The 46446-nt window shown below is 64.8% G+C and carries 40 protein-coding genes, 1 tRNA gene and 1 riboswitch; of the genes, 15 read left to right on the forward strand and 26 right to left on the reverse strand.

The features are described 5' to 3' along the window. Positions 1–351 precede the first annotated feature (351 nt). Positions 352–427 (reverse strand) — tRNA-Val (locus BW970_RS18395). Between the two features lie 205 nt (positions 428–632). Between BW970_RS18395 and gph the strand changes: the two genes are divergently transcribed. The 3 genes from gph to BW970_RS18410 are packed head-to-tail and all read left to right on the forward strand — an operon-like array spanning position 633 to position 3568. Continuing rightward, on the forward strand, positions 633–1280 hold the full coding sequence (gene gph / locus BW970_RS18400; protein ID WP_076534194.1) for a phosphoglycolate phosphatase: 648 nt from the start codon (positions 633–635) through the stop codon (positions 1278–1280). A gap of 60 nt (positions 1281–1340) precedes the next feature. Then, positions 1341–2726, forward strand: a complete 1386-nt coding sequence (locus BW970_RS18405; protein WP_076534197.1) for a pyridoxal phosphate-dependent decarboxylase family protein — start codon at positions 1341–1343, stop codon at positions 2724–2726. Next, on the forward strand, positions 2723–3568 hold the full coding sequence (locus tag BW970_RS18410) for a TPM domain-containing protein (protein ID WP_076534200.1): 846 nt from the start codon (positions 2723–2725) through the stop codon (positions 3566–3568). The genes BW970_RS18405 and BW970_RS18410 overlap by 4 nt, the downstream gene beginning before the upstream one ends. Here BW970_RS18410 and BW970_RS18415 read toward each other — a convergent pair whose 3' ends face one another. Further along, a complete protein-coding gene (locus BW970_RS18415; protein ID WP_076534202.1) occupies positions 3569–4492 on the reverse strand; it encodes an MBL fold metallo-hydrolase in 924 nt (307 codons plus the stop codon). It abuts the gene before it with no gap. Between the two features lie 154 nt (positions 4493–4646). After that, positions 4647–5090: a metallopeptidase family protein gene (locus tag BW970_RS18420; RefSeq protein ID WP_083701377.1), complete on the reverse strand. Its 444-nt coding sequence runs from the start codon at positions 5088–5090 to the stop codon at positions 4647–4649. A 74-nt stretch (positions 5091–5164) separates the two neighbouring features. On the opposite strand from BW970_RS18420, the gene gltX reads away from it, so the two are divergent. Together gltX and BW970_RS18430 are read left to right on the forward strand one after the other, a co-directional pair. Next, positions 5165–6487, forward strand: a complete 1323-nt coding sequence (gene gltX / locus BW970_RS18425; RefSeq protein WP_076534204.1) for a glutamate--tRNA ligase — start codon at positions 5165–5167, stop codon at positions 6485–6487. A 106-nt stretch (positions 6488–6593) separates the two neighbouring features. Further along, the gene (locus BW970_RS18430; RefSeq protein WP_076534206.1) at positions 6594–7928 is read left to right on the forward strand and encodes an MATE family efflux transporter; all 1335 of its coding nucleotides are present in this window, start codon (positions 6594–6596) and stop codon (positions 7926–7928) included. Here BW970_RS18430 and BW970_RS18435 read toward each other — a convergent pair. Beyond that, entirely contained in the window at positions 7918–8487 is a 570-nt protein-coding gene (locus tag BW970_RS18435; RefSeq protein ID WP_076534208.1) for a gamma-glutamylcyclotransferase family protein, read from the reverse strand. The two genes, BW970_RS18430 and BW970_RS18435, sit on opposite strands and share 11 nt — an antisense overlap. A gap of 61 nt (positions 8488–8548) precedes the next feature. After that, a riboswitch (glycine riboswitch) is annotated at positions 8549–8651 on the forward strand. Between the two features lie 154 nt (positions 8652–8805). Here BW970_RS18435 and gcvT point away from each other — a divergent pair. The 3 genes from gcvT (at position 8806) to gcvP (ending at position 13258) form a co-directional block, all read left to right on the forward strand. Next, positions 8806–9924: a glycine cleavage system aminomethyltransferase GcvT gene (gcvT, locus tag BW970_RS18440; RefSeq protein WP_076534210.1), complete on the forward strand. Its 1119-nt coding sequence runs from the start codon at positions 8806–8808 to the stop codon at positions 9922–9924. Positions 9925–9935: 11 nt separating this feature from the next. Beyond that, a complete protein-coding gene (gcvH, locus tag BW970_RS18445; protein ID WP_076534212.1) occupies positions 9936–10292 on the forward strand; it encodes a glycine cleavage system protein GcvH in 357 nt (118 codons plus the stop codon). A gap of 125 nt (positions 10293–10417) precedes the next feature. Next, positions 10418–13258 carry an aminomethyl-transferring glycine dehydrogenase gene (gene gcvP, locus BW970_RS18450; RefSeq protein WP_076534214.1) on the forward strand — a complete coding sequence of 947 codons (2841 nt, stop codon included), beginning with the start codon at positions 10418–10420 and terminating at the stop codon, positions 13256–13258. A gap of 77 nt (positions 13259–13335) precedes the next feature. Here gcvP and BW970_RS18455 read toward each other — a convergent pair whose 3' ends face one another. After that, positions 13336–15417, reverse strand: coding sequence for a TRAP transporter permease (locus BW970_RS18455; RefSeq protein ID WP_076534216.1), 2082 nt, complete (start codon positions 15415–15417; stop codon positions 13336–13338). A 95-nt stretch (positions 15418–15512) separates the two neighbouring features. Beyond that, positions 15513–16517: a TAXI family TRAP transporter solute-binding subunit gene (locus tag BW970_RS18460; RefSeq protein ID WP_076534218.1), complete on the reverse strand. Its 1005-nt coding sequence runs from the start codon at positions 16515–16517 to the stop codon at positions 15513–15515. Positions 16518–16670: 153 nt separating this feature from the next. On the opposite strand from BW970_RS18460, the gene BW970_RS18465 reads away from it, so the two are divergent. Continuing rightward, complete coding sequence (locus BW970_RS18465) at positions 16671–17444, forward strand: enoyl-CoA hydratase/isomerase family protein (RefSeq protein ID WP_076534220.1); 774 nt, start codon at positions 16671–16673, stop codon at positions 17442–17444. 25 nt (positions 17445–17469) lie between these two features. Here BW970_RS18465 and BW970_RS18470 read toward each other — a convergent pair whose 3' ends face one another. Continuing rightward, complete coding sequence (locus tag BW970_RS18470) at positions 17470–17928, reverse strand: Lrp/AsnC family transcriptional regulator (protein WP_076534222.1); 459 nt, start codon at positions 17926–17928, stop codon at positions 17470–17472. Beyond that, entirely contained in the window at positions 17925–18389 is a 465-nt protein-coding gene (locus BW970_RS18475; RefSeq protein ID WP_076534224.1) for an Lrp/AsnC family transcriptional regulator, read from the reverse strand. Before BW970_RS18475 ends, BW970_RS18470 begins: the two co-directional genes overlap by 4 nt. Before the next feature lie 122 nt (positions 18390–18511). Between BW970_RS18475 and ilvC the strand changes: the two genes are divergently transcribed. Next, a complete protein-coding gene (gene ilvC, locus BW970_RS18480) occupies positions 18512–19534 on the forward strand; it encodes a ketol-acid reductoisomerase (protein ID WP_076534226.1) in 1023 nt (340 codons plus the stop codon). Between the two features lie 313 nt (positions 19535–19847). On the opposite strand, the gene BW970_RS18485 is transcribed toward ilvC, so the two are convergent. Both BW970_RS18485 and secG read right to left on the reverse strand, forming a co-directional pair. Beyond that, a complete protein-coding gene (locus BW970_RS18485) occupies positions 19848–21491 on the reverse strand; it encodes a CTP synthase (protein ID WP_076534228.1) in 1644 nt (547 codons plus the stop codon). 135 nt (positions 21492–21626) lie between these two features. Further along, the gene (secG, locus tag BW970_RS18490) at positions 21627–21971 is read right to left on the reverse strand and encodes a preprotein translocase subunit SecG (RefSeq protein ID WP_076534230.1); all 345 of its coding nucleotides are present in this window, start codon (positions 21969–21971) and stop codon (positions 21627–21629) included. 178 nt (positions 21972–22149) lie between these two features. Between secG and BW970_RS18495 the strand changes: the two genes are divergently transcribed. The 3 genes from BW970_RS18495 to BW970_RS18505 are packed head-to-tail and all read left to right on the forward strand — an operon-like array spanning position 22150 to position 24303. After that, entirely contained in the window at positions 22150–23442 is a 1293-nt protein-coding gene (locus tag BW970_RS18495; RefSeq protein WP_076534232.1) for an adenylosuccinate synthase, read from the forward strand. 4 nt (positions 23443–23446) lie between these two features. Then, on the forward strand, positions 23447–24055 hold the full coding sequence (locus tag BW970_RS18500; protein ID WP_076534234.1) for an NAD(P)H-dependent oxidoreductase: 609 nt from the start codon (positions 23447–23449) through the stop codon (positions 24053–24055). Continuing rightward, positions 24052–24303, forward strand: a complete 252-nt coding sequence (locus BW970_RS18505; protein WP_076534236.1) for a DUF2842 domain-containing protein — start codon at positions 24052–24054, stop codon at positions 24301–24303. The genes BW970_RS18500 and BW970_RS18505 overlap by 4 nt, the downstream gene beginning before the upstream one ends. A gap of 3 nt (positions 24304–24306) precedes the next feature. On the opposite strand, the gene BW970_RS20965 is transcribed toward BW970_RS18505, so the two are convergent. Beyond that, entirely contained in the window at positions 24307–26913 is a 2607-nt protein-coding gene (locus BW970_RS20965) for a hypothetical protein (protein ID WP_200799316.1), read from the reverse strand. A 139-nt stretch (positions 26914–27052) separates the two neighbouring features. Here BW970_RS20965 and BW970_RS18515 point away from each other — a divergent pair, with 139 nt between their 5' ends. Beyond that, positions 27053–27733, forward strand: a complete 681-nt coding sequence (locus BW970_RS18515; protein WP_076534238.1) for a thiamine diphosphokinase — start codon at positions 27053–27055, stop codon at positions 27731–27733. On the opposite strand, the gene BW970_RS18520 is transcribed toward BW970_RS18515, so the two are convergent. From BW970_RS18520 to BW970_RS18580, 13 genes are all read right to left on the reverse strand, one after another. Next, positions 27660–28598 (reverse strand): DMT family transporter, encoded by a 939-nt coding sequence (locus BW970_RS18520; RefSeq protein WP_076534241.1) that lies wholly within the window; start codon positions 28596–28598, stop codon positions 27660–27662. The genes BW970_RS18515 and BW970_RS18520 overlap by 74 nt on opposite strands. A 153-nt stretch (positions 28599–28751) precedes the next feature. Further along, entirely contained in the window at positions 28752–29930 is a 1179-nt protein-coding gene (locus BW970_RS18525; protein ID WP_076534243.1) for an ABC transporter substrate-binding protein, read from the reverse strand. 31 nt (positions 29931–29961) lie between these two features. Beyond that, entirely contained in the window at positions 29962–31851 is a 1890-nt protein-coding gene (locus tag BW970_RS18530; RefSeq protein ID WP_371870141.1) for an AMP-dependent synthetase/ligase, read from the reverse strand. A 2-nt stretch (positions 31852–31853) separates the two neighbouring features. Beyond that, the gene (locus BW970_RS18535) at positions 31854–32627 is read right to left on the reverse strand and encodes an ABC transporter ATP-binding protein (protein WP_076534245.1); all 774 of its coding nucleotides are present in this window, start codon (positions 32625–32627) and stop codon (positions 31854–31856) included. Next, the gene (locus BW970_RS18540; protein ID WP_076534247.1) at positions 32624–33424 is read right to left on the reverse strand and encodes an ABC transporter ATP-binding protein; all 801 of its coding nucleotides are present in this window, start codon (positions 33422–33424) and stop codon (positions 32624–32626) included. Before BW970_RS18540 ends, BW970_RS18535 begins: the two co-directional genes overlap by 4 nt. Beyond that, a complete protein-coding gene (locus BW970_RS18545; RefSeq protein WP_076534248.1) occupies positions 33421–34503 on the reverse strand; it encodes a branched-chain amino acid ABC transporter permease in 1083 nt (360 codons plus the stop codon). The genes BW970_RS18540 and BW970_RS18545 overlap by 4 nt, the downstream gene beginning before the upstream one ends. Positions 34504–34506: 3 nt before the next feature. Next, positions 34507–35382: a branched-chain amino acid ABC transporter permease gene (locus tag BW970_RS18550; protein WP_076534250.1), complete on the reverse strand. Its 876-nt coding sequence runs from the start codon at positions 35380–35382 to the stop codon at positions 34507–34509. Between the two features lie 216 nt (positions 35383–35598). Continuing rightward, positions 35599–36387: a cytochrome c1 gene (locus BW970_RS18555; RefSeq protein WP_076534252.1), complete on the reverse strand. Its 789-nt coding sequence runs from the start codon at positions 36385–36387 to the stop codon at positions 35599–35601. Between the two features lie 17 nt (positions 36388–36404). Then, complete coding sequence (petB, locus tag BW970_RS18560) at positions 36405–37718, reverse strand: cytochrome b (RefSeq protein ID WP_076534254.1); 1314 nt, start codon at positions 37716–37718, stop codon at positions 36405–36407. 11 nt (positions 37719–37729) lie between these two features. Continuing rightward, a complete protein-coding gene (gene petA / locus BW970_RS18565; RefSeq protein ID WP_076534256.1) occupies positions 37730–38314 on the reverse strand; it encodes a ubiquinol-cytochrome c reductase iron-sulfur subunit in 585 nt (194 codons plus the stop codon). A 661-nt stretch (positions 38315–38975) separates the two neighbouring features. Then, the gene (locus BW970_RS18570) at positions 38976–39143 is read right to left on the reverse strand and encodes a YdcH family protein (protein WP_076534258.1); all 168 of its coding nucleotides are present in this window, start codon (positions 39141–39143) and stop codon (positions 38976–38978) included. A gap of 101 nt (positions 39144–39244) precedes the next feature. Beyond that, the gene (locus BW970_RS18575; protein WP_076534260.1) at positions 39245–40003 is read right to left on the reverse strand and encodes a tRNA1(Val) (adenine(37)-N6)-methyltransferase; all 759 of its coding nucleotides are present in this window, start codon (positions 40001–40003) and stop codon (positions 39245–39247) included. Further along, entirely contained in the window at positions 40000–40215 is a 216-nt protein-coding gene (locus BW970_RS18580) for a putative signal transducing protein (RefSeq protein WP_076534262.1), read from the reverse strand. Before BW970_RS18580 ends, BW970_RS18575 begins: the two co-directional genes overlap by 4 nt. A gap of 52 nt (positions 40216–40267) precedes the next feature. Here BW970_RS18580 and BW970_RS18585 point away from each other — a divergent pair, with 52 nt between their 5' ends. Further along, the gene (locus BW970_RS18585; protein WP_076534273.1) at positions 40268–41266 is read left to right on the forward strand and encodes a polyprenyl synthetase family protein; all 999 of its coding nucleotides are present in this window, start codon (positions 40268–40270) and stop codon (positions 41264–41266) included. Between the two features lie 82 nt (positions 41267–41348). On the opposite strand, the gene murD is transcribed toward BW970_RS18585, so the two are convergent. Both murD and BW970_RS18595 read right to left on the reverse strand, forming a co-directional pair. Continuing rightward, complete coding sequence (gene murD / locus BW970_RS18590) at positions 41349–42752, reverse strand: UDP-N-acetylmuramoyl-L-alanine--D-glutamate ligase (protein ID WP_076534264.1); 1404 nt, start codon at positions 42750–42752, stop codon at positions 41349–41351. Between the two features lie 4 nt (positions 42753–42756). Beyond that, a complete protein-coding gene (locus BW970_RS18595; RefSeq protein ID WP_076534266.1) occupies positions 42757–45891 on the reverse strand; it encodes a valine--tRNA ligase in 3135 nt (1044 codons plus the stop codon). Between the last annotated feature and the right edge of the window lie 555 nt (positions 45892–46446).

The raw sequence follows: 46446 nt of genomic DNA on the forward strand, positions 1-46446 counted from the left end.
GTCCTGTAGGTCGGGGGTGTAGGTCTGCTCATGTATCCCAGCTACCACGCTGGATTCATGAGATGAATCCCACACGGGATTTGTGCAACAGAGCCGTGGCGCTCCAAATCACCCTAGACGCACCCCTGTGGGGAAAGCTCGTACTGCATACATGTGACAACAGAGCATGTTGCAACCCATCCCACCTCTACGCGGGCGATCAATCTGAGAACATGATCGATAGGTGGGAGAGATATCGTTCTGGCGGAAATCGGCAAATTGAGATAGTTAACCACTCTGCACGTAGGTTCATCAAACCTTGGAGCATAAAGCAGCCAACACATAGAGATTGATAAAATTCAATTAGTTAGTTGGTGGGTGATGACGGGCTCGAACCGCCGACATTCTCGGTGTAAACGAGACGCTCTACCAACTGAGCTAATCACCCACAGATCATGTGCCTAGCCGATGACCGGCGAATGCGCAAGAGCGCACGACCGGGCGGCGGCATCCCTGCACATCGCACCCCGACGGATACGGCGCAGGTCGGCCAGCCCCTGCCCCATGCCGCCCCGGCGGGGGCCAATGCAATTGACCTTTGCAGCCCACCGCCCTGCGGGTGTAGGATCCCTCTTTGCCGGGGAGAACACGCCATGCCTGCCATTGTCTTCGATCTCGACGGAACACTGATCGACAGCGCGCCCGATATCCATGCCGCCGTGAACCGCGTGCTGCAAGACGAAGGCTGCGCCCCGCTGACACTGGCCGAGACGATCGGCTTCATCGGCCACGGGCTCCCGACATTGGTCGATCGGGCACGGGCGTACCGCGGGCTTGCCGCTGCCCGGCAAGACGACATGGTAGAGGCAATGACCCGCCATTATGGCGCGGCCTCCACAGCGTTGACCCGCCCCTATCCTGGCGTTCTTGCCGCGCTGAGCAGCCTGCGCAGCGCCGGATATGTGATCGGCGTCTGCACCAACAAGCCCATCGTCGCAACGCAACGGATTCTGGCCGATCTCGGGCTGGCCGATCACATGGCCGCAGTCGTCGGCGGTGACAGCCTGGAGGTGAAAAAGCCCGATCCCGCCCCCTTGCGGCTTGCCTTCGACAGGCTGGGCAGGCGCGCTCTGGTCTATGTCGGGGACAGCGAGGTCGATGCCGAAACTGCGCGAGCCGCCGGGGTGCCGTTTGCCCTGTTCACACGCGGCTACCGCAAGACCCCCGTCACGGCCCTGCCCCACCGGCTGGCGTTCGAGGATTTCGCCCGCCTGCCCGCGCTGGTCTCGTCGCTGCCCTGACGGCTTGCCCGCCGCCTCCGACGATGCAAGATGGCATCACGGTGACAAGGGGGAACGGCGATGAACCACGATGATCTGCGCGACTGGTCGAAACGGGCGGCGGACTGGGCACATCACTATCACGCCGGGCTGCGGGATCGCCCCGTGCGCGCAACCATCGCGCCGGGTTCGCTGCGCGATGCCCTGCCCGCCGCAGCGCCAGAGGCGGGCGAGCCGATGGAACAGATCTGGAAGGATTTTCAGGCGCTTGTTCCCGATGCGATGACCCATTGGCAGCATCCGCGCTTTTTCGCCTATTTTCCCGCGAATGCGGCCCCGGTGTCGATGCTGGCCGAGCAACTGGCCAATGCGATGGCCGCACAGGCCATGCTGTGGCAGACCGCCCCCGCCGCAACCGAGATCGAACAGGCGATGATGGTCTGGCTGCGCAAGGCGATCGGCCTGCCAGCGCGGTTTACCGGCACCATCCATGACAGCGCCACATCGGCAACCCTTTCGGCGGTCCTGACCATGCGCGAGCGCGCCCTGGGCTGGCGTGGCATTGCCGAAGGGCTGTCGGGCGCGCCGCGCCTGCGGCTGTATGCCAGCGCCGAAACCCATTCCAGCGTGGACAAGGCCGCGCGGCTGGCCGGAATCGGGCAGGACAATCTGGTCAAGGTGCCGACCGACGCCAGCCTGTCGATGGATCCCGCCGCGCTTGCCGATGCGATATCTGCCGACCGGGCGGCCGGCGCGCTGCCCATCGGCGTGGTGATCTGTGCCGGCGGCACCAGTGTCGGCGCCTTTGACAGGGTGGGCGATGTGATCGCCGTCGCCCGCACCGAGGGGCTGCCCACCCATGTCGATGCCGCCTGGGCCGGAAGCGCGATGATCTGCCCCGAATTCCGCGCGCTTTGGGCCGGGGTCGAAGGTGCGGACAGCCTGGTCTTCAACCCGCACAAATGGCTGGGGGCGCAGTTCGATTGTGCGGTGCAGTTCATCGCCGATCCGGGTGCACAGATCCGCACCATGGGCCTGCGCCCCACCTATCTGGAGACGCCCGACGACGAGGAGATCGTCAATTTCAACGAATGGACCGTGCCGCTGGGCCGCAGGTTCCGCGCCCTGAAGCTGTGGTTCCTGCTGCGCGCCCATGGGCTGGAGGATCTGCGCCAACGCATCCGCAACCATGTGGCATGGGCACACCAGGCACGCGACGCGCTGGCCGCCTTGCCGGGGGTCGAGATCGTGACGGAGCCCTCGCTTTCGCTGTTCAGCTTTGCCTTGCGCGATGGCGATGCCGCGACCGAGGCCCTGCTGCGGCGGATCAACGACGATGGGCGCATCTATCTGACCCAGACGCGGCACGGTGGGCGCTATGTGATCCGGGTGCAGGTCGGCGCGTTTGATTGCACCAGGGCGGATGTAGAGGTGATCGCACAGGTGGTGCAGGATCTGTTGCCATGATCCTGCGCGCGCTCCTGCTGGTTCTGGCGCTTGCCCTGCCCGCCGCAGCGGATCTGCCTGCACCGCTTTCGCCCCATGTCAGCGATTTCGCCGAGGTGCTGGACCCCGAGGCCGAGGCCCGCCTGAGCGCGACCTTGCAAAGCTTGCGCAGCGATCCCGGCACAGAGGTGGCGGTGGTCACTATCCGCAGCCGGGGCGAGCATGGCCAGTGGGACGGGATCGAGAGCCTTGCCAAGGCGTTGTTCAACCAGTGGGGCATCGGCGATCCCGCCCGCAACGATGGCATCCTGATCCTTGTGGCCGTCGAAGACCGCGAGGCGCGGATTGCGCTTGGCGCCGGCTATCCGCCGGTATGGGACGGTCGCGCCCTGCGGGTGATGGATGCGCTTATGGTGCCCCGGTTTGCCGAAGGTGACTATGCAGGCGCGCTGGAGGCGGGCCTGGCCGGTCTGGACACCCATCTGATCCGCCCCTTTCGCGCGGGCACCCAGGTTCAGGGCACCGAAGGAATGCCGGAGGTGCCAGGCAGCGGGCCGCCGTGGGATTTGATGCTGTTTGGCGCGTTCGTGGCGGGGGTTCTGGGCCTGAGCGGCTGGAAATCCCGCCACCGGATCGGGGATCGGATTGCCCGGCGCCGCCCCTGCCCATCCTGCGGCAGGATGGGCGTGGTCATCGAATCGCACAGCGCCGCGAACCACCTGATCCGCCGCAGGTGCCCACATTGCGACTGGCACCATGACCGCAACGAAGAACCGCCCGCGCGCAAGGATGATGCGCCGGGCGGGGCAGGCGGTTTTGGCGGCGGCCATTCCTCGGGTGGCGGCGCAACCGGGCGCTGGTAGCTAGTCCAGCATCGTCTGATAGGACGCCGGCACATAGCGGAAGGCATCGCCCTCTGCCGCGACATAGCCCAGCGCCGGGAACGGCATGTGATAGCCGATGAACGGCACACGGTCGGCCGCCAGCATCCCAAGCACGCGGCGCCGCGAGGCGGCGGCTTTGGCCTTGTCCATGTCGAAGCGGACCTCCCAATCGGGATTCTGGACCGACCAGATGAAATGGTTCGCCGTATCGGCAATCAGCATCAACTGTTCGCCATCGCTTTCGATCATGTAGGCCATATGGCCCGGCGTATGTCCATCGGCCAGCATCGCCGTCACGCCCGAAGCCACCGCCCCGCCATCGTCCAGAAACGCCATCTTGTCATTCAGCGGCTTGACGGCCTTGTTGAACCCTTCGTTTCCGGCCTGCGACCAGTGATTGTGCTCAATGGCGCCGGTGACATAGCGGGCATTCGCAAAGGTCGGCCCGCCCTCTCCCATCAGGCCACCGATATGATCGCCGTGCATATGGGTCAGCACCACGACATCGACCTGATCGGGCGTCACGCCAGCCTGATCCAGCGCGGCAACAATGCCCGCTGCGGAGACCCCGGTATCGAACAGGATCAGCTCGGATCCGGTGTTCACCAGTGTCGGCGTGAAAAAGAACTGCGCCTTGTCGGTGGGAATAAAGGCGGCCTCGGATGCGGCGGCAAATGCCTCGGCGCTGGTGTTCAGGCCGAAAATCTCGTGCGGGTTCGGCACGGTGCGGGTGCCTGCCAACAGCGCCGTAACCTCGAAACCGCCAAGCGTGAAACGGTTCGCCAGCCGCTGCGACGGGCCTTGCAACGGGGCGGCGGCCATGGCGGCGGGGCCGACGGCGGCCACCATCGGCGCGGCAGCCGCGGCCACAAGCGCATGGCGGCGGGTCAGTTTGATGGACATCGCATCTCTCCCTTTTCCCGGATCGTATCAGCCTGACACAGACCGGCCTGCGTCACGGCTCAAGTTTTCGTGTGCGTGCGCCGGGCGCGACGGTCGGCTCCGGCATCTGGGATACGCGCGGCGGCCCCCCTTGGATGACCAGCGGCGCCCGCGCTCATTCCCACCAGCGGTCGATCGCGGCAATCTCGTTGTCCGACCAGCCAAAATGATGCGCCAGTTCGTGCACCATCACATGCCCCACCAGATCTGCCAGCGCCACATCACCGCGGTCGATCCATTCCTCCAGAATAGGGCGCCGGAACAACCAGATCACATCGGGGCCCATCGGCTGATCCATGACCGATTTTTCGGGCAGCGGCGTGCCTTCGTAAAGGCCGGTCAGTTCGAACGGATCCTCCATGTCCATCGCGTCCAGGATGTCCTGGGGCGCGAATTCAGCGATCCGCAACACCACATGCGTGGCTGCGGCGCGGTAAACCTCTGGCAGTTCGGCGACCGCCCCGCGCGCCATGCGTTCGATATCGTCCAGTCCGGGCGCAGGCATATTGGGCCAATCGGGGCCTGCCCCGTCAGCGGCAGGATTGTCGGGCGTGGTCATTGCAGCACCTCCTGACCCGATATGGACTTTTCCCGGCGCTTGTGAAAGGTAACAGCCTGCATCGGAGTCCACCCATGACCGTTACCCGCTTCGCCCCCTCGCCCACCGGCTATCTGCATATCGGCAACCTGCGCGCCGCGTTGATGAATTTTCTGATCGCGCGCCAACAGGGCGGCACCTTCATCCTGCGGATGGACGATACCGATCAGGAACGATCGAAACAGGAATATATCGACGGGATCTTTGCCGATCTCGACTGGCTGGGCCTGACCTGGGATCGCGTGGAATACCAGTCCAGGCGCGTCGGCCGCTATGCCGAAGCTGCGGATGACCTGAAGGCCAAAGGTCGGTTCTACGAAGTGTTCGAAACCCCGACTGAACTGGACCTGAAGCGCAAGAAGCTGCTGAACATGGGCAAGCCGCCGGTCTATGACCGCGCGGGACTGGCGCTTTCGGACGATGACAGGGCACGGATGCGCGCCGAGGGGCGGGCAGGCTATTGGCGGTTCCTGCTGGATCAGGAACGCATCGAATGGACCGACGGCATTCTTGGCCCGATCTCCATCGACGCGGCCAGCGTGTCGGATCCGGTGATGATCAAGGCCGATGGTCAGGTTCTGTATACCTTTGCCTCGTCGGTCGATGATATCGACATGGGCGTCACGCATATCGTGCGCGGGGCCGATCATGTGACGAACACCGCGACGCAGATCCAGATCATGCAGGCGATGGGCGGCACCCCGCCGCAGTTCGCCCACCACAGCCTGCTGACCGGGCCGCAAGGCGAGGCGCTGTCCAAACGGCTGGGCACGCTGTCCTTGCGCGACCTGCGTGAACAGGGGATCGAGCCGATGGCAATCCTGTCGCTGATGGCGCGGCTGGGGTCGTCGAAGCCGGTGGAAGTGGCAAGTTCGATGCAGGATCTGATCGACGGGTTCGAGATCGGCAGCTTTGGCGCGGCCCCGACGAAATTCGATGCCGAGGATCTGAAGCCGCTGACCCGCGCCTTCGTGCAACGCCTGCCGCTGGAGGCCGTGGCAGACCGCCTGGCCGAACTGGGTGTGCCGCAGGATGTGCAGCCTGCCTTTTGGGCGGTGGCAAGCCAGAACATCGAAATCCGCGCCGATCTGGCGCAGTGGTGGGCCTTGTGCCGCGACGGGGCAGAGCCCGTGGTGGCCCCGGAGGATGCCGATTTCGTCCGCGAGGCCCTTGCCCTGCTGCCCGCCCGCCCCTGGGGGCCGGACAGTTGGTCAGCCTGGACCAATGCTGTAAAGACCGCGACGGGACGCAAGGGCAAGGGGCTGTTCATGCCGCTGCGCCGGGCGTTGACCGGCATGGACCACGGGCCTGAAATGGCCGCGCTTATGCCGTTGTTGCAGGTTGTGCGCGGGATCTGACCCGAGGCGCGGGACACCCGGCCCCTGGGGAGGGGGCCGTCTGCCCCTTTCCCCGGCCCCTCCCCGAGGATATTTTCCTCAGAGCGAATGGGTAAGGGTATTGGGAATGCAGGCGGGACGCGCGAAGTTTCTGGAGGGCAACCTCTTTCGCCATGTGACGGTGATGTCGCTGACCGGATCGGTCGGGTTGATGGCGGTGTTCCTGGTCGATCTGATGAGCATGTTGTTCATCTCGATGTTGGCACGGCCCGAACTGACCGCCGCGATCGGCTATGGCGGCACAATCATGTTCCTGGTGATTTCGTTCGGCATCGGGTTGTCGGTGGCGGCAGGGGCTGTCGTGTCGATGGCCGTGGGCGCGCGGAACGAGGTCGAGGTCAAGGCCAAGACCACGCATTCGGTGATCCTGTCCGCGATCTTTGGCGTGATCGTCATGCTGGCGGCCTGGGCGCTGTTGCCGCTGATGGTGGCGGCGCTGGGGGCGACCGGCCAGGTCTATGACCTGACGGTGCATTTCCTGTTCCTGGTCATCGCCTCGGTCCCCTTTCTCAAGGTGGGCATGGTGGGGGGCGCGATCCTGCGGGCGCATGGCGATGCGCGGCGCTCCATGACATCGACCCTGTGGGGCGCCGGGGTGGCCGCCGTGCTGAACCCCGTGCTGATCCTGTGGGCCGGCATGGACCTGACAGGGGCGGCGATTGCAACGATTGCCTCGCGCATGGTGATTGCCGGCGTGGCGGTCTGGCAGGTGCACAAGGTTTACAACGGGTTCATCCGCACCACGCCGGCCGATGTGCTGGGCGATGTGCGCCCGATCTCGCGCATTGCGGTGCCCGCGATCCTGGCACAGATCGCCACGCCGCTGGGCTATGCCTTTGTTACCCGCGCCATGTCGGATTTCGGCGAAGCGGCGGTGGCGGGCATGGCGATTGCCGGACGGCTGACCCCGGTGGCCTTTGGCGTGATCTTTGCGCTGGCCGGATCCATCGGGCCGATCATCGGGCAGAACCATGGCGCGCGGCAACCCGAACGGGTGCGCGAGGCATTCTTTGCCTCGCTCTGGTTCGCCGGGATCGTGGTCGGTCTGGTCTCGCTGACCCTGTACGTGCTGCGCGCCCCGATTGCCGATGCCTTCCACGCGGAAGGGTTGACGCGCGATCTGGTCTATCTGTTCTGCGGGCCGCTGGCGGCGCTGTGGTATTTCATTGCCATCATCTTTGTGGCCAATGCGGCGTTCAACAACCTCGGGCGGCCCTTCACCTCGACCTGGACGAACTGGGCGCGCAGCACCGTGGGGACCATCATCCCGGTGTGGATCGGCGCACGGATGGCAGGTGCCATCGGGGTGATGTGGGGGCAGGCCTTTGCCGGGGTGGTCTTTGGCTTGCTGTCGCTGTGGCTGGCGCTGCGGCTGGTCCGGGTGCCGCGCGCTACGCCGTGATGCGGCGCGCGCCGACACGGGCCAACCCGTCATCGACCAGCGCGGTTTCTGCGGCATCCAGGCGCTGCGCACGGGGGTAGCGGGGCGCCGCACGATCATCCAGAAAGGGCGCGTCCCAACCGGCAGTGGTGGCAAAGAACCGCTGCACCCCCTCTGGCCCCCATTCGCGCAGGAACCCCTGCACCACGGCATCCAGATAGCTCAGCAGCACCGGGTGCCGGGTCCGGGGCGGAACCGCGCCGTCGGGCGGCACGGCATAGACCTGGGCAGACCGGCCCTGGCCTGCGCATTCCACGTCAACGGGGTGGCGCAGATAGGCCGCCTCGCGCAGATCAAGGGCGGACCAGTCGCCTCCCGGCACCTCGGCCAGCAGGCCATCAATGACCACACCGGGCGCGGGTTCGGCGGACAGATAGGCCACGGGCCGCGCCGCCGTATGCACCCAGACGCGCCGCCAGCCCGGCAACCGGGCCGGAATGGCACCGGGATAGCTGTGCGTGGCGCGGTTCACCAGCGAGCCATAGCCGAAGAAGCAGGCAAGGTGCAGGTCGGTTGGCATGGTGCGGGATCCCCCTTGATGTTTGCTCTTGCCAGCCCGGCGGGGGCCGGGCTAGGAGATGGTCCACAGGATCGGGAGAATCCGGCGCGGGGGCAACCCCTTGCCGGTGCCGAAGGAGCAACCGCCCCGGTAAACTCTCAGGCGCAAGGGACCATCCTGTACGAAACTCTGGAGAGTGGCCCGCAACGGCCCGCCGAAGGGATAACGATCTCAGGCGCCCTGTGATGGGTAGGGACAGAGGGGGCATCGAAGGGTGGGGATCGGCCTGCCCGTGCGGTGCCGTGTCCATTTTCGACCGGCCAATCTGGGGGGACCGCCATGGGCGACCTGAAACGGCTGGGTCTGCACGACCTTCATGTGGAACTGGGCGGGCGGATGGTGCCCTTTGCCGGCTATGAGATGCCGGTGCAGTACCCGATGGGCGTGATGAAAGAGCATCTGCACACCCGTGCCGCCGCCGGGCTGTTCGACGTATCGCATATGGGCCAGGTGATCCTGACACCCAAGACCGACATGGCGGCGCTGGTCGCCGGGTTCGAGGCGCTGATGCCGGTGGATGTGGCAGGCGTCGCCGAAGGGCGGCAACGCTATGGCCTTTTCACCAATGAGGACGGCGGCATTCTGGATGACCTGATGTTCGCCAACCGGGGCGATCATCTGTTTGTGGTGGTGAACGCCGCCTGCAAGGAGGCCGATATTGCCCATATGCAGGCCCGTTTGTCACAGGTGGCCACAGTCACGCCTGTGACCGACCGCGCGCTGCTGGCCTTGCAGGGGCCGCAGGCGGAAACCGCGCTGGCCCGGATGGTTCCTGGCGTGGCCATGATGAAATTCATGGATGTCGGTATTCTGGACAGCGACTTTGGCGCGCTGTGGATTTCCCGGTCCGGCTATACCGGCGAAGACGGGTTCGAGATTTCCGTGCCCGACGCGACGGCCGGCAACCTTGCCCGTGCCCTGCTGGACATGGCCGAGGTCGCACCGATCGGGCTGGGCGCACGCGACAGCCTGCGGCTGGAGGCCGGGCTGTGCCTCTATGGCCATGACATCGACACGATGACAACGCCCGTCGAGGCGGGGTTGACCTGGGCAATTCAGAAGGCCCGCAAGCCGGGCGGGGCCCGCGAAGGCGGCTTTCCCGGCGCCGGGCGCATCCTGGCCGAACTGGCCGGCGGGGCCACGCGGCAACGCCTTGGCCTGCGGCCCGAAGGCCGCGCCCCGATGCGCGAGGGCACCGTCATCTTTGACGCCCCCGACGGCGGCAACCGGATCGGCGTTGTCACATCGGGCGGCTTTGGTCCCAGCGCCGAGGCGCCCGTGGCCATGGCCTATCTGCCTGCCGGAACATCCGGCACCGTATGGGGCGAGGTGCGCGGCAAGCGTCACGCCGCGACCATCGCCCCCATGCCTTTTCACCCCACCTCCTACAAGCGCTGAGGAGCCTTCCCATGAAATACACCGAAGAACACGAGTGGCTGCGCGTTGACGGCGATCTTGTCGTAGTGGGCATCACCGCCCATGCCGCCGAGCAGCTGGGCGACGTGGTGTTCGTGGAACTGCCCGAGCCGGAAACCCAGGCCGCGCAAGGCGACGAAGTCTGTGTGATCGAAAGCGTCAAGGCCGCGTCGGACATTCTGGCCCCGCTGGATGGCGAGATCGTCGAAGTGAACGAGAAGCTGCTGAAATCTCCGGGTCTGGTGAATGAAGACCCGTTGGGCACCTGGTTCTTCAAGATGAAGATCGACGACATGTCGGTGCTGGACGACTTCATGGACGAAGACGCCTATAACGAGATGATCGGCTGATCCAGCCGGTAGATTGACGGCACCCGCCGGGGGCGCTGCCCCCGGACCCCCGGGGTATTTTCGGCAAGATGAACGGGGAGCGGGTGGTTTGGGGGCAGCGGCCCCGGAATGATCCAGAGGATATCATGGCCTTCACGCCCACCACCTATGACCCGTATGATTTCGCCAACCGCCGCCATATCGGTCCTTCGCCCAGCGAAATGGAGGACATGTTGCAGGCGGTCGGTGTGACCAGCCTGGCCGCGCTGATCGAGGAAACGATCCCCGCGTCGATCCGGCAGGAAAAACCGCTGAGCTGGGAGCCGCTGGCCGAGCATGAGTTGCTGGACCGGATGCGTGCCGTGGCCGCCAAGAACAAGGTGATGACCAGCCTGATCGGCCAAGGGTATTACGGCACCGTGACCCCGCCCGCGATCCAGCGCAATATTCTGGAGAACCCGGCCTGGTATACCGCCTATACCCCCTATCAGCCTGAAATCGCGCAAGGTCGGCTGGAAGCGTTGCTGAACTATCAGACCATGGTCTGCGACCTGACCGGGCTGGATGTGGCGAACGCCAGCCTGCTGGACGAGGCGACGGCCGCAGCGGAGGCCATGGTCATGGCGCAGCGGCTGGCGAAATCCAGGGCGGGCGCGTTCTTTGTGGATGAGAACTGCCATCCCCAGACCATCGCCGTGATCCGCACCCGTGCGCTGCCGCTGGGGATCGAGGTGATCGTCGCGGCGCCCGAGGCGCTGGAGCCAGGCGCCGTCTTCGGCGCGATCTTCCAGTATCCGGGCACGCATGGCCATGTGCGCGACTTTACCGATGCCATCGCTGCGTTGCACGCCGCCAAGGCGGTGGCGATTGTGGCGACCGATCTGCTGGCACTGTGTGTGCTGAAGGAGCCGGGCGCGATGGGCGCCGATATTGCCGTGGGCAGCGCCCAGCGCTTTGGCGTGCCGATGGGCTATGGTGGCCCACATGCCGCATTCATGGCCTGCAAGGACGACATGAAGCGCCAGATGCCCGGCCGTATCGTCGGGGTATCGATCGACGCGCGTGGCAACAAGGCCTATCGCCTGTCGTTGCAAACCCGCGAGCAGCATATCCGCCGCGAGAAAGCGACGTCGAACGTCTGCACCGCCCAGGCGTTGTTGGCGGTGATGGCCAGCTTTTACGCCGTGTTCCACGGGCCGAAGGGCCTGCGGGCGATTGCGGAGCGGGTGCATCTCAACACCACCCGCGTGGCCGAGGCGTTGAAGGCCGCCGGGGCGAAGGTTGCGCCCGATGCGTTCTTTGACACGATCACGGTCGAGGTTGGTGTGGGTCAGGCGGGCATCATGGCCGCTGCGCGTCACCGCGGGATCAACCTGCGCAAGGTGGGGCGTGACCGCGTGGGCATCAGCCTGGACGAAACCACGAGCGAAGATGTGATCCGCCGCCTGCTGGATGCCTTTGGCATCACCGATGCGGCCCCTGCCCCGCATGGGCCCGGCGTGCCGGATGCGTTGTTGCGCATGTCCGAGTATCTGACCCATCCGGTGTTCCAGATGAACCGCGCGGAATCCGAGATGATGCGCTACATGCGCCGCCTGTCGGACCGCGATCTGGCGCTGGATCGTGCGATGATCCCGCTGGGCAGCTGCACCATGAAGCTGAACGCGGCCGCCGAGATGATGCCGATCACCTGGCCCGAATTCGGCGCGCTGCATCCGTTCTGCCCGCCCGATCAGGCCGCCGGCTACCGCGAGGCGATTGCCGACCTGGCGGCCAAGCTGTGCGAGATCACCGGCTATGATGCGTTCTCCATGCAGCCGAACTCGGGCGCGCAAGGCGAATATGCCGGGCTGTTGACCATCCAGGCCTATCATCGGGCGCGCGGCGAGGCGCACCGCGACATCTGTCTGATCCCGGTGTCGGCCCATGGCACCAACCCGGCCAGTGCGCAGATGTGCGGCATGAAGGTTGTCGTGGTGAAATCCAGCCCCAACGGCGATGTGGATGTCGAGGATTTCCGCGCCAAGGCCGAAGCCGCCGGCGACCGGCTGGCCGCCTGCATGATCACCTACCCATCGACCCACGGGGTGTTCGAGGAAACGGTGCGCGAGATCTGCGACATCACGCATCAATTCGGCGGTCAGGTCTATATCGACGGGGCGAACATGAACGCCATGGTCGGCCTGGTGAAACCGGGCGAGATTGGCGGCGATGTCAGCCACCTGAACCTGCACAAGACCTTTGCCATCCCGCATGGCGGCGGCGGTCCGGGCATGGGCCCGATCGGCGTGCGCGCGCATCTGGCGCCCTATCTGCCCGGCCACCCGGAAACGGGTGGGGAGGAGGGGCCGGTCTCTGCCGCGCCTTATGGCAGCGCCAGCATTCTGCTGATCAGCTGGGCCTATTGCCTGATGATGGGCGGTGCGGGCCTGACCCAGGCGACGCGGGTGGCGATCCTGAACGCCAACTATATCGCGGCGCGGCTGCGCGGGGCCTATCAAGTGCTGTTCATGGGCAACCGGGGCCGGGTCGCGCATGAATGCATCCTGGACACGCGACCCTTTGCCGAGGCGGGCGTGACCGTGGACGACATTGCCAAGCGGCTGATCGACAACGGGTTTCATGCCCCGACGATGAGTTGGCCGGTAGCCGGAACGCTGATGGTGGAACCGACAGAGAGCGAGACCAAGGCCGAGATCGACCGCTTCATCACCGCGCTTCTGGCGATCCGGGCAGAGATTGCGGCTGTGGAGGCGGGCGAAATCTCGGCCGAGGACAGCCCGCTGCGCCATGCGCCCCATACGGTCGAGGATCTGGTGGCCGACTGGACGCGGACCTACAGCCGTGAACAGGGCTGCTTCCCCGCCGGGGCGTTCCGGGTGGACAAGTACTGGCCGCCAGTGGGCCGGATCGACAACGTCTATGGCGACCGCAACCTGATCTGCACCTGTCCGCCGCTGGAAGATTACGCCCAGGCCGCAGAGTGACAAAAAGCCCCCCGGCCATCGCCGGGGGGCTTTTCAGTTGAATTGGGTCATCCTCGCACAGGGGCCGCCCCCGGCCCTCAGCCTGTCGCAGCGCGGCGCTGAACCACCAGTTGCAGCACCACGATGGGCAACAGCAGGGCAAGGCCGATGCCGGTCGCCACCGGATGAGGCGCCACCAGCAGCAAGGCGGCGATGACCAGAACAACCCGTTCGAACCAGCGCAGAGGTGCGAACAGCCAGTTCGACACAGCAGCCGCAAGCGCCCAGATGCCCAGCACCGCACCCCCAAAGGCCATCGCAAAGGCGCCCCAGGTGAAATCCTGCGTCACCAGCAACAAGGCAGGCTGGAACACAAAGATGAAGGGCACCAAGACCTTGCCCATCGACAGCCGGAATGCGGTGTTCCCGGCCTTGAAGGCATTGGCGCCTGCGATCCCCGCCCCGGCATAGGCCGCCATGGCGACGGGTGGCGTCACATCGGCAAGCACGCCGTAGTAGAACACAAAGAAATGCGCCACCAGCGGCTCGACCCCGAGCAGGCCCAGAATGGGCGCTGCCACGGCCACCATGATGATATAGTTCGCCGTGGTCGGGATACCGCAGCCCATCAGGATGCAGACGATGCCGGTCAGGATCAACGTGAACAGCAGGGTCCAGGTCGGCACGCCCATCAGTTCGAACGGCAGGAACGCCAGCGCGCCGTGAACCGCGGCCGCCCAATCCTGTGCAACGCCTGTCACCATGTAGGCGATCTTGAACCCCACGCCGGTCAGCGTGACCACCCCGATCACCACGCCCACCAGCGCGGCTGCCGCAGTGACCGACAGCGATTGCTTGGCGCCCAGGATGAACCCCTCCCACAGCCCCTGGGCCGTGCCCAGCAGACCCTGCATCAGGCCGCCCTTCGACATTTCCTGGAGGATCATCACGACGATACACGCCGAAATCGACCAGTACGCTGCCGCAAAGGGGGTGCGCCCCGACAGCAGGACGCCCACCAGAATGATCAGCGGTGCGACCGACAGCCAGCCCTCGCGCAAGACCTTCCAGGCATTTGGCAATTCCTCGACCGACAGGCCACGAAGGCCCAGGCGCCGGGCCTCCAGATGCACCTGCACCAGAACACCGAAGAAATGCATGAACGCAGGCACCAGCGCCGCCACAAGGATCGTGGTCAGCGGCACGCCAAGATATTCGATCATCAGGAACGCCACAGCCCCCATGACCGGCGGCGTGATCTGGCCGCCTGTCGAGGCCGCAGCCTCGACCGCCGCCGCAAAGTGGCGCGGATAGCCGATGCGGATCATGGCCGGAATGGTCAGGGCGCCCGTCGTCACCGTATTGGCGATGGACGATCCCGAAATCGACCCGAGCATGGCCGACGACAGCACCGACACCTTGGCCGGACCACCCGAATAGCGGCCAGCCAGCGCCGAGGCGACATCAATGAACAACTGCCCCAGGCCGATCCGCTGTGCCATCACACCGAACAGCACAAAGTGAAAGACATAGGTCGCAATCACCCCAAGCGCGGTTCCATAGATACCCTGCGACGTCAGATAGAGGTGGTTGACGATATTGGACCAGCTTGCCCCCGGATGGACCAGAATACCCGGCATGGACTTGCCATAATAGGCATAGGCCATGAACAGGATGGCGATCACCGGCAGGGGCCAGCCCATCGACCTGCGGACCGCCTCCAGCAGCACGACGATCAGGATGGTGCCCATCAGAACGTCGATCGGCAGCGGATTGCCGACGCGGAACGCCAGGTCGCTGTAAATCCACGGCACATACAGCGCCGCAACCAGCCCGGCGATGGCAAGCACCCAATCCCACACCGGCAGACCAAGCGGCGCAATGATGCCTGGCGACATCTCGCGCTTGTTGAAGGCGGCGAAGGACAGGAACACCAGCATCAGCGTGACACCAAGGTGAAAGCCGCGATGCACCGTTGCCTGCGGAATGCCGAACCCGGCCGTATAGTAGTGATAGCACGACAGCAGGAACAGAATCCCACCCATCACCAGCGTCAAGGGCCAGGCCAGCACGCGGAAACGCAGTTCGGGATCGAATTTTTCTTCAAGGGCCTGAAGCTCGGCGGCGCTCAACTGCCGGACATCCTCGCCCGTGCCGGGCGTACTGCGGTGATCACTCATCTACGCTGGTCCTGAAATGGGGTGCGAGAAAGGGGGCCGCGATACACTCGCGGCCCCCGGAATTTCCTTTCATCTGGGGCATGGCCCCGAAAGGCTCATTTCAGCAGGCCGGCTTCCTTGTAGAACTTCTCGGCGCCCGGATGCAGCGGAATGCCCACACCGTTGAGGGCCGTATCTGCCGTGATCATCTTGCCCTTGGCATGGCCCGCATCCAGTTGCTTGCGGGTGCTGTCATTCCACAGCGCCTTGGTGATGCCATAGATCAGGTCTTCGGGCTGATCGGCGCTGGTGATCCACTGGGCCCCCACCGACAGGGTGGTCACGTCATCGGCGTTGCCTTCATAGGTGCCGCCCGGCACCGTGTCGGGCGCAAAGAAGGTATAGGTCTCGCAGATCTTCGGCGCTTCCTCGCAGGAAATCGGCACCAGTTTCACGTCGTGCTGGCTGGCCAGTTCTGCGATGGCGCCCGCAGGGAACCCGCCGACGAAAAAGAACGCATCCATCGCGCCATCGCGCATACGGTCCGCGGCCTGGTCGGGCTTGAGGAATTCCGCCTGAATGTCGCTTTCACTCAGGCCATAGCCTTCGAGGATGATCCGTGCATCGACCAGCGTGCCCGAACCGGGCTCGTCCAGCGAAACCTTCTTGCCCTTCAGATCCGCAACGCTGTTGATGCCTGACTTGGCGCTTGTCACCAGATGGATGCTCTCGGGGTACAGGTTGGCAATGGCGCGCAGGCTTTCGACGGCGGGTTTGCCTTCCCAGATGCCGGTCCCGCTATGGGCCCAGGTGGCCACGTCGGATTGCGCAAAGCCGGATTCCAGCGAACCGCCCGCAATCGCGTTGATATTGGCGACAGACCCGTTCGACGACAGCGCCGAAGCGATCAGCCCCGGCACGCCGCACGAGCCGCCCGACTCGCACGGACGCGACCCCGGCGGGTTCGAGATGGCATTCGCCAGCAGGCCGCCGATCGGGTAGTAGGTGCCGGCGGTGCCGCCAGTGCCGATACGGAAAAAGGCCATTTCCTGCGCAGTTGCAGCGCCTGCGGCAAGGCTCAGGGCCACGGCGGCGCCTGCAAGGATACGATTGTGTTTCATGGGTCTCCCTCTCCGGTGATGTATGTGTCCGGTAATCTTTTGCCTAAAGGTTAGACACGGATCGGCGGGGGGTTCAAGCCGCGTTCCGGACGTGTCAGCTTGTACAGGGCCGAAGATACCGGCAAATCGCCCCGGCCTCAGGAGGAAACCACCATGCCCGCACCGGCCCCTGTTCTTGTCACCCGCTCCGCCAGCGGGATCACCCGCCTGACCCTGAACGACCCCGACCGCCGCAATGCCCTGTCATTCGAACTGCGCAAGGCCTTGCTCGCGGCTCTGCGGGCCGAGGCCGAGGCCACCGATACCCGCGTGCTGGTCCTGACAGGCGCCGGTCCCGGATTCTGTGCCGGCGGTGACATTTCGGCGATGGGGCAGGATCCGGCGCGCTCGGTCGAGCGGCTGGCGATTCTGCATGACCTCACCCGCCTGATGGCGCGCTTTCCCAAACCCGTGGTGGCGGCGGTCAACGGGTCTGCCTTTGGCGCGGGCATGTCGCTTGCCCTGCTGGCCGAACATGTCATCGCCGCGCCGGGTGCCAGGTTCGGGGCCTCGTTCGGCCGTATGGGACTGGTGCCCGATACCGGCTTTCTGTGGTCGATCCAGCGCCGCACCACCCCTGCCCGCGCCTTGCGCATGGCCATGACAGCCGAAACGCTGACGGCCCCCGCAGCTTTGGCCGAACATCTGATCGACGAGATCGCCGACGACGTTCTGGCCGCCGCCGAAGCGCGGGCCACGGCATTGCTGACCATCGCGCCACTTGCCTTTGCCGCGACCAAGACCGCGCTCGCCGAAGTCGATGGGCTGCTCGAAGCCTATCTGGCGCGCGAACTTCAGGATCAGGGCCGCATGTTCCGCACCCCCGACCACCTCGAAGCCGTCGCCGCCTTTCGCGAAAAGCGCGACCCGGTCTTTGGCCGCGCATGACACCGGCAACCAGAGGAAAACGGCCCTAGCCCAGCGGGCCGGGGCGCCGTTCCTCGGACAACAGCACATTGGCCTCGACCTGCCCGACACCGGGGAGCGTCATGATGCGACGGCGCAGGATGCGCTCGAAATCGGTCAGGTCGCGCGCCACCACGCGCAGGCGATAATCGAACAGGCCCAGCACATGCTGGACCACCTGCACCTCTGGAATCGCCGTCACTGCGCGCTCGAAATCCTCGATGCTGACACGGCCCTTCGTGGCAAGCTTCAGCCCCAGAAACACCGTGACGCCGAACCCCAACGCTGGCCGATCCACCTCGATCCGGCGCCCCCGGATCACGCCCGCCTCCTCCAACCGCCTTATGCGGCGCCATGCAGACGGCTGGCTCAGGCCCAAGGCACGCCCCAGCGCGCCCGCCCCCTGGGTGGCATCCTGCGCCAGCATCCGCAGCAGCGCGCGGTCGGTATCGTCAAGGTCGATCATACCGGCAGCGCCCCATCGTCCTTGATCGTTGCAACCAGCATCAGCGCCTCGATGTCGGAGATATGTGGCAGGGTCAGGATGCGGGCGCGGTAAATGTCCTGATAGTGGCGCATGTCGCGGGCGATGATGTTCAACCGCACATCCACCCGCCCCAGAAATGTCTCGATGTTGATGACCTCGGGCACGTCGCGCGCGGCGGCAATGAATTCGTCGAAGGCGCGCGGATTGGTCTTGTCGAGAGTGAAGCGCAGCGAAACCTCCACCTCGTATCCCATCGCGCGCCAGTCAACCACCGCTTGCGCCACCCCAAGCACACCGGCCGCGCGCAGCCGTTCCAGCCGCCGCCAACAGGTGGCCGTCGTGACCCCGGCGCGATCTGCCAGTTCGGCGGTCGACAGGTCGGGCGCCGCCAGAAGCTGGCGGATCAACCGGCGATCCGTATCATCGACTTGAATGTTCATTTCACTATTTGGCAAATGAGGAATGATTTTTGCAACATTCCGGCAGAATGGTCAATATTTGCGCAGTGCGTTTCTCGGTTCTGCCTATTCTCTCCTACAGCAGACACCGAAAGGATATACCGATGCGCGTTTACTATGACCGCGACTGTGATGTGAACCTGATCAAGGACAAGAAGGTCGCCATTCTGGGCTATGGCAGCCAGGGCCATGCCCATGCGCTGAACCTGCGCGATTCGGGTGCCAAGAACGTGGCCATCGCCCTGCGCGACGGTTCGGCTTCGGCCAAGAAATGCGAAGCCGAAGGGCTGAAGGTCATGGGTATCGCCGAGGCCGCCGCCTGGGCAGACCTGATCATGTTCACCATGCCCGACGAACTTCAGGCGGAAACCTACAAGAAATACGTGCATGACAACATCCGCGAAGGTGCTGCCATTGCCTTTGCTCATGGCCTGAACATCCACTTCGGCCTGATCGAGCCGAAGCCCGGCGTTGACGTCATCATGATGGCGCCCAAGGGCCCCGGCCACACCGTGCGCGGCGAATATGTCAAAGGCGGCGGCGTGCCCTGCCTGGTCGCGGTGCACAACGACGCGACCGGCCGTGCGCTGGAACTGGGCCTGTCCTATTGCTCGGCCATCGGCGGCGGGCGTTCGGGCATCATCGAAACCAACTTCCGCGAAGAATGCGAAACCGACCTGTTCGGCGAACAGGCCGTGCTGTGCGGTGGTCTGGTCGAGTTGATCCGCATGGGCTTTGAAACCCTGGTCGAGGCCGGGTACGAGCCCGAGATGGCCTATTTCGAGTGCCTGCACGAGGTGAAGCTGATCGTGGATCTGATCTACGAAGGCGGCATCGCCAACATGAACTACTCGATCTCGAACACCGCCGAATATGGTGAATATGTCAGCGGCCCGCGCATCCTGCCCTATGACGAGACCAAGGCCCGGATGAAGGCAGTGCTGCGCGACATCCAGACCGGCAAGTTCGTCCGCGACTTCATGCAGGAAAATGCCGTCGGCCAGCCGTTCTTCAAGGGCACCCGCCGCATGAACGACGAGCACCAGATCGAACAGGTCGGCGCCAAGCTGCGTGCCATGATGCCGTGGATTTCCAAAGGCAAGATGGTCGACAAGACCCGCAACTGATCTGCGGTTCGCAAAACGGAAAGAGAGGGGCGCCCGGCGGGCGCCCCTTGTTCATTCCGCGCGTCCCGTGGACGGGGATAGCGTCTTGACCGGGGCCGACAGGTTAACAATCATTAACACCACAGCGCGCTGCCCGACGGAGGCCACGCGCCATGAGTGTTCGTATCCTGCTTGCCTTGGTCTTTGCAGCAAGCACCCTGCCCGGATCGGTCGAGGCGCATGGGGGCGGCTGCCGCAAATCCTCACCACCCGGCCAATGTTGCCACATGGACAAAAAGGCCGGGCGCGTTCATTGCCATTAGCGGCCCTGGCGTCACACCAGCCGCGACACATCCACCGCAGCGCGGACGAAATCCGCGAACAGCGGATGCGGCTCGAAGGGTTTGGACTTCAGTTCAGGGTGGAACTGCACGCCGATGAACCACGGGTGATCCGGGTATTCGACGATTTCCGGCAACCGGCCATCGGGCGACATGCCAGAGAATGACAGCCCACAGGCCTGAAGTTGTTCGCGGTAGCGGATGTCCACCTCATAGCGGTGGCGATGACGCTCCTCGATGGCCGTGGCGCCATAGACCTGCGCCACCTTCGACCCTTCGGCCAGCGACGCGGTATAGGCCCCCAGCCGCATGGTGCCGCCCTTGTCGTCGGTCGTCTTGCGTTCGACCCGATGGTTGCCCTGCACCCATTCCTTGAGGTGATAGACCACCGGCGTGAATCGCTTGCCGCCCGCCTCGTGGTCGAATTCCTCGGACCCGGCATCATTGATGCCTGCAAGGTTGCGGCTGGCTTCGATCACCGCCATCTGCATACCCAGACAGATGCCCAGATAGGGAATCTGCTTCTCGCGGGCGAACTGTGCCGCGCGGATCTTGCCTTCGGTGCCACGTTCACCAAAGCCGCCAGGCACAAGAATCGCGTGGAACCCCTCCAGATAGGGGGCCGGATCCTCACGCTCGAATATCTCGGCGTCGATCCATTCGGCCTTGACCCGCACCCGGTTGGCCATACCGCCATGGGTCAGCGCCTCGGCAATGGATTTGTAGGCGTCTTCCAACTGGGTGTATTTGCCCACGATGGCCACACGCACCATGCCTTCGGCATTGGTCAGGCGGTCCATCACATCTTCCCAGCGCGTCAGGTTCGGGCGCGGCGCGGGGGCAATGCCAAAGGCGTCCAGCACCGCCTGATCCAGCCCTTCGCGGTGATAGGCCAGCGGCGCCTCGTAGATGGTCTTGAGATCATAGGCGGGAATCACCGCCTCTTTGCGCACATTGCAGAACAGCGCGATCTTTTCACGCTCGCGCTCTGGGATCGGATGTTCGCTGCGGCACACCAGAACATCCGGCGCCAGACCGATGGATTGCAGTTCCTTGACGCTGTGCTGGGTCGGCTTGGTTTTCAACTCGCCACTCGCCGCCAGATAGGGCAGCAGCGTCAGGTGCATCAGGATGCATTCGCCGCGCGGGCGTTCGTGGATGAACTGCCGGATAGCTTCAAAGAACGGCAACCCTTCGATATCGCCCACCGTGCCGCCGATCTCGCACAGCATGAAGTCGCACTCGTCAGCGCCGATCTTGAGGAAATCCTTGATCTCGTTGGTGACATGGGGAACGACCTGAATGGTCTTGCCCAGATAATCGCCACGACGCTCTTTCTCCAGAACGTTGGAATAGATCCGGCCCGAGGAAATGGAATCGGTCTTGCGTGCCGAAACGCCGGTGAACCGTTCATAATGGCCCAGATCCAGATCGGTTTCGGCGCCATCGTCGGTAACAAAGACCTCGCCATGTTCAAAGGGCGACATCGTGCCGGGATCGACGTTGAGATAGGGGTCCAGCTTGCGCAACCGCACCGAATAGCCGCGGGCCTGCAACAGGGCCCCCAGCGCCGCCGAGGCCAGCCCCTTGCCAAGGGACGAAACCACGCCGCCGGTGATGAAGATATAACGTGCCATGGCGGCCCCCCGTGAAATGGCGAATGAATGCGGAATCGCACCATCACGGGGGTCAAGCTATACAATGCCTGCCCACGTTGCGCAATGTGCCGCAAGCGGTTGCGGCCCGAAGACCGGCAGAACCTATGTCTGGTGTCAGTCGACGCGAGGCGGCGTCAGCGGCTGATCGGTCAGGGACGGCGGCAGAAGGTCGCTGCCCGGCGTGGCCGGTGCAGTCGTGCCCGCAGGGGCCGTGCCGTCGATCACAGAGGTGGAGGCCGCTTCGCGGCGGGCCAGTACCGTCAGCGTCAGCGAGGTACAGATGAAAGCGATTGCCAGAAGCCAGGTCACCTTGCTCATGGCGGTCGCGGCCGAACGGCCCGAGACGACACCGCCGCCGCCGCCGATCCCCAGACCGCCGCCTTCGGAGCGCTGCAACAGCACGACGCCCACAAGCGCCAGGGCAAGGATCAGGTGAATGGTGAGGACGACGTTTTCCATGCGGCTGGACCTGTCTGCTGCTGACGCGCCTATCTAGGCGCAAGGGGGCCGGGGCGCAAGCCCGAAGGGCAGCACCATCCAGAGCGGCGAATATGCGCCGTTGCGTTTTTCCTGTTTCGCCCCCTGCATCACACCGCTATAGAACAGCCGGTTTCACCTGAAGGGAAGGACCATCCCAATGGCCAACGTGGTTGTCGTGGGCGCCCAATGGGGCGACGAGGGCAAGGGCAAGATCGTCGACTGGCTGTCTGAACGCGCGGATGTCATCGCGCGGTTTCAAGGCGGGCACAATGCGGGCCATACCCTCGTCATCGACGGCGTGACCTACAAGCTGTCGCTGTTGCCGTCGGGCATCGTGCGGGGCGGCAAGCTGTCGGTCATCGGCAACGGCGTGGTGCTGGACCCATGGGCCCTCTTGTCAGAGATCGAGAAGCTGTCCGCGCAAGGCGTGGTGGTGAACCCCCAGGGACTGCTGATCGCGGAAAATACTCCGCTGATCCTGCCGGTGCATGGCGAACTGGATCGCGCCCGCGAAGAACAGAACTCCGCCGCCAAGATCGGCACCACGGGCCGCGGAATCGGCCCCGCCTATGAAGACAAGGTGGGCCGCCGCTCGATCCGTGTGGCCGATCTTGCCGACGAGGCGACGCTGGATCTGCGTATTGGCCGGTTGCTGACGCACCACAACGCATTGCGCGCCGGGCTGGGCCTTGCCCCGGTGGATCCGGTGGCGCTCAAGGCGCAGTTGATGGAGGTCGCCCCCAGGATCCTGCCCTATGCCGCGCCAGTCTGGAAAGTGATGACCGAGGCCCGCAAGGCCGGCAAGCGCATCCTGTTCGAAGGCGCGCAAGGCGCGCTGCTGGACGTCGACTTCGGCACCTATCCCTATGTCACCTCGTCGAATACGCTGGCGGGCATGGCGGCCACCGGCACCGGGCTTGGCCCAACGGCGGTCGATTTCGTGCTGGGGATCGTCAAGGCCTATACCACCCGTGTGGGCGAAGGGCCTTTCCCGACCGAGCTGCACGATTCCGACGGCGAACGCCTTGGCGTGCGCGGCCATGAATTCGGCACCGTGACCGGGCGCAAGCGCCGCTGCGGCTGGTTCGATGCGGTTCTGGTGCGCCAGACCTGTGCGACCAGCGGCGTGTCGGGCATCGCGCTGACCAAACTGGATGTGCTGGACGGGTTCGAGACGCTGAAGATCTGCGTCGGCTACGAGCTTGACGGCCAGCGGCTGGATTACCTGCCGACGGCGGCCAACCTTCAGGCGCGGGTCACTCCGATCTACGAAGAGCTCGAAGGCTGGACAGAGTCGACCGCAGGCGCGCGGAGTTGGGCCGATCTGCCCGGTGCGGCGGTGAAATACGTCCGCCGCATCGAGGAGCTGATCCAGTGCCCGGTCGCCCTGCTGTCCACCAGCCCCGAGCGGGACGATACCATCCTCGTCACCGACCCCTTCGCGGACTGAGCCGATGATGCGCTGTGTGCTGATCGACGCCCACCCCGACGCCGACCGGCTTTCCGCGCATCTGTTGGACACCTACGCCGCCGCACTGCCCCCCGAGACAGAGGTGGTGCGGCTGGCCATCCGCGACATGGACTTCACCCCCGACCTGTCGCGCGGATACGAGGATGTGCCACCGCTGGAACCCGATCTGGCCCATGCGCTGGACGCGATCGAGCGGTGCGACCATCTGGTTCTGGCCTTTCCCCTGTGGTGGGGCGCGGAACCGGCGCGGCTCAAGGGGTTCTGGGACCGCGTGCTGCTGCCCCGGCGGGCGTTTCGCTATCACACATCCGATCCATGGTGGGACAGGTTGCTGCGCGGGCGATCCGCCGATGTCATCGTGACAATGGACACGCCCCCGCTGTACCTGCGGCTGGCCTATTTTGATCCGCTGGGCTGGCGTTACCGGCGTCAGCTTCTGGGGTTTGTCGGCTTTTCGCCCATTCGCCTGCTGTATTTCGGAATGGTGCGCCGCGGCGGTGCGGAACGGAACCTGCCCGGCTGGCGGGCGCGGTTGGCCAAGGCCGCCCGCAGCGCAAAGGGCCTTCGCCGTGGCAAACGGAGCGATCAATGACCTACAAGACCCGCAAGCGATTATCTTTGCTGATCCTTCTGATCGGCTTGCCGGTGTATCTCGTTGTGGCCGTCAGCATCGTGAACTGGTTGGACCGCCCGCCGATCTGGGCCGAGTTCCTGGTCTATGTTGCGCTTGGCATTGTCTGGGCGCTGCCATTTCGCAAGCTGTTCAGGGGGGTGGGCCAGCCTGACCCGGCGGAATGCGAACGGGGCCCCGAAGGGCCCCGCGACAGCTCTGACCGCTGATCTTCAGCCCGCGTAGCGTTTCGCGGCGGCCAATGCCTCGGACTCGTCCGGCAATGCAAAAAACCCCCGGCGGGGACGGACCAGACGGCCTTCACGCAGCAGAACGCCAAAGGCGATCAACGCCTCTTCTCGGGTGGCCGCCAGATCGTTGGAGCCGGACAGCTTCATCAACTGCGGCCGGTTGAAACTGTCCCGCCCTTCGGCGGCCATCAACCAGGCGCCTGCCGCCTCCATCCGGTCGGTCAGGTCGGTCACGCCAAGATGGGCGAGGTATTCCGGCAACCCTCCTGCCCCACCGAACAGGTTGTCCCGGTGGTCCTGTGCCATGTCGTCGTCGTCATCGGGATCCTCGTCGGCTTGCAGGGCCAGGGCCGTGTTCGCCATCGGCCGGCTGCGCGTCTGGCTGTTGGCCGCCGCTACCGGCGATGGCCGGTCGATCCGCTGGGCCGACACCAGAACCAGCGGCGCCACACTGCCCTTCCGCCCGTCCGTCGCATCCCCCTCGGTCCTGCGCGGGCGCACGACATCGGCCAGGTCATTGCGATAGGCCGCCGTGGTATCTGCCGTACGGCTGGCACCACCGGGTGCCATCCGATCTGCCACCGTTGCGGCAACGGCCGCTTTCAGATGTGCGATTGTCGATGTGCGGCGACGGGTTTCGGCGCCTTCCATCTCGGTATTCGCCTGACGGATAAGCCGATCCACAGCCGCATCATCCGACACCGCTTCGCGTTCCAGGACGTTGCGCTCGCGCACGCGCTGCGGGCGCACCGGGCGGGCCGGGCTGACCGGCGCGGTTGCCGCACGGGGCGCGGCGCTGCCGTCCGGGCGCGGCGTGGTCGGACGCACACCTTTCGGGCGCACGGGAACGGGGCGGGCCGGTCGCACGCGATCCACGGATGGCGGCGCGGCGACCGACAGATCCTCGGCTTCGGGGGTATCCGCACCGGCAGTCTCCGGGCTTGCAACGATGGCATCTTCGGCAGGGGCGGCCGGTTCGTCCGGTGCCCCGGTCACGTCTTCGGACCCCGCATCCAGCGCGGCGCGCAGGTCATCGGCATCCGCGACAGGTGCCGCAGCCTCGGGCCGGGCACGACGCACCTTGATGATACGGGCACCGGAGGGCGCAGGCAAAGCCGCCTCTGCCGATTCGACGGTAGCCTCGGTCGCCGCAGGGGCGGGCCGGTTCGCGCGCTCGGCAAGGCGCGCGATCAGGCTGTCCACCTCATCAAGCTCTGACGGCGCCTCGTCCTCCACGCCAGCGTCCTGCGCATCACTCACCGAAGGGGTCACATCAGGCCCCCCCGTCTCCGCCTCTGCGACGGCCTCGGTTGCGACGGCCTCGGTCAGCGAGGTCAGCAGGGCCTCAAGATCCGGTTCGTCTCCGGCAACCGCTGTCTCGACCTGCTCCTCCACGGGCTCGGCGGCTGCTTCGGCGGCCGCTTCAGCCTCCAGCCCCTCAAAGGCGGCCTCCAGCGCATCGAGGTCAAAGTCGGCGGGCGCCTGCGCCGAGGTGCCCTCTGGCTGGCGCGCGGGACCGTCAATCGCGGTTTCCTCAATCGCGGCATCGGCCACAGGCGCCACGGGTGCAACAGGTTTGCGATTCGCCCGACGGCGGCGCACCGCCCAGGCACCCGACCGAGCGCGCAGCGGACGTCCCTGCCGCGCGACCGGGGCGGCTTCGGCTTCGGCTTCGGCTTCGGCTTCGGCTTCGGCTTCGGCTTCGGCTTCGGCTTCGGCTTCGGCTTCGGCTTCGGCTTCGGCTTCGGCTTCGGCTTCGGCTTCGGCTTCGGCTTCGGAAAGCGCGTCGATCACTGCGGGCTGGTCAAGCGCAATTTCGGGCTCGGGCTGGTCAAAGCCCGGATGCCCGAGTGTGGCAGATTCCACAGCTTCGATTGCAGAAGCTTCGAATTCGGGGGCGGCCTCGTCGTCAAAATCCGCGTCCCCGATGGTCGGTCCCGCTTCGGCGATGACGGCAAGCATCCGGGCCACATCGGCGGATTCCGGCGTCTCGGTCGGCTGATCGTCGGTCAAGTCGTCCGGCCGGGCAGCCTCTGGCGTCGCTTCGGCGATTTCCTCGGCCGCCAAAAGGAAGGACTCGTCCCCGACCTGCTCGGCATCCTCGATCTCGTCCTCGAAGGCTGTTGTGCGCGACCGGCTCACCGCAGCACGAATCCGGGCCAGTTTGGCCGCGACACCGTCATCCACAGGGCGCAACCGTGGCGAGGGCGATTCGACGATGACATGCGGCTGGCTGGCGGCCTCGGGTTGCGCAGTTGCGTCGGGGCCTTCGGCCACCGGAGGCTGCGGCATCGTGGCGGCTGCGGTCGTGGCAAGCGTGGGGGCCGGCACGGCATCGCCCGCCCGCAGAATCACACCGTTTTCTTCGATCTTGGCTTCGACCCGGCGTTGGATCTCGCGTTCGGCAATCCTGTGCAGCATCGCCGCATCGGGTTGTGGCGGCTCGGCGCCGAAATACCTGTCTTCGGCGGCAAGATCCCGGAAATACTCGGCAATCGCCTTCATCGTGCCGAACGGATCATCGAACCCTTCCAGCGTGCAGGAGAAGGTTCCGTAAGATACGGTCAGGATCCGGTTCTGCGATACCATGGTCTGCTGCCTTCTGCCCGAGTGTCGTCTATGCACTTTAACCGTTACTGGTTCGATTCCATGAACCGACCAAGGCAAATTGAAGGATTGATCGTGTCCTTGGTTACTCTCTTTTGCCTTAATTGGAGAAAGTTTCCGCGTGCAAAGCCCCCTTGTCGAGTCAGAACACGGTGTAACACTGGTCGGCGGAGCCCCGGTTTCCGGGCCGCTTCTGACGCGTGCCCTGGCCCATGCGCCACGTCTGGTGGCGGTTGACGGCGGCGCAGACCGGGCGCTGCGGCTGGGGCACCGGCCCGAGGCCGTGGTCGGAGACCTGGATTCGATCTCGGCGGGCGCGCGCGCGCAACTGGCGGACCGGCTGCATCATATCGCCGAACAGGATACCACAGATTTCGACAAGGCGCTGCGCAGCGTCGCCGCACCCTTCGTGCTGGCGCTGGGATTTTCCGGCGCGCGGCTGGACCATGGCCTGTCGGTGCTGAACGCCCTGGCCCGTCATGCCGAACGGCGCTGCCTGATTCTGTCAGGTCAGGACATCGCGTTTCTGGCGCCGCCCAGACTGACGCTGCGCCTGCCCCGCAAATCACGGCTGTCGCTGTTCCCGCTTGGTCCGGTGCAGGGCACCAGCCTTGGGTTGCGCTGGCCGATCAATGGCCTGACCTTCGCCCCGGATGCCCGGATCGGAACCTCCAACGAGGTTTCGGACCCGGACGTGCAGCTTTCCTTCAATGCCCAGCGGATGCTGGTCATCCTTCCACGGGCGCGGTTGGGTGCCGTGCTCGACGGGCTTGGCGTGCCGTCACACGCTCGCGGTGGATGATATACAGCCCCGAAGCGACGATGACCGCGATCCCCGTCCAGGTCCAGGCATTGGGGAAATCGCCGAACACCAGATAGGCCAGCGTCGCTGCCGAGACGATTTCCAGATAATGCAACGGCGCCAGCGTGGCCGATGGCGCCAGCTTGAGCGCATAGGTCATGAACATGTGGCTGACCGTAGCCGCAAGGCCGACCCCGAACAGCCAGCCCCAGGCCACCCCCTGGGGCATGACAGGGTCAAGCGTGGCAATGCCCGACCCCTTGGCAAGCATCACGATGGGCAGACAGATCAGCGCCGCGACCCAGGCGGTATGGACCTGCATCGCCTCGGGGGTCATGTGACGCGACGCCTCGCGCGTGATGAGCATGTAGGCGGCAAAGGCAAAGGCCGTACCCACCGGCAACAGCGCGACCCAGCCGAAGGTGGCAAAGCTGGGCTGGATCACCATCAGCGCGCCAAGAAAACCGACCGCCGAGGCCGCGATCCGCCGCGGTCCCACTTCGTCGTTGAACATCAGCTTGCCAAAGATCAACAGGATGAACGGCTCGACAAAGGCAATCGCCAGCGCATCGGCAATCGGCATGTGGCTGACAGCCCAGACAAAGGTGAAGGTCGCCGCGATCGAGGCAAGCGCGCGCCACAGCACCAGACGAAAGGCACGCGCCGTCATGCGCAGCCCCTGCCCCAGCACCAGCAGAATCGGCAGCATGAGTGCCGCCTGCACCACGAAACGCGCCAGCGTGACCTGCCCGACCGGAATGGTCTGGGTGGCAAGCTTGGCCGAAACGTCGATCAGCGGCGCGAACAGGCAAAAGCCCAGCATCAGGGCGACACCGGGCAGGATGCGGTCGGTCTGGGTGGTCATGGGCGGTCCTGGCGGCTGGTGAGGAAGCGGGGGGCTCACCCCCCGCATCCCGTGGGATATCAGGATCAGGGCAAAGCCACACCGCCCAGACCTATCCTGCACCGTCGCGCAGGTCCAGAGCGCGGCGCCACGAAAGGGCGCCGCGCTGCCGGGTCAACTGCCCGAGGGGGTTTCGCGGGCGATCAGGTTCCAGACGCCATCCTTGACTACCGAGATCGTGACCTCGTTCGCGCCCTGATGGCTTTCCGGCGTATACCGCATGTGCATGTCCGTCAGCTCATCCATGAAGTCGAGGCTTTCCATCGCGGCCAGGAAGGATTCGCGCGTCAGATCCGCGCCGGTGGCCTCCAGCGCACGCACCACAGTATCGGCGGTGGCATAGCCCAGCATGGCAAAGCCGGTGGCCGGCTGGCCGTATTTGGCCGTGTAATCCGCCATGAACTTGGCCGGAACCGGATCTTCCTTGCGCGCCTGCAGATCGACCCAACCCGCCGCGGCATAAAGCCCGTCGGTCACACCGCCCGGCACGGCTGCCACCGCCTCAAGGAAGCCGGCCGAGGTGGCAAGGAATTTCACATCGGTCCAGCCCAGTTGTTTGGCGGTGCCCACCACGGTGATCCCGGCGCGCACGCCCAGCGCCATTGTCACCACTTCGCACCCATCGGCGCGCAGCTTCTGGACCGCGCCGACGAAATCCTGCTCGTCGGGTTTGTGCGTCGTCTCGGAAACGAATTCCATGCCCAGTTCGGCGGCCTTCTCCTTGGAGGCCGACGAGATTTCCATCCCGAAGTCGGTCGGCAGATACATGGTGCAGACCTTCTTGACCCCGAATTCCTTGTTCAGGAAACGCAGGCCCGCAACGGTCTGGTCATAGTAGCTGGAAAAGGCGACGAACTTGTTTTCCGCCCCTTCCTCGGGCAGCATCTCGCGCGCGGCGGTCAGCGGGTTGATGTTGAAGATCCCCTTGGGGTCCATGATCTTGAAGCCGGCCAGATTGTGCGGCGTGCCCAGCGACATGATCATGGCAAAGACCTTGTCGCGATTGACCAGCTTGTTGTAGGCCTGCGTCGCCTTGGGCAGTTGATAGCCGTGATCCTCGACCACGAACTTGATCATGCGGCCATGCACACCGCCCGCCGCATTCGCCTGTTCGAACCGCAGCGAGGCGCCGTTCATCGCCGGAACGCCGATGGCGGCAAAGATGCCGCTGAGGTCGTTGACCGACCCGATCACCACTTCCTTGTCGCTGACCCCTTGGGTTTCGGCCAGCGCCCCCTGGGCAAGCCCCAGCGCCAGCGCGCCTGCGGCCAGTGTCTTGATCGTAGCCTTCATGGTGTCCTCCCTTTGCCCCCTCCTCCGGGGGTTAACGATACATGTCGTCGATCAACGCCTTGTGTTTCTTTTCGACGAAGCTGCGCTTGAGCTTCATCGTGGCGGTGAGTTCGTCGTCCTCGGCGGTCAGCAGCACGTCGATCAGCCGGAAATCCTTGATCTGCTCCACCCGCGCGAATTCCTTGTTCACCTGGTCGATCTCGGCCCGGATCAGATCCTGCACCTGTGGCGCGCGGGTCAAAGAGGCGAAATCGGCATAGGGCACGCGGGCGGTCTGGGCGAATTTCTCGACATTCTCCTGGTCGATCATGATCAGCGCCGTCAGATATTTGCGCCGGTCGCCAATGATCACCGCATCCGAAATATAGTGGCTGAACTTCAACCGGCTTTCAATTTCCGCCGGAGTGATGTTCTTGCCGCCTGCGGTGATGATGATGTCCTTGAGCCGCCCGGTGATGATCAGAAAGCCGTCGTCGTCGATCCGACCGATATCGCCGGTGCGCAGCCAGCCGTCGGCGGTAAAGGTCTCGGCGGTCTTTTCCGGCAGTTCCCAATAACCCTTGAAGTTGGCCAGCGCCCTCGACTGGATTTCGCCATCCTCGGCAATGCGCAGATCAACGCCGGGCATCGCCTGGCCGGTCGCCCCCAGCCGGTCGGCGCCGGGGCGGTTGACGGTGCAGGTGGCGGCATTTTCGGTCATGCCATAGCCTTCGAACACCGGCACGCCAATGGCGCGGTACCATTTCAGCAAGGCGGGGCTGATCGGGGCGGCGCCGGAAATGCCCTGTTTCAGCCGGTCCATCCCCAGCAACTGGCGCAGGTTGCGAAACACCAGCAGCTCGGCCAGCGCGACGCCCGCCCGCCCAAGGATGGACAAGGGCTTGCCCCCCGTTTCCGCCTCGGCCCGCGCCATACCGGCCTTCATCGCCAGACCATAGGCCATCCGGCCCGTCCAGGTCGCCTCTGACGCCAGGATCAGGACACGCGAATAGACCTTTTCCCACACGCGGGGCACGGCAGCAAAGACTTCGGGGCTGACTTCGCGCAGGTTATCGAACACCGTCTCGGGGCTTTCGGCAAAGTTCACCACCGACCGGGCGGCGATGGGGAAATAGGCCGAATTGTTGCGCTCGAAGATGTGGCACAGCGGCAGGAAGCACAGTTGTTCCGCCTCGGGCCGCACGGCAAGGTTGCGCAGGCCCGCCTGAATGGCATGGAGCACATTTTCATGCGTCAGCATGGCCCCCTTTGGGGCGCCCGTCGTGCCGGAGGTGTAGATCAGCAGCGCGACATCCTGCGGCTGGGCCTTGTCGATCTCTGCCTCGAAACTGCCGGGATGCTCTGCCTCTTCCTGTTGGCCGAGGGCATAGAGCTCGGGCAGGAACAGGAATCGCTCACCCTTGAGGTCGTGCAGCCCCTCGTCCTCCAGGATGATCACCTTGTCCACGCCCGGCGCGCCGTCGGGAATATCAAGGAACTTGTCCAGTTGTTCCTCGTTCTCGACCACCAGGAACCGGCAGCGACTGTTTTGCAGGATATAGGCGACCTGACTGGACGAATCGGTCGTGTAGATGCCCGAGGATATGCCCCCCATGCATTGCACGCCCTGATCGAAATACAGCCATTCCTTGCGGTCCTCTGACAGGATCTGCACCACCTCGCCACGTTGCAGGCCAAGCCGGCGCAGGCCAAGGCCGATCCACTTGGCATGGGTCCAGTAATCGGCCCAGGTGAATTCGCGCCAGATGCCCAGCGTCTTTTCCCGATGCGCAATGCGGGTGGGTTCCGATTGCGCCCGGTGGCGGAACAGCCCCGAGATGGTATCGCAGCCATCCACCAGCAGCGGGCGTTGGCTGGAATCGACATTGATGGCAACACCCTTGACGGTTTCCATCGGCGGAATGGTGGCGTGGCGGGTCATGCTCACCTCCAGGTCTTGCGGCGTTTCCAGCGGCGTTCGCCGCGGGCGCCCTCATTGGCATGGCCAAGGTAAAAGCTCTGGATATCCTCCGAGGATGCCAGACGATCGGCGGTGCCGTTCATCACGATGCGGCCCAATTCCAGCACATAGCCGTCATCAGCCAGATCCAGCGCCACGGCGGCATTCTGTTCGACAACCATCATCGTGACGCCGACATCGGCGTTCAACCGCTTGAGAATGGCAAAGATCTCCTGTGTCAGCAGCGGCGACAGGCCAAGGCTGGGTTCGTCCAGCAACATCAGCTTGGGGCGCAGCATCAACCCGCGCCCGATGGCCAGCATCTGTTGTTGCCCGCCGGACAGGGTGCCCGCCTCTTGCGCGCGGCGTTCGGCCAGAATGGGGAAGTAGCTGAACACCAGATCGCGGTCGCGGGCTATTTCGGCCTTGTCGCGGCGGGTATAGGCGCCAAGCGCCAGGTTTTCCTCGACCGTCAGCAGCGGGAACACCTCGCGCCCCTCGGGAACGTGGACAATCCCGGCCCGGACAATGCGGTGCGGCTCCCATCCGGCGATGTTCTGGCCCTGAAACAGGATTTCGCCCTTTTCGGGATCCATGATGCCGGAAATGGTCTTGAGCAATGTGGTCTTGCCGGCCCCATTGGCACCCAGCACCGTGACAACGCGGCCCTCATGCACCTCCAGGCTGACCCCGCGCAGCGCCATGATGGGGCCGTAAAAGGTTTCGAGATTGCGGATTTCCAACAAGGGCGCGGTCATTTACGGGCCCCTTTCGCATCTGCGGTTTTGGAAATCGCACCTGTGCCCAGATACGCGGCAATCACCGCCGGGTGCGACTGCACCTCGGCGGGCGTGCCTTCGGCGATCTTCTTTCCGCCATCCAGCGCCAGCACCCGGTCGCAGACCTTGGACACCAGACCCATGTCATGTTCCACCATCAGAACGGTGATGCCCATCTGGCGGCGAATATCGTCGATCCACCAGCGCATGTTCTGGGTTTCCTCGACCGAAAGGCCGCTGGCCGGTTCATCCAGCAGCAGCAGCCGGGGCTTTGACGCCAGCGCGCGACCCAGCTCCACCACCTTGCGCACCCCATAGGGCAGACCGGCAATGCGCTGATCGCGGTAGGGTTGCAGATCCAGAAAGTCGATCACTTCTTCGACCGCCGCGCGATGGGCGCGTTCTTCGTCGCGCACACGTGGGGTGAACAGGATATTCTCCACCATCCCTGTGCGTCGGTGCCGATGCCGCCCGACCAGAAGGTTCTGCAAGACCGTCGCCTGATGGAACAATTCGATGTTCTGGAACGTGCGCGCGATGCCCACCCCCGGCACCTGATGCGGCGCCATGCGCAACAGATCCTGCCCGTCGAAGAGGATCGACCCCGAGACCGGCGTATAGAACCGCGAGATCAGGTTGAACGCCGTCGATTTCCCGGCGCCATTCGGCCCCACCAGGGCAAAGACCTGCCCCTCCTCGACCGTCAGGGTCAAGGCGTTGACAGCTGTCAACCCGCCGAACTTCAGGGTGGCGTCGCGTATTTCCAGCAGGCTCACCGCAAACGCTCCGTCTTGAGATAGGATTTCTGGCGCCGGAACATGTCCTTGCGGGCAAAGGGAAACAGCTCCAGCCAGGTGCGCATCTTCAGCCAGCGACCATAGAGGCCCATCGGCTCGAACAGGATGAACAGGATCAGGATGCCGCCGAACACTGCCGCCTCCAGCCCCGGAATGGCGATGCCGCCCCCAATGCTGCCGGTGATGATCGACAGAAGCTGCGGCAGAAAGGCCACGACCACCGCCCCCAGAAACGCCCCGTGGATAAAGCCAAGACCGCCCACCACGATCATCATCACCAACTGGATCGAGATCAGGAAGTTGAACGTCTCGTTGTTGAACACTTCGGCGAACAGGCCCATCAGCGCACCGCCCAGACCTGTCATGGCGCAGGACAGGCCAAAGGCGATGGTCTTGGTGCGGGCGACATCCACCCCCATCGCCTGGGCCGAAATCTCGCTGTCGCGCACAGCCGCAAAGCTGCGGCCCAGCGGGCTGCGCAGGATGTTGCGATAGGCGGCCGTCACCATCACCACCACGGCCAGCGCCAGCCAGTACCAGGCGGCCGGATTGGCCCAACGGTTGATCTCGTAACCCAGAATGGTGATCGGGGGCGCATACATGCCGTTCACCCCGCCGGTCCAGCGCGCCAGCAGCACGATGATGTCATCCGCCAGAATCGCCAGTGCCAGCGTGGCAATCGCCAGATAGACCCCGTGCAGCCGCAAGGCGGGCACCGCCACAAGCGCACCGATCAGCCCGGTGATCACCCCCGCAAGCAGGAACGCCAGCACAAAGGGCACCCCCGCATTGATCATCAGAACGCAGGCATAGCACCCCAGCGCCATGAAGGCCGAATGCCCCAGACTGACCTGCCCGGTCTGCCCGGTCAGCAGCATCAGGCCCAGTCCCGCAACCGACCAGATCAAGACGTTGGTCGCCTCGCCCAGAAAGAAGTCGTCGATCAGCCAGGGCAACACCACCGCAAAGACCAGCAGGGCAAGATAGAGCCCTCGCTTCCACCAGTCGGGAAACAGGTCGATGTCGGTGTCGTAGCTGGTCTTGAAATGGAACCGCATGGCTCAGACCTTCTTGGTTCGGACCTGGCTGAACAGGCCGTGCGGACGGAACACCAGCACCAGAATCAGCAGCGCATAGGGCGCGATCTGGCTGTAGCCGGGCGGCAGGTAACGGGCGGCAAAGGGTTCGATGATGCCCACGAGCAGGCCGCCCATCAGCGCGCCGGGCAGGCTGCCGAACCCGCCGATCACTGCGGCTGCAAAAGCCTTGATGCCGATAAAGCCGGCATTCGGTTCCAGCGCGCCCTTGGAGGCATAGAGGATCCCCGCAATCGCGGCGACGATCCCGGCCAGCGCCCAGACCATGCCCTGCACCCGCTTGACCGGGATGCCCATGTAATAGGCGGCCATCTGGTTCTGGCTGGCCGCCTGCATCGCGAGGCCCACCTTGGTTTTCTGAAAGAACTGCCACAGCACCAGCGTCAGGAGCAGCGTCACGACGATCACCGCAAGATCGACCGTGCCCAGAACCACGGTACCGAACCGAACGTCGCCAAACGCTAGCGGAGAGCGCAGCGATTGCGGCTCGTGGCCCCAGATGGATCCGGCGATGAAACGCAGGATGAAGCCAAGCGCAATGGTCAGGATGATCACCGCCGTCTGGCTTTGCCCGAACACCACCCGCAGGATGGTGGCGTCGATCAGATAGCCGATGGCGCCCATGATCAGGAACACCAGCGGCAATGCGACCCAGAAGGGCAACCCGGCATATTCGGGATTCACCAGACCAAGCGTGACGAAGGCGCCCAGCATCATGAAATCGCCTTGCGCGAAATTCACCGCCTCGGTCGCCTTGTAGATCAGGACGAACCCAAGCGCGACAAGGCCATAGACACAGCCATTCGCAAGCCCGCTGACCAGCAGCTGCAATACGTCCATTCTTTCCTCCCGAATGCGGCCGGTCCTCTGTCGGGTCCGGTCCGCGCGCGCCCCTGCCCGGTGTCCCGGTACAGGCCATCGTGGCGCAGTCACCTATGATGAGCCTGCAACGCCTATGTCCGTCAACGATTTTCCTCGCCTTACGTTGCGGAAGCCCGACAATGCAAAACCCCGCCCTTTCGGGCGGGGTTCAGATTGCGCGAAATTGCTGGCGGATCAGGCGTGTTTCTTGCCTTTGATCCCGGCCCAAAGACGCTTGTTCGTCAGATACAGCAGCACCGTCAGGATGGTCAGGAAGATCACCGCAGTGAACCCGGCCTGTTTGCGGGCCATCATCTTGGGCTCTGCCGCCCACATCAGAAAGGCCGTCACATCCTCGGACATCTGGTGCAGCGAATTGCCGTGACCATCGTCGAATTCCACCTGACCATCGGACAGCGGGGGCGCCATCGCGATCCAGCCACCGGGGAATGCGGTGTTTTCGTAGAAGGTCGTCCCGGCCTCTTCCTTTTCGACGCCGGTATAGCCGGTCAGGATCGAGGCAAGATACTCCGGCCCGCCGATCCCGCGCAGGAACTGGTTGATCCCAAGCCCATAGGGGCCATGAAAGCCCGAACGCGCCTTGGTCATCAGCGACAGGTCCGGGGCGGTTTCAAGACCTGAGCCTGGGAAAGGGTCAGAGGTTTCGCGCGCCCGCTCGTCCCCGTCGGGCAGTGCAACGGGGGCCAGTTCACGCGCATAGGCGCGCACCTGATCCTCGGGCAGCTCCGGCCCGCCGGGGTCGGCCAGCGTACGGATCGGCACGTACTTCAGCCCGTGGCAGGCCGAGCACACCTCGGTATAGACCTTGAGACCGCGTTGCAGCTGAAGCTGATCGTAGGTGCCGAACGGCCCTTCGAAGCTGAACGCGAAATCCTCAACATGGCCGGCAGCCCCGGCGGCAAGCACCCCGCCCGAGGACAGCGTGAACGCAGTCAGCGCGGAAAGCGTGAGTTTGCGGATCATTGATATTGCTCCTTCTCTCACTCTGCGGGCTGGCCGTAGTGCGATTTGAAATCTTCCTCGATCGTTGCCGGTTGCGGCAGCGGCTTTTCGATCAACCCCAGCAGCGGCAGGATGACAAGGAAGTATGCGAACCAGTAGGTCGAGGCGATCAGCGAAATCCAGGTGTAGATGCCTTCGGCCGGCATGGCGCCCACCCACATCAGAACCATGAAGTCCACCACGAGCAGCCAGAACCACCATTTGAACATGGGGCGATAGCGACCCGAACGCACCGATGAGGTATCCAGCCAGGGGGCCAGTGCCATCACCGCGATGGCGCCGAACATGGCCAGCACGCCAAAGAACTTGGCATCGACGATGCCGAAGGTGACGAACTGCACCAGCTGCACGACCCAGACGTCGCCGGTAAAGGCGCGCAGGATGGCGTAGAACGGCAGGAAGTACCATTCGGGCACGATATGCGCCGGCGTCACCAGCGGGTTCGCCTCGATATAGTTGTCGGCATGGCCCAGATAGTTGGGCATGAAGCCGACGATGGCGAAGAACACGATCAGAATGATGCCCAGGGCGAACAGATCCTTGATCACGTAATACGGCCAGAACGGAACCGTATCCTTCTCGGCTTCGGCCTTCGAGGTGCGGCGCACTTCGACCCCGGTCGGGTTGTTGTTGCCGGTCGTGTGGAAGGCCCAGATGTGCACCGCGACCAGCGCCGCGATCACGAAGGGCAGCAGGTAATGCAGCGAGAAGAAGCGGTTCAGCGTGGCATTGTCCACCGCAGGCCCGCCCAGCAGCCATTCCTGAATGGCCGGGCCAACACCGGGGATCGCGCCGAACAGGCCGGTGATCACCGTGGCCCCCCAGAAGGACATCTGACCCCAGGGCAGCACATAGCCCATGAAGGCGGTTGCCATCATCGCCAGATAGATCAGCATCCCGATGATCCAGGTCACTTCACGCGGAGCCTTGTAGGATCCGTAGTAAAGGCCGCGGAAGATGTGCAGATAAACCGCGACGAAGAACAGCGAGGCGCCGTTGGCGTGCAGATAGCGGATCATGTGCCCGCCGTTCACGTTGCGCATGATGTGTTCGACACTGGCAAAGGCCATATCGACATGCGGTGTGTAATGCATGACCAGCACGATGCCGGTGATGATCTGCAAGGCAAGGCAGAAGGTCAGGATGATGCCCCAGATCCACATCCAGTTGAGGTTCTTGGGGGTCGGGATCATCAGCGTGTCATAGGCCAGACCCACGATGGGCAGGCGCTTGTGCAGCCATTTCTCGATGCCGGTCTTGGGCTCGTAATGGTCGTGCGGAATTCCAGCCATTGGGTCGCTCCTCAGCCCAGCTTGATCGTGGATGCATCGGTGAATGCGGCCACCGGGATGTGCAGGTTTTCCGGTGCCGGACCACGGCGGATGCGGCCTGCGGTATCATAGTGCGACCCGTGGCACGGGCAGAACCAGCCGCCGAAATCCCCTGCGCCATCCCCGATCGGCACACAGCCCAGGTGGGTGCAGACGCCCGACATGACCAGCCACTCTTCGGCGGCGTCACCTTCGGCCTCTGGCGGAACCAGTGCGCGGTTCTCGTCGGTGGCAGGGGTGCCCGCGCCCAGGTTGGGGTTGCGCGCATCCCGGTCCATCAGCTGATCCAGCGGGACGGCACGGGCCGCCTCGATCTCGGCTGCGGTGCGGCGCCGGATGAACACCGGCTTGCCCAGGTATTTCACGGTCAGCTGCGTGCCCACCTCGACGCCCGACACATCGACAAAGATGGACGACAGGGCCTGCACGTCGGCGGACGGATTCATCTGATTGACCAGCGGCCAGACCGCGGCGCCCGCGGCAACAGCCCCGGCCCCGGCAGTGGCGTAATACAGGAAATCCCTGCGAGTGCCTGCGTGATCTTCTGCGTGGGACACGTTCCAAACTCCCTTTGCCAGCCGGGGAGACCGGCCATATGCATGGACGGGGGCGTGCATGACACCCCCCTCTGACGCGGCTTTTAGCGGGCATGGCCGTGCGCGTCCAGCGGGCAAACCGCCACGGGGGCGCGGATTTTGCCCAACCGATGCGGCATTGCCGCGCAGATGCTTGCGTTTGCGTCACAGAAACCGGCCAAAGGACGCGCGGCGCCCTACATTGCCGCGCGACACCGCGACATGCGGCGGCCTTGCCGCACGCGGCCTGTCTGGCGGGAATCGTATGGCCGCAGGTTACGGAATACGGGGAGGCGTGTCATTGCACGGCGCTGCGGGCCGATCGCGCGGAGGTTGCGTCGGCCAAGGCGACACCCGAGACCTGCACCCCTCGTGATGCACCTGCATCAGGGGTCGCGCAGCACATTCAAACACCCCGGCAACAGGCTGCGGCTTGTGGCAACACTCCATCACTGCCGAGCAGACCACCTGGCACGGCCAGCCGCTGCGCAGAACGACGCCTGCACGCCGAAAGGACAAATAAAAACGGCACCGGGGCGATTGCGGAACCCTCTGCCCCACAGCCCCGATGCCGCATATAACTCGTGCTCCATGCCAACCGGCTGCGGCAAATCAGACGCAGGGCCAGGCCGGAGCTTGCGGATCAGTGATGGCCCAGGCGCGCCATTTCCTCTTTCAGGCGCATCTTCTGCTTTTTCAGTTCGGCAATCCGCAGGGCATCCGCTGCGGGGCTGCGCTGTTCCTGTTCCACCAGAGTCGAGAGATTTTCGTGCTTGCGGCGCAGTTCCTGCAGGTGCGAAGCGATGGTCATGTACAGTCTCCTCTCCGGTTACATCCGTGTAACGAGTGCATCACAGATCCTGAGTCGTGTCACCAACAGTTGGAGTCACAGGACTGTCAATTGACGACAATTCAGCCGAAAGCCGCCACCGCAGCGCCGTCACGCAGGATCGCGCGGGCCTCTGGGGCATAGCTTTCGTGATCGCCGTCATGGCGGGCGCCCTCGTGCAGCACCATCGGCGCCAACAGACGGAACGGACCGCGCGCGCCCTTGCGCGCCCGCACGATGACGCGGTTCGCCATCCGGCCCGTGCGTGGCGCCAGCGGCAGGACCGCCACGGCACCGAAACCATCCATCCCGCGCAAGAGATCGGGCAGACGTTCGGCCAGATGGATCATGGTCAGCCAGCCGCCGGGATGCAGACGTTTCCGGGCGGCCAGAACCCAGTCGGACAGGGGCGTATCCTCGCGCAAGGCGGTCTCGCGGCCCGGATCGCGCGCAGCGGTGCCGTCCTGTGGCGCGAAATAGGGGGGATTCGCCATGACATGATCAAAGGATCCGCGCAGGGCGGGCGGCATGTCACGCAGATCGCCCTCATGGACCGCCAGACCGATGCCGGTGGCCTGCGCATTGTCGCGGGCCAGTTCGGCATAGGCGGACTGCACCTCCAGCCCGTGCAGGCGCAGCCCCGGCACCCGTGCCCCCAGACAGAACGAGGCCACACCGACCCCACACCCAAGTTCCAGCACCGATTGCCCGCTGCGGGCAGGACAGGCCGCCGCCAGCAACACCGGATCGGTCGCCGCACGATACCCATAGCGTGGCTGCGACAGCCGCAATCGCCCCCCCAGGAACAGATCCTGCGTGCGGTCCTCGGGGGGAAAGCTCATGCCGTCGGCTCCAGCCCGTTGTCGGCAAGAATGCTGCGCGCGAGAAAGGCGTCCCGGTCGGCAACCATCAGACGGCGCGGCAAAATGCCTATGGACCCCTCGAGCACGCTCGTGTGGACGTCGAGAACGAAGGCCGTTATACCCTCGCCGGACAGCAGCGCCTCGGCAAAGGCGATCCGGGTCGGGTCGGTGCTGCGCAGGATTTCCCTCATGGGAAAAGGGTTAGCGGCAGGCGATGCGCTTGTCGAGACGGGGCGAGGGGACATGGCCTTGGACAGCGATGCAGTGAAACCGCACGACAGGCTCGCGGCGGCACTGGCCGACGACATGGAGGCGGTCAATGCGCTGATCCGTGACCGCATGGCCAGCGAACACGCCCCGCGCATCCCCGAAGTGACCGCCCATCTGGTCGAGGCGGGCGGCAAACGGCTGCGCCCCATGTTGACACTGGCCGCTGCCCGGCTGCTGGGGGGCGACGGCGACAAGGCGGTCAAGCTGGCCGCAACGGTCGAGTTCATCCATACCGCAACGCTGCTGCATGACGATGTGGTGGACGAAAGCAAGAAGCGACGCGGGCGGCCCACCGCCAATCTGCTGTGGGACAACAAGTCCAGCGTGCTGGTGGGCGATTACCTGTTCGCCCGCAGCTTCCAGTTGATGACGGAATGCGAATCGCTGGCGATCATGGCGGTGCTGGCCAATGCCTCGGCGGTGATCGCCGAAGGCGAGGTGCTGCAACTGACGGCGGCACAGAACATCGCAACCACGCCGGAGATCTATCTTCAGGTGATCCGTGGCAAGACAGCCGCGCTGTTTTCCGCCGCGACCGAGGTGGGCGGCATGGTGGCGGGGGCGACAGAGGCGCAGGTGGGTGCCTTGCGGTCCTATGGCGATGCGCTGGGGATTGCCTTCCAGATGGCCGACGATCTGCTGGACTATGGCGGCAGCGAGGCGATCGGCAAGAACACCGGCGACGATTTCCGCGAGCGCAAGCTGACGCTGCCGGTCATCCTGGCGATCGCGCGGGCCGATGCCGAAGAGCGCGCCTTCTGGCTGCGCGTGATCGACAAGGGCGATCAGCGCGACGGCGATCTGGACCATGCGCTGGCCCTGATGCGCCGGCATGGCACACTGGAGGCCACGCGCGACGCCGCCAACGACTGGGCCGCGCGGGCGCGGATGGCGCTGGAGGGGCTGCCCGACCACCCGCTGCGCGGGATGCTGTCGGATCTGGCCGCCTATGTCGTGGCGCGGCTGGTCTGATCCCTGGCGCGGAACGGCGAGCGCCGGGGGCCCTGCCCCCGGACCCCCGGGGTATTTCGGGCAAGATGAAGAAGGCCGGGGGTCAGGGATCGGGCAAGGCCGCGACGAGAGCGGCGAAATGCTCGCCGCGTTTTTCAAAGTTGGGATATTGGTCGAAGCTGGCCGCGGCAGGCGCCAGCAGCACGACATCACCAGGCTCTGCCTCGGCGGCGGCGCGGGTGACGGCGCGATCCATCGTTTCGCAGATCTCTTGCGGGGTTGCACCCAGTTGCAAGGCGAAGTCCCTGGCAGAATGCCCGATCAGATAGGCTTTGCGAATATTGCCGAGATCGGGGGCCAGGCTTGAGATGCCGCCCTCCTTGCCCATGCCGCCGGCGATCCAGCGGATGCGCGGAAAGGCGCGCAGCGCCTGGGCGGCACTGTCGGTATTGGTGGCCTTGGAATCGTTGACGAAGCGTACGCCGTTGAGGGTGCGGATCAGCTGGCTGCGGTGCGGCAATCCGGCAAAGCTATGCAGCGCGGCTTCGATGTCGCGTGGCCCCAGGCCCAGCGCGCGGGCCGCGGCCCAGGCGGCTGCGGCGTTCTGGTGATTGTGTGCGCCGGGCAGGCCCGCGATGTCGCGCAGATCGGCCGACGCGATCTGGCGCCCCTTGCGCCATTCCGACAGGAACCCCTTGCGGGCAAAGACAGACCAGCCAAAGGTTTCCAGCTTTTGTCCCGACGATACCCGGATCACCCGGTCATCCATCGGACCCATGGCGAGTTGGTCGGCCAGGAACCAGCCTTCGGTCTCGTCCACTCCGACCACGGCGCGGTCGGGCCCGCCTTCGGCAAAGAGGCGGCGTTTGGCCGCGAAATAGCCACCCATACCGTGATGCCGGTCCAGGTGGTCCGGTGAAAGATTGGTAAAGACCGCCACATCGGGGGTCAGCGCGCGGGCCAGGTCGGTCTGGTAGCTGGAGAGTTCCAGCACCACGACCCCGCCGTCGCCGGGTGGGTCGATATCCAGCACGCCGCGTCCGATATTGCCGGCCATCTGCACCTCGCGCCCCGACTCGGCCAGGATATGGGCGATGAGGGCGGTGGTGGTGGATTTGCCGTTCGAGCCGGTGATGGCGACGACGCGCGGGGCGGTGTCGTAGGCCGCCCAGTCCTGTTGGCCCAGCGAGCGGAAGAACAGGCCGATGTCATTGTCCAGCGGCACGCCCAACTGCATCGCACGCAACAGCACTGGATGCGGCGCGGGGTAGAGATGCGGGATGCCGGGCGAGGTGACGACGCAGGCCAGCGTCGTCAGCACATTGTCGCGGCGCAGATCCTCGGGGGTGAAGCCCTCGGCCTCGGCTTTGGCGCGGGCTTCGGGGCTGTCGTCCCAAACCACCGGGGTTGCGCCTCCGGCCGTCAGCGCGCGCGCGGTGGCCAAGCCCGAACGGCCGAGACCCAGGACGCCGACGCGCTGGCCGGAGAAACCCTGCACCGGGATCATCGCGTCACCCCAGTTCCGCCAGGCGGGCCAGGGCGGCGCGGACGCGGCCCAGTTCCTCGTCGCGCAAGGCAAGGTTGTCGCGTGCCTCGATCACCACCTCTTCGGCGGCGCTTTCGATGAACTTGGGGTTCGACAGCCGGCTGCGCAGGCCCCCTGCCTCTTTCTCCAGCTTGGCGGCGGCCTTTTCCAGTCGGGCCTTTTCACCGGCCACGTCGATGACGCCCGCGAGCGGCAGGGCAAAGGCGCCCCCTTCGACCGGGATGGTGACCGAGCCCTTGGGTGCCGCGCCTTCGGTCAGGTCGGCCAGGCGGGCGAGACGTTTGATCAGCGCTTCATTGCGCGCCCAGGCCGCCCTGCCCCGCTCATCCAGCGATGTGAGGATCACCGGCAGATGCAGGCCCACCGGGACGCCCATCTGGGCGCGGGCCGAGCGGACATCCTCGATCAGGGCGATCACCCAGCGCATTTCGCGTTCCGCCTCCGCGTCCACCAGTTCGGGCCCGTAGGTCGGCCAATCCTGATGCACCAGCAGGTTGGCGCGGCTGCCGGTGATCGCCCACAGTTCCTCGGTGATGAAGGGCATGATCGGATGCAGCAGGATCATCGACTGGTCCAGCACCCAGGCCATGGTGGCGCGGGTCTCGGCCGCCGTGGCCGCATCGCTCAGCAACGGCTTCGCAAATTCAACATACCAGTCGCAGACCTTGCCCCAGACGAACTTGTACAGCGCATCGGCCGCGTCGTTGAAGCGGTAGGCGGCCAGTGCCTCGTCCACCTCGGCGCGGACGCGGGCGGTTTCGCCGATGATCCAGCGGTTCACAGTGGCCTGTGCCTGCGGCGGCTGGTCCTTGGTGCTGTGCCCCTCCCACACGCCATTCATTTCGGCAAAGCGGGTGGCGTTCCACAGCTTGGTGCCGAAGTTGCGGTAGCCGGTGATGCGCTGCATGTCGAGCTTCAGCACCCCGCCGATCGAAGCCATGGCGGCATTGGTGAACCGCAGCGCATCGGCGCCGAACTCGTCGATGATGTCCAGCGGATCGACCACATTGCCAAGCGACTTGGACATCTTCTTGCCCTTGGCGTCGCGCACCAGACCATGGAGGTAAACGGTGTGGAACGGCGCCTGATCCACCACGGCCAATTGCATCATCATCATGCGCGCAACCCAGAAGAACAGGATATCGGCCCCCGTTACCAGCACGCTGGTGGGGAAATAGCGGCGCATCTCGTCGGTCGGTTCGGGCCAGCCCAGCGTGCCGATGGGCCAGAGGCCCGAAGAAAACCAGGTGTCGAGCACGTCGGGATCGCGCCAGACCGGATAGATCAGGCGGGTCGGATCCTGCGTCAGATTGTAATCGGCCAGCGCGGCTGTCAACACATCCAGCGCCTCGGCACGGCTGGACACCTCGACCACACGCGCATGGTTCAGCGGCATGGGCAACGGCCCCAGCGCATCACGGAATGTCTCGACCACTGCATCGAAGGTCGGGGCGCAGTGATACACCGGCTCTGCGGAATTGAAGCCACCTTCGTCGAGCAGGCGGAAAAGCTCCACCTCGTCCAGCGCGTTATCGCCTTGATCGTCGGCAAAGCCGCCCATTATGTCAAAGCCATACCACACCGGGATCTGATGCCCCCACCAAAGCTGGCGGGAAATGCACCAGGGCTCGATATTCTCCAGCCAGTGATAATAGGTCTTTTCGCCCGACTCGGGGATGATCTTGACCTGACCCGAGCGCACAGCCTCCAGCGCGGGGCCGACGATCTTTTCGGCATCCACGAACCACTGGTCGGTCAGCATCGGTTCGATCACCACCTTGGAGCGGTCGCCGAAGGGCTGCATGATCTTTTTCGCCTCGATCAGCGGGACCAGCGCGTCGGCGCCTTCGGCATCGGGCTTCAGCGCGGCCTTGCCCAGGCGGGGGTCATCGGCGCGGGTCATCACCGCCAGACCTTCGGCCACGATCTCCTCGACCACGCGGGCGCGGGCCTCGTAGCGGTCCAGTCCGCGCAGATGGTCGGGGACCAGGTTCAGCAGATCGGTCTCGGTCTCGGTCAGCGTCTGTTCGCCACGTGCAACGGCCTGGGCGGTAACGGCTGCCTCGGCATAGGGCAGACCGTCGGCGCGCATCCGGGCGCGCATGTCCATCAGGCGATAGCAGGGAATGCCGCCGCGTTTCGCCACACCGTAATCGTTGAAATCATGCGCCCCGGTGATCTTCACCGCGCCCGAGCCAAAGGTCATGTCCGGGTAGTCGTCGGTGATGATCGGGATCAGTCGGCGATGTTCCTTGGGCCCGACCGGGATTTCGCACAGCAGTCCGACGATGGGCTTGTAGCGTTCATCATCGGGGTGCACCGCCACTGCGCCATCGCCCAGCATGGTTTCGGGCCGCGTCGTGGCGATCGAGATGTAATCCCGCGTCTCGCGCAGGGTCACGTTCCCCTCGGCGTCCTTTTCGACATAGTCATAGGTCGCGCCACCGGCCAGCGGGTATTTGAAATGCCACATGTGGCCGTCAACCTCGGTGTTCTCCACCTCGAGGTCCGAGATCGCGGTCTCGAAATGCGGATCCCAGTTCACCAGCCGCTTGCCACGATAGATCAGGCCCTTGCGGTACATGTCCACAAAGACCTTGATCACCGCATCGTGGAAATTGCCGTCCTCGCCCGCAGGCGCGCCGGGGGCGCCCGACATGGTGAACGCCTCGCGCGACCAGTCGCAACTGGCGCCAAGGCGTTTCAGCTGGCCGATGATGTTGCCGCGCGATTTCCGCTTTTGCTCCCACACAAGCCCGATGAAGTCCTCGCGGCTGAAATCGGTGCGGCGGCGATTGGTGGCGGCCAGCTCGCGCTCCACCACCATCTGGGTCGCAATGCCTGCATGGTCGGTGCCCGGCTGCCACAGCGTGTCATGCCCCTGCATCCGGTGCCAGCGCGTCAGGATATCCTGAAGCGTGTTGTTGAAGGCGTGGCCCATGTGCAGACTGCCCGTCACGTTCGGGGGCGGGATCACGATGGAAAAGCTCTCGGCCCCCGGCTTGGCATTGACGCCTGCGGCAAAGGCGTTCGCCTCATCCCACCGCGCAGAGATGCGCGCTTCGGCTTCGGTCGGATTGAACGTCTTTTCCATCGGCATGGCAGGGATCCTTGTGGCGTCGCGGTTATGTAGCGCGCCAAGGCGCCAAGGGGAAGGGAGACGAGGCGTCGGGGGGGCCGCCACCCCGCGATCACAACGGCAACCGGCTGCGCCATGTGGCCACCGGCTGGGCGGATGGCGTGCTGACCATCACCGTCGCGGAGCAGGTCCCAGACAATGGCCTCTAGATCGCGGGCAACCCGATGGACGTGCCCGGCGGACGCTGGGTCGATGTCAGGCTGCAGGAGGCCCCGCCTGAAGAGATGTGAGAAGAGGTGTCAGGATCCGGCGTGGGGGCTGGATCCTGACAGGCACACTCCCAGCACGAAGAGGCGAATGAACGACTTTACTCTTGCTGCAAAGCGCTTCTGAGCTTCCCTCCCTCCCGAGAGAACGAGAGACATTTTATTTTGGCGGCGATCAGGAGGACGCTGTCTTTGTCAAAATCATTCCAGCAATCGGGCTCTGTTGCACAAATCGGCTGATGGCCGGGGTTCCCCTTTCCCCGGACAGACTTATCCCACGGGCTCTGTGACAGGGATGCCGAGCGCGGTG

It is taken from the genome of Gemmobacter megaterium (genome assembly GCF_900156815.1).
GTDB classification, from domain to species: Bacteria; Pseudomonadota; Alphaproteobacteria; order Rhodobacterales; family Rhodobacteraceae; genus Wagnerdoeblera; species Wagnerdoeblera megaterium.

What these genes read in the sequence shown, in the direction of transcription:
- gph (WP_076534194.1), top strand. Translation starts at nt 633, where the DNA reads ATGCCTGCCATTGTCTTCGATCTCGACGGAACACTGATCGACAGCGCG.
- BW970_RS18405 (WP_076534197.1), top strand. Translation starts at nt 1,341, where the DNA reads ATGAACCACGATGATCTGCGCGACTGGTCGAAACGGGCGGCGGACTGG.
- BW970_RS18410 (WP_076534200.1), top strand. Translation starts at nt 2,723, where the DNA reads ATGATCCTGCGCGCGCTCCTGCTGGTTCTGGCGCTTGCCCTGCCCGCC.
- BW970_RS18415 (WP_076534202.1), bottom strand. Translation starts at nt 4,492, where the DNA reads ATGTCCATCAAACTGACCCGCCGCCATGCGCTTGTGGCCGCGGCTGCC.
- BW970_RS18420 (WP_083701377.1), bottom strand. Translation starts at nt 5,090, where the DNA reads ATGACCACGCCCGACAATCCTGCCGCTGACGGGGCAGGCCCCGATTGG.
- gltX (WP_076534204.1), top strand. Translation starts at nt 5,165, where the DNA reads ATGACCGTTACCCGCTTCGCCCCCTCGCCCACCGGCTATCTGCATATC.
- BW970_RS18430 (WP_076534206.1), top strand. Translation starts at nt 6,594, where the DNA reads ATGCAGGCGGGACGCGCGAAGTTTCTGGAGGGCAACCTCTTTCGCCAT.
- BW970_RS18435 (WP_076534208.1), bottom strand. Translation starts at nt 8,487, where the DNA reads ATGCCAACCGACCTGCACCTTGCCTGCTTCTTCGGCTATGGCTCGCTG.
- gcvT (WP_076534210.1), top strand. Translation starts at nt 8,806, where the DNA reads ATGGGCGACCTGAAACGGCTGGGTCTGCACGACCTTCATGTGGAACTG.
- gcvH (WP_076534212.1), top strand. Translation starts at nt 9,936, where the DNA reads ATGAAATACACCGAAGAACACGAGTGGCTGCGCGTTGACGGCGATCTT.
- gcvP (WP_076534214.1), top strand. Translation starts at nt 10,418, where the DNA reads ATGGCCTTCACGCCCACCACCTATGACCCGTATGATTTCGCCAACCGC.
- BW970_RS18455 (WP_076534216.1), bottom strand. Translation starts at nt 15,417, where the DNA reads ATGAGTGATCACCGCAGTACGCCCGGCACGGGCGAGGATGTCCGGCAG.
- BW970_RS18460 (WP_076534218.1), bottom strand. Translation starts at nt 16,517, where the DNA reads ATGAAACACAATCGTATCCTTGCAGGCGCCGCCGTGGCCCTGAGCCTT.
- BW970_RS18465 (WP_076534220.1), top strand. Translation starts at nt 16,671, where the DNA reads ATGCCCGCACCGGCCCCTGTTCTTGTCACCCGCTCCGCCAGCGGGATC.
- BW970_RS18470 (WP_076534222.1), bottom strand. Translation starts at nt 17,928, where the DNA reads ATGATCGACCTTGACGATACCGACCGCGCGCTGCTGCGGATGCTGGCG.
- BW970_RS18475 (WP_076534224.1), bottom strand. Translation starts at nt 18,389, where the DNA reads ATGAACATTCAAGTCGATGATACGGATCGCCGGTTGATCCGCCAGCTT.
- ilvC (WP_076534226.1), top strand. Translation starts at nt 18,512, where the DNA reads ATGCGCGTTTACTATGACCGCGACTGTGATGTGAACCTGATCAAGGAC.
- BW970_RS18485 (WP_076534228.1), bottom strand. Translation starts at nt 21,491, where the DNA reads ATGGCACGTTATATCTTCATCACCGGCGGCGTGGTTTCGTCCCTTGGC.
- secG (WP_076534230.1), bottom strand. Translation starts at nt 21,971, where the DNA reads ATGGAAAACGTCGTCCTCACCATTCACCTGATCCTTGCCCTGGCGCTT.
- BW970_RS18495 (WP_076534232.1), top strand. Translation starts at nt 22,150, where the DNA reads ATGGCCAACGTGGTTGTCGTGGGCGCCCAATGGGGCGACGAGGGCAAG.
- BW970_RS18500 (WP_076534234.1), top strand. Translation starts at nt 23,447, where the DNA reads ATGATGCGCTGTGTGCTGATCGACGCCCACCCCGACGCCGACCGGCTT.
- BW970_RS18505 (WP_076534236.1), top strand. Translation starts at nt 24,052, where the DNA reads ATGACCTACAAGACCCGCAAGCGATTATCTTTGCTGATCCTTCTGATC.
- BW970_RS20965 (WP_200799316.1), bottom strand. Translation starts at nt 26,913, where the DNA reads ATGGTATCGCAGAACCGGATCCTGACCGTATCTTACGGAACCTTCTCC.
- BW970_RS18520 (WP_076534241.1), bottom strand. Translation starts at nt 28,598, where the DNA reads ATGACCACCCAGACCGACCGCATCCTGCCCGGTGTCGCCCTGATGCTG.
- BW970_RS18525 (WP_076534243.1), bottom strand. Translation starts at nt 29,930, where the DNA reads ATGAAGGCTACGATCAAGACACTGGCCGCAGGCGCGCTGGCGCTGGGG.
- BW970_RS18530 (WP_371870141.1), bottom strand. Translation starts at nt 31,851, where the DNA reads ATGACCCGCCACGCCACCATTCCGCCGATGGAAACCGTCAAGGGTGTT.
- BW970_RS18535 (WP_076534245.1), bottom strand. Translation starts at nt 32,627, where the DNA reads ATGACCGCGCCCTTGTTGGAAATCCGCAATCTCGAAACCTTTTACGGC.
- BW970_RS18545 (WP_076534248.1), bottom strand. Translation starts at nt 34,503, where the DNA reads ATGCGGTTCCATTTCAAGACCAGCTACGACACCGACATCGACCTGTTT.
- BW970_RS18550 (WP_076534250.1), bottom strand. Translation starts at nt 35,382, where the DNA reads ATGGACGTATTGCAGCTGCTGGTCAGCGGGCTTGCGAATGGCTGTGTC.
- BW970_RS18555 (WP_076534252.1), bottom strand. Translation starts at nt 36,387, where the DNA reads ATGATCCGCAAACTCACGCTTTCCGCGCTGACTGCGTTCACGCTGTCC.
- petB (WP_076534254.1), bottom strand. Translation starts at nt 37,718, where the DNA reads ATGGCTGGAATTCCGCACGACCATTACGAGCCCAAGACCGGCATCGAG.
- BW970_RS18570 (WP_076534258.1), bottom strand. Translation starts at nt 39,143, where the DNA reads ATGACCATCGCTTCGCACCTGCAGGAACTGCGCCGCAAGCACGAAAAT.
- BW970_RS18575 (WP_076534260.1), bottom strand. Translation starts at nt 40,003, where the DNA reads ATGAGCTTTCCCCCCGAGGACCGCACGCAGGATCTGTTCCTGGGGGGG.
- BW970_RS18580 (WP_076534262.1), bottom strand. Translation starts at nt 40,215, where the DNA reads ATGAGGGAAATCCTGCGCAGCACCGACCCGACCCGGATCGCCTTTGCC.
- BW970_RS18585 (WP_076534273.1), top strand. Translation starts at nt 40,268, where the DNA reads ATGGCCTTGGACAGCGATGCAGTGAAACCGCACGACAGGCTCGCGGCG.
- murD (WP_076534264.1), bottom strand. Translation starts at nt 42,752, where the DNA reads ATGATCCCGGTGCAGGGTTTCTCCGGCCAGCGCGTCGGCGTCCTGGGT.
- BW970_RS18595 (WP_076534266.1), bottom strand. Translation starts at nt 45,891, where the DNA reads ATGCCGATGGAAAAGACGTTCAATCCGACCGAAGCCGAAGCGCGCATC.